General features: G+C 72.7%; 53 protein-coding genes and 1 pseudogene (2 of these 54 running past the window's edge). 18 read left to right on the top strand and 36 right to left on the bottom strand.

All coding sequences use genetic code 11. The features are described 5' to 3' along the window. Window positions 1-817, bottom strand: partial view of a hypothetical protein gene (locus tag J3P38_RS14565; protein ID WP_210504177.1) — the 5' portion only. The gene continues 62 nt to the left of window position 1, outside the view; 817 of the gene's 879 nt are visible here — the first part of the coding sequence; its start codon is at window positions 815-817; the stop codon falls past the left edge of the window. Window positions 818-990: 173 nt separating this feature from the next. On the opposite strand from J3P38_RS14565, the gene J3P38_RS14560 reads away from it, so the two are divergent. From J3P38_RS14560 to ppdK, 3 genes are all read left to right on the top strand, one after another. Continuing rightward, window positions 991-2,835, top strand: coding sequence for a multicopper oxidase domain-containing protein (locus tag J3P38_RS14560; protein ID WP_210504176.1), 1,845 nt, complete (start codon window positions 991-993; stop codon window positions 2,833-2,835). Window positions 2,836-2,915: 80 nt separating this feature from the next. Then, the gene (locus tag J3P38_RS18455) at window positions 2,916-3,668 is read left to right on the top strand and encodes an NUDIX hydrolase (protein ID WP_210504175.1); all 753 of its coding nucleotides are present in this window, start codon (window positions 2,916-2,918) and stop codon (window positions 3,666-3,668) included. A gap of 14 nt (window positions 3,669-3,682) precedes the next feature. After that, entirely contained in the window at window positions 3,683-6,361 is a 2,679-nt protein-coding gene (ppdK, locus tag J3P38_RS14550) for a pyruvate, phosphate dikinase (protein WP_210504174.1), read from the top strand. Here ppdK and J3P38_RS14545 read toward each other — a convergent pair. After that, window positions 6,347-7,279 carry a tetratricopeptide repeat protein gene (locus J3P38_RS14545; RefSeq protein ID WP_210504173.1) on the bottom strand — a complete coding sequence of 311 codons (933 nt, stop codon included), beginning with the start codon at window positions 7,277-7,279 and terminating at the stop codon, window positions 6,347-6,349. The genes ppdK and J3P38_RS14545 overlap by 15 nt on opposite strands. 58 nt (window positions 7,280-7,337) lie before the next feature. Between J3P38_RS14545 and J3P38_RS14540 the strand changes: the two genes are divergently transcribed. The 3 genes from J3P38_RS14540 (at window position 7,338) to J3P38_RS14530 (ending at window position 9,236) form a co-directional block, all read left to right on the top strand. Then, window positions 7,338-7,925 (top strand): GtrA family protein, encoded by a 588-nt coding sequence (locus J3P38_RS14540; protein ID WP_210504172.1) that lies wholly within the window; start codon window positions 7,338-7,340, stop codon window positions 7,923-7,925. Window positions 7,926-8,104: 179 nt separating this feature from the next. Beyond that, window positions 8,105-8,461: a roadblock/LC7 domain-containing protein gene (locus J3P38_RS14535; protein WP_210504171.1), complete on the top strand. Its 357-nt coding sequence runs from the start codon at window positions 8,105-8,107 to the stop codon at window positions 8,459-8,461. 418 nt (window positions 8,462-8,879) lie between these two features. After that, window positions 8,880-9,236, top strand: a complete 357-nt coding sequence (locus J3P38_RS14530; protein ID WP_210504170.1) for a hypothetical protein — start codon at window positions 8,880-8,882, stop codon at window positions 9,234-9,236. Here J3P38_RS14530 and meaB read toward each other — a convergent pair. After that, window positions 9,219-10,106, bottom strand: a complete 888-nt coding sequence (gene meaB, locus J3P38_RS14525) for a methylmalonyl Co-A mutase-associated GTPase MeaB (protein WP_307807927.1) — start codon at window positions 10,104-10,106, stop codon at window positions 9,219-9,221. The genes J3P38_RS14530 and meaB overlap by 18 nt on opposite strands. An 88-nt stretch (window positions 10,107-10,194) precedes the next feature. Next, window positions 10,195-11,382, bottom strand: coding sequence for an acetyl-CoA C-acetyltransferase (locus J3P38_RS14520; RefSeq protein ID WP_210504168.1), 1,188 nt, complete (start codon window positions 11,380-11,382; stop codon window positions 10,195-10,197). Window positions 11,383-11,533: 151 nt separating this feature from the next. Here J3P38_RS14520 and mce point away from each other — a divergent pair, with 151 nt between their 5' ends. From mce to J3P38_RS14500, 4 genes are all read left to right on the top strand, one after another. Continuing rightward, window positions 11,534-12,007, top strand: coding sequence for a methylmalonyl-CoA epimerase (gene mce / locus J3P38_RS14515; protein WP_210504167.1), 474 nt, complete (start codon window positions 11,534-11,536; stop codon window positions 12,005-12,007). Between the two features lie 88 nt (window positions 12,008-12,095). Next, the gene (gene ccrA / locus J3P38_RS14510; RefSeq protein WP_210504166.1) at window positions 12,096-13,436 is read left to right on the top strand and encodes a crotonyl-CoA carboxylase/reductase; all 1,341 of its coding nucleotides are present in this window, start codon (window positions 12,096-12,098) and stop codon (window positions 13,434-13,436) included. Between the two features lie 128 nt (window positions 13,437-13,564). After that, complete coding sequence (locus J3P38_RS14505; RefSeq protein WP_210504165.1) at window positions 13,565-14,899, top strand: coiled-coil domain-containing protein; 1,335 nt, start codon at window positions 13,565-13,567, stop codon at window positions 14,897-14,899. A gap of 122 nt (window positions 14,900-15,021) precedes the next feature. Beyond that, entirely contained in the window at window positions 15,022-16,230 is a 1,209-nt protein-coding gene (locus J3P38_RS14500; RefSeq protein ID WP_210504164.1) for an AI-2E family transporter, read from the top strand. On the opposite strand, the gene J3P38_RS14495 is transcribed toward J3P38_RS14500, so the two are convergent. Continuing rightward, window positions 16,208-17,239, bottom strand: coding sequence for an EamA family transporter (locus J3P38_RS14495; protein WP_307807926.1), 1,032 nt, complete (start codon window positions 17,237-17,239; stop codon window positions 16,208-16,210). The two genes, J3P38_RS14500 and J3P38_RS14495, sit on opposite strands and share 23 nt — an antisense overlap. 38 nt (window positions 17,240-17,277) lie before the next feature. On the opposite strand from J3P38_RS14495, the gene J3P38_RS14490 reads away from it, so the two are divergent. Beyond that, window positions 17,278-17,814, top strand: coding sequence for a CGNR zinc finger domain-containing protein (locus J3P38_RS14490; RefSeq protein ID WP_210504162.1), 537 nt, complete (start codon window positions 17,278-17,280; stop codon window positions 17,812-17,814). A gap of 31 nt (window positions 17,815-17,845) precedes the next feature. On the opposite strand, the gene J3P38_RS14485 is transcribed toward J3P38_RS14490, so the two are convergent. Continuing rightward, on the bottom strand, window positions 17,846-18,613 hold the full coding sequence (locus tag J3P38_RS14485) for an alpha/beta fold hydrolase (RefSeq protein WP_210504161.1): 768 nt from the start codon (window positions 18,611-18,613) through the stop codon (window positions 17,846-17,848). 83 nt (window positions 18,614-18,696) lie between these two features. Next, window positions 18,697-19,458, bottom strand: a complete 762-nt coding sequence (locus J3P38_RS14480; protein WP_210440461.1) for a hypothetical protein — start codon at window positions 19,456-19,458, stop codon at window positions 18,697-18,699. Between the two features lie 235 nt (window positions 19,459-19,693). On the opposite strand from J3P38_RS14480, the gene J3P38_RS18450 reads away from it, so the two are divergent. Together J3P38_RS18450 and J3P38_RS14470 are read left to right on the top strand one after the other, a co-directional pair. Further along, window positions 19,694-22,111: a LuxR C-terminal-related transcriptional regulator gene (locus J3P38_RS18450; protein ID WP_210504160.1), complete on the top strand. Its 2,418-nt coding sequence runs from the start codon at window positions 19,694-19,696 to the stop codon at window positions 22,109-22,111. Between the two features lie 453 nt (window positions 22,112-22,564). After that, complete coding sequence (locus tag J3P38_RS14470; RefSeq protein ID WP_210504159.1) at window positions 22,565-23,026, top strand: VOC family protein; 462 nt, start codon at window positions 22,565-22,567, stop codon at window positions 23,024-23,026. A gap of 10 nt (window positions 23,027-23,036) precedes the next feature. Here J3P38_RS14470 and J3P38_RS14465 read toward each other — a convergent pair whose 3' ends face one another. Further along, on the bottom strand, window positions 23,037-24,845 hold the full coding sequence (locus J3P38_RS14465; protein WP_210504158.1) for a 3-hydroxyacyl-CoA dehydrogenase family protein: 1,809 nt from the start codon (window positions 24,843-24,845) through the stop codon (window positions 23,037-23,039). Window positions 24,846-24,952: 107 nt separating this feature from the next. Here J3P38_RS14465 and nucS point away from each other — a divergent pair, with 107 nt between their 5' ends. Together nucS and J3P38_RS14455 are read left to right on the top strand one after the other, a co-directional pair. Continuing rightward, window positions 24,953-25,666 (top strand): endonuclease NucS, encoded by a 714-nt coding sequence (nucS, locus tag J3P38_RS14460; protein ID WP_455430100.1) that lies wholly within the window; start codon window positions 24,953-24,955, stop codon window positions 25,664-25,666. Between the two features lie 79 nt (window positions 25,667-25,745). Beyond that, window positions 25,746-26,096: a DUF952 domain-containing protein gene (locus tag J3P38_RS14455; protein WP_210504156.1), complete on the top strand. Its 351-nt coding sequence runs from the start codon at window positions 25,746-25,748 to the stop codon at window positions 26,094-26,096. Window positions 26,097-26,135: 39 nt separating this feature from the next. Here the strand turns inward: J3P38_RS14455 and J3P38_RS14450 are convergent, their stop codons facing one another. The 5 genes and pseudogenes from J3P38_RS14450 to J3P38_RS14430 all read right to left on the bottom strand — a co-directional run bounded on the left by J3P38_RS14450 (window position 26,136) and on the right by J3P38_RS14430 (window position 30,348). Continuing rightward, window positions 26,136-26,339 carry a hypothetical protein gene (locus J3P38_RS14450; protein ID WP_210504155.1) on the bottom strand — a complete coding sequence of 68 codons (204 nt, stop codon included), beginning with the start codon at window positions 26,337-26,339 and terminating at the stop codon, window positions 26,136-26,138. A gap of 31 nt (window positions 26,340-26,370) precedes the next feature. Further along, window positions 26,371-26,957 (bottom strand): annotated as a pseudogene (locus J3P38_RS14445) (histidine phosphatase family protein). A gap of 25 nt (window positions 26,958-26,982) precedes the next feature. Beyond that, on the bottom strand, window positions 26,983-27,912 hold the full coding sequence (locus J3P38_RS14440) for an FAD-dependent oxidoreductase (protein WP_210504153.1): 930 nt from the start codon (window positions 27,910-27,912) through the stop codon (window positions 26,983-26,985). 21 nt (window positions 27,913-27,933) lie between these two features. After that, entirely contained in the window at window positions 27,934-29,970 is a 2,037-nt protein-coding gene (locus J3P38_RS14435; RefSeq protein WP_210504152.1) for a protein meaA, read from the bottom strand. Between the two features lie 69 nt (window positions 29,971-30,039). Further along, complete coding sequence (locus J3P38_RS14430; protein ID WP_210440452.1) at window positions 30,040-30,348, bottom strand: STAS domain-containing protein; 309 nt, start codon at window positions 30,346-30,348, stop codon at window positions 30,040-30,042. A gap of 133 nt (window positions 30,349-30,481) precedes the next feature. Here J3P38_RS14430 and J3P38_RS14425 point away from each other — a divergent pair, with 133 nt between their 5' ends. Beyond that, window positions 30,482-31,081 carry a cob(I)yrinic acid a,c-diamide adenosyltransferase gene (locus tag J3P38_RS14425; RefSeq protein WP_210440451.1) on the top strand — a complete coding sequence of 200 codons (600 nt, stop codon included), beginning with the start codon at window positions 30,482-30,484 and terminating at the stop codon, window positions 31,079-31,081. Window positions 31,082-31,175: 94 nt separating this feature from the next. Next, entirely contained in the window at window positions 31,176-34,328 is a 3,153-nt protein-coding gene (locus J3P38_RS14420; protein ID WP_210504151.1) for a DEAD/DEAH box helicase, read from the top strand. A 25-nt stretch (window positions 34,329-34,353) separates the two neighbouring features. On the opposite strand, the gene J3P38_RS14415 is transcribed toward J3P38_RS14420, so the two are convergent. Further along, window positions 34,354-35,553 (bottom strand): MFS transporter, encoded by a 1,200-nt coding sequence (locus J3P38_RS14415; protein WP_210440449.1) that lies wholly within the window; start codon window positions 35,551-35,553, stop codon window positions 34,354-34,356. Between the two features lie 86 nt (window positions 35,554-35,639). Here J3P38_RS14415 and J3P38_RS14410 point away from each other — a divergent pair, with 86 nt between their 5' ends. Continuing rightward, complete coding sequence (locus J3P38_RS14410) at window positions 35,640-36,731, top strand: LacI family DNA-binding transcriptional regulator (protein ID WP_210504150.1); 1,092 nt, start codon at window positions 35,640-35,642, stop codon at window positions 36,729-36,731. Here the strand turns inward: J3P38_RS14410 and J3P38_RS14405 are convergent. The 22 genes from J3P38_RS14405 to argS all read right to left on the bottom strand — a co-directional run. Further along, entirely contained in the window at window positions 36,728-37,171 is a 444-nt protein-coding gene (locus J3P38_RS14405) for a DUF2550 domain-containing protein (RefSeq protein WP_210440447.1), read from the bottom strand. The genes J3P38_RS14410 and J3P38_RS14405 overlap by 4 nt on opposite strands. A gap of 79 nt (window positions 37,172-37,250) precedes the next feature. Then, window positions 37,251-37,661 carry a F0F1 ATP synthase subunit epsilon gene (locus tag J3P38_RS14400; protein ID WP_210440446.1) on the bottom strand — a complete coding sequence of 137 codons (411 nt, stop codon included), beginning with the start codon at window positions 37,659-37,661 and terminating at the stop codon, window positions 37,251-37,253. Further along, entirely contained in the window at window positions 37,661-39,118 is a 1,458-nt protein-coding gene (atpD, locus tag J3P38_RS14395; protein ID WP_210504149.1) for a F0F1 ATP synthase subunit beta, read from the bottom strand. The genes J3P38_RS14400 and atpD overlap by 1 nt, the downstream gene beginning before the upstream one ends. Window positions 39,119-39,134: 16 nt before the next feature. After that, window positions 39,135-40,067 carry a F0F1 ATP synthase subunit gamma gene (locus J3P38_RS14390; protein WP_210440444.1) on the bottom strand — a complete coding sequence of 311 codons (933 nt, stop codon included), beginning with the start codon at window positions 40,065-40,067 and terminating at the stop codon, window positions 39,135-39,137. Window positions 40,068-40,071: 4 nt separating this feature from the next. After that, the gene (gene atpA / locus J3P38_RS14385; protein ID WP_210440443.1) at window positions 40,072-41,712 is read right to left on the bottom strand and encodes a F0F1 ATP synthase subunit alpha; all 1,641 of its coding nucleotides are present in this window, start codon (window positions 41,710-41,712) and stop codon (window positions 40,072-40,074) included. Window positions 41,713-41,781: 69 nt separating this feature from the next. Next, window positions 41,782-42,576, bottom strand: coding sequence for a F0F1 ATP synthase subunit delta (locus J3P38_RS14380; protein ID WP_210440442.1), 795 nt, complete (start codon window positions 42,574-42,576; stop codon window positions 41,782-41,784). Continuing rightward, window positions 42,576-43,157: a F0F1 ATP synthase subunit B gene (locus tag J3P38_RS14375; RefSeq protein ID WP_210440441.1), complete on the bottom strand. Its 582-nt coding sequence runs from the start codon at window positions 43,155-43,157 to the stop codon at window positions 42,576-42,578. Before J3P38_RS14375 ends, J3P38_RS14380 begins: the two co-directional genes overlap by 1 nt. 34 nt (window positions 43,158-43,191) lie before the next feature. Beyond that, complete coding sequence (gene atpE / locus J3P38_RS14370) at window positions 43,192-43,395, bottom strand: ATP synthase F0 subunit C (RefSeq protein ID WP_307807925.1); 204 nt, start codon at window positions 43,393-43,395, stop codon at window positions 43,192-43,194. A gap of 74 nt (window positions 43,396-43,469) precedes the next feature. Continuing rightward, window positions 43,470-44,267 carry a F0F1 ATP synthase subunit A gene (atpB, locus tag J3P38_RS14365; RefSeq protein WP_210440440.1) on the bottom strand — a complete coding sequence of 266 codons (798 nt, stop codon included), beginning with the start codon at window positions 44,265-44,267 and terminating at the stop codon, window positions 43,470-43,472. A 12-nt stretch (window positions 44,268-44,279) separates the two neighbouring features. Continuing rightward, window positions 44,280-44,504, bottom strand: a complete 225-nt coding sequence (locus J3P38_RS14360; RefSeq protein WP_210440841.1) for an AtpZ/AtpI family protein — start codon at window positions 44,502-44,504, stop codon at window positions 44,280-44,282. Between the two features lie 29 nt (window positions 44,505-44,533). Further along, a complete protein-coding gene (locus tag J3P38_RS14355) occupies window positions 44,534-45,001 on the bottom strand; it encodes a hypothetical protein (RefSeq protein WP_210440439.1) in 468 nt (155 codons plus the stop codon). Between the two features lie 80 nt (window positions 45,002-45,081). Beyond that, window positions 45,082-46,302: an MraY family glycosyltransferase gene (locus tag J3P38_RS14350; protein ID WP_210440438.1), complete on the bottom strand. Its 1,221-nt coding sequence runs from the start codon at window positions 46,300-46,302 to the stop codon at window positions 45,082-45,084. A 5-nt stretch (window positions 46,303-46,307) separates the two neighbouring features. Beyond that, window positions 46,308-46,973: an L-threonylcarbamoyladenylate synthase gene (locus J3P38_RS14345; RefSeq protein ID WP_210440437.1), complete on the bottom strand. Its 666-nt coding sequence runs from the start codon at window positions 46,971-46,973 to the stop codon at window positions 46,308-46,310. Beyond that, window positions 46,970-47,821: a peptide chain release factor N(5)-glutamine methyltransferase gene (prmC, locus tag J3P38_RS14340; protein ID WP_210440436.1), complete on the bottom strand. Its 852-nt coding sequence runs from the start codon at window positions 47,819-47,821 to the stop codon at window positions 46,970-46,972. The genes J3P38_RS14345 and prmC overlap by 4 nt, the downstream gene beginning before the upstream one ends. 1 nt (window position 47,822) lies before the next feature. Continuing rightward, a complete protein-coding gene (prfA, locus tag J3P38_RS14335) occupies window positions 47,823-48,908 on the bottom strand; it encodes a peptide chain release factor 1 (RefSeq protein WP_210504148.1) in 1,086 nt (361 codons plus the stop codon). Between the two features lie 106 nt (window positions 48,909-49,014). Continuing rightward, window positions 49,015-49,239 carry a 50S ribosomal protein L31 gene (rpmE, locus tag J3P38_RS14330; RefSeq protein ID WP_210440434.1) on the bottom strand — a complete coding sequence of 75 codons (225 nt, stop codon included), beginning with the start codon at window positions 49,237-49,239 and terminating at the stop codon, window positions 49,015-49,017. A 141-nt stretch (window positions 49,240-49,380) separates the two neighbouring features. After that, on the bottom strand, window positions 49,381-51,342 hold the full coding sequence (rho, locus tag J3P38_RS14325) for a transcription termination factor Rho (RefSeq protein WP_210440433.1): 1,962 nt from the start codon (window positions 51,340-51,342) through the stop codon (window positions 49,381-49,383). Between the two features lie 132 nt (window positions 51,343-51,474). Continuing rightward, window positions 51,475-52,374 carry a homoserine kinase gene (gene thrB / locus J3P38_RS14320; RefSeq protein ID WP_210440432.1) on the bottom strand — a complete coding sequence of 300 codons (900 nt, stop codon included), beginning with the start codon at window positions 52,372-52,374 and terminating at the stop codon, window positions 51,475-51,477. A gap of 5 nt (window positions 52,375-52,379) precedes the next feature. Beyond that, window positions 52,380-53,444: a threonine synthase gene (gene thrC, locus J3P38_RS14315; protein ID WP_210440431.1), complete on the bottom strand. Its 1,065-nt coding sequence runs from the start codon at window positions 53,442-53,444 to the stop codon at window positions 52,380-52,382. Beyond that, on the bottom strand, window positions 53,441-54,757 hold the full coding sequence (locus J3P38_RS14310; RefSeq protein ID WP_210440430.1) for a homoserine dehydrogenase: 1,317 nt from the start codon (window positions 54,755-54,757) through the stop codon (window positions 53,441-53,443). The genes thrC and J3P38_RS14310 overlap by 4 nt, the downstream gene beginning before the upstream one ends. After that, window positions 54,754-56,172: a diaminopimelate decarboxylase gene (gene lysA, locus J3P38_RS14305; protein WP_374222617.1), complete on the bottom strand. Its 1,419-nt coding sequence runs from the start codon at window positions 56,170-56,172 to the stop codon at window positions 54,754-54,756. The genes J3P38_RS14310 and lysA overlap by 4 nt, the downstream gene beginning before the upstream one ends. Window positions 56,173-56,178: 6 nt before the next feature. Continuing rightward, on the bottom strand, window positions 56,179-56,865 hold the 3' portion of the coding sequence (gene argS, locus J3P38_RS14300) for an arginine--tRNA ligase (RefSeq protein ID WP_210504147.1). It continues 984 nt past the right edge of the window; the window shows 687 of its 1,671 coding nt (coding positions 985-1,671); its start codon lies beyond the right edge, outside the window — the gene reads right to left on this strand; the stop codon is at window positions 56,179-56,181.

Genomic DNA, 56,865 nt, shown 5'->3' with positions numbered 1-56,865 from the left:
GGTCCGGGAAGAAGCACATCACGACGTACTGCCCGGGCGGCAGGTCGTAGTCGACGGTCATGCTCCGTCCCGGGCTGAGCGAGCCGGTCTCCATCGACCCCGGGAGCACCCACGACGGGGGCGGCCCCTCCTCCCCGCTCTGCAGGAACTGCAGCACCTGGTCGGTGGTGGTCCCGGCAGCCACCTGCTGGAGCACCACGAAGTGGGGCACCGCGGCGCTGCGCTTGTTCTTGAACAGGAACCGGCCGTTCGCGGGGAGCGTCGAGGCGCCGCCCCACGCGAGACCGCGCTTGGCGAGGATGCGGCCGTCGGTCCGCGGCGCGGAGGACGACCTCACCGGCCCACGGACGACCAACGTCTTGCCGGTCACCACTCCGCGCTGGCCGATGGCGAACGGCGTGTAGGCACCCGGGCGCGGGAAGACGATGGTGCCGGAGCCACCGCCGGCGAAGCCGCCGATGATCGTGGCGTTCCGGATCGCTCGCTTGAGCGCCTTCATGTCGTTCTTCGCGCCGAACCTGTTGACGTCCCGGGTGAAGTCGGCGACGTCGTAGCCCTTGTCGAACGTCACGAACTCGACGATCCCGGCGCCCTTGACGGCGAAGTGGACCCGGCCCGCCCTCAGGCGGTCGGCGCCCTTGACCCTGATCGTCTTCTTGGTCAGCGTCGCGGTGAGGTGGGGCATGGCGGCTCGTGCCGTCGGTGTGGCGGCGCTCGCGGCACCGGCGGTCGTGGGAGCGACGAGCAGGGGCGAGGTGGCGAGCGCGGTGGCGCACACGACCGCCACCGCCCTGCGCAGTCTGGTCGGCACGTGCATGGTGGTCCAACCCTTCTGGAGAGTGCGTGCCGGACGTCGGCACAGCAGCACCTTCCAGTGAAGGCACGGTCGTCCGCGCTTGTCATCATCCACTTTCGTGACGTCGCGGCCAGGTCCAGACCACCGTCGCCCGGGAGGTGCCGGTCCCCCGTCGCTGGTGCACACTCGGGACGATGACGTGGACCCTGCGTAGCAGGCCGACTGCGTGGCTGGTCGGCATCGTGGCGTGCGCGATGGCGCTCGTGATCCCCGACCTGGGTACGGCGCCGGGCGGGCGGACGGCGTCCGCCGAGCCGGTCCGCAACGCGACCATCGTCATCGAGGAAGGTGGTGCCCGGACGGGCTTCGCGACGCCGGAGGTGACCGTGGGCGGCGGCGGCGCCGTCACGGTGGTCAACCTCGACTCGATGGACCACACGGTCACGTCGGTCGCCCGCGCCGCCGACGGGACGCCCGTGTTCGACGTACGCGTCCCTGCCGGGACGTCCGCGACCGTGCCGGGCGTCGGCACCCTCGCCGCCGGCCCGTGGGCGTTCTTCTGCAAGCTGCACCCGGGCATGCGCGGCGTGATCACCGTCGAGGGGGTCGCCGGTGGCGTCGAGCCGGTGGACACCCGCTTCGAGCAGCCCCTGGTCGTCCCCGCCACCCGCCGGGGCGCCGACGTCAGGCTCGTCATGCGCCGCGCCCGGGTGCGGGTGCTCCCGCACGGACGGCGCACCGCGATGTGGACCTACGACGGCACCTACCCCGGACCGACGATCAAGCGGCGCGGGGGGCGTGGCACCGAGGTCACCGTCGTCAACCGCCTACCTCGCGGCGCCGGAGCCATGTCGACGCACCTGCACGGCGACCACCACGCGCCCGCGGACGACGGGCAGCCCACCACCCACCTCGTCCGACGCGGCGGCGAGCGTACCTACGACTACCCGCTGGTGGTCGACGGCCGCCCCGAGCCAGGCTCGTTCTTCTGGTACCACGACCACCGCATGGACCGCACCGCTCGCAACAACTGGCGCGGCCTGCAGGGGATGTTCATCGTCACCGACCCGCCCAGGCGCGGGTTACGGCTGCCGACGGGCCGTCGCGACCTGCCCCTCATGGTGTCCGAGCGGTCGTTCAGCGCAGCCAACCAGCTCACGGACCCCTTCGCCCACGGCCCCGAGATGGTGGGCCACCACGGCGAGATGGCGTGGAGCGGACCGCACGCACCGCCGGACGACGCGACGGTGGGCGACAAGGTGCTGGTCAACGGTCGTTTCGCGCCGTACCTCGACGTGTCGGCGACCCGCTACCGGCTCCGCCTCCTCAACTCCTCGCCGTTCTCGAGCTACAACTTCACGCTGTCCGACGGCAGGCCGTTCCTGCACATCGGCACCGGCAGCGGCCTGCTGCCCAAGGCGGTGGTGCGGTCGAGCGTGCTGCTCGGTCCCGCCCAGCGCGCCGACGTGATCGTGGACTTCAGCGGTGCCACCGGGCAGCGCCTCGTGCTCGCGTCGGTGCCCGCCGCGGCCGGAGCCACCGGTGACGACGCGCGGGAGACATCCGTGATGGAGTTCCGGGTCGGTGCCCCCGCCCGCGACGCCTCGCGGCTGCCGTCGCGACTGCCGTCGCCCGAGCTGGTGTCGCCCGTCCCGGCCAAGGTGTCGCAGACGTGGACGTTCGGGCTCGAGGAGTCCGCGCACAGCAGCTACTGGTCCATCAACGGCCGCGCCTTCGACCCCGGTCGTGTCGACCACCGCCCCCGCCTCGGCACCGTGGAGCGGTGGCGCTTCCGCAACACCAGCGACGTGACCCACTACGTCCACATCCACGCCGAGCAGTGGCGCACGCTCCTGCGCGACGGCAAGCGGCCACCGCCGTGGGAACGGGGCCTGGAGGACACCTGGCGGCTCGAGCCCGGGGAGCAGGTCGAGGTCGCCGCCCGCTTCACCGACTACACCGGGCCGTTCATGATCCACTGCCACATGCTCGACCACGAGGACCACGGGATGATGGCTCGCTTCGACGTCGTGCGCTGACGCGACGTCGGGCGGACCCTCCCCGGCGGCACCTCGAACGTCCGCGGCTCCCTCCGGGCAGGGCTCGCTAGGGTGGCCGGGTGGCAGACCCCCGGGACTCGATCAGCGTGACGACCGTCGCCGACGGCGTGGCCAGGATCCATTGGGAGGGAGCGCCGACCACCGACGCCCTGCGCCACGAGGTCGCGGCGGCCCTGACCGAGCACAGCCGGGTCGAGGCGCTCGTCGCGATCGACGACGCGGCCGGCCAGAGGGCCGCGACGTGGGCGGGGCTGCACCGCGAGGGCGTACGCCGGAGCGTGGACGACGACGGCGGGCAGTCCGACCACGTCGTCTACGCCCGCCTGGTCACCGACGCGCCGGTCCAGGAGCCCGGGGGCTTCCGGGCGCTCCTCAACTCGTTCCTGCCCCGCAAGCGGGCGATCGCCCAGATGCTCCTGCGCGACACCGAGGGACGCGTCCTGCTGTGCCGGCTCACCTACAAGCGCGACTGGGACCTGCCCGGCGGCGTGGTCGAGGTCGGGGAGTCGCCGCGGGTGGCGGTCCAGCGCGAGGTCGAGGAGGAGCTCGGCCTGCAGATCGAGCCCCGCGGCCTGGTCCTCACCGACTGGCTCCCTCCGTGGGGCGGCTGGGACGACGCCGTCTGCCTGGTCTTCGACGGTGGCACCCACCCCACCTCGGTCCTCGCCGGGGTGGTCATGCAGGAGCGCGAGATCCGCGACGTGCGCTTCTGCACCCTGGAGGAGGTCGACGAGCTGGCGGCCGACTTCACCGCCCGCCGGGTGCGAGCCGCGGTCGGCGGCACGGAGGCGTATACGGAGTCCGGTCGCTGAGGCAGGATGCCCTCATGACCTGGGTCTACGACTTCTCAGAGGGCAGCAAGGACCAGAAGGACCTGCTGGGCGGCAAGGGCGCCAACCTGGCCGAGATGACGAACCTCGGCCTGCCGGTGCCGCCGGGCTTCACCATCTCGACCGAGACGTGCCGGGCCTACCTCGGCGAGGGCGGCGAGCCGGACGGGCTGGCCGAGGAGGTCAGCGAGCACCTCGCCGCGCTCGAGGAGGCGATGGGCAAGAAGCTCGGCGACGCCGACGACCCGCTGCTCGTCTCGGTGCGCTCGGGAGCGAAGTTCTCCATGCCCGGGATGATGGAGACGGTCCTCAACGTGGGACTGAACGACACCTCGGTCGGCGGGCTCGCCGCGCGCAGCGAGTCCGAGCGCTTCGCGCAGGACTCCTACCGCCGGCTGCTCCAGATGTTCGGCGGCACCGTCCTGCACGTGGACGCCGAGCTGTTCTCCGACGCCCTCGACGAGGCGAAGCGGAGCAAGGGCACCGACTCCGACCTCGACCTCGACGCCGACGACCTCCGCGGGCTCGTCGAGACCTTCAAGGGCATCATCGAGCAGGAGACGGGACGCGCCTTCCCGCAGGACCCCCGCGAGCAGCTCGACCTCGCGATCCGCGCGGTCTTCGATTCCTGGAACACCGACCGGGCGCGGCTCTACCGTCGCCAGGAGCGCATTCCCGAGGACCTCGGCACCGCCGTCAACGTCCAGGCCATGGTCTTCGGCAACTTCGGCATGGACTCCGGCTCGGGCGTGGCCTTCACCCGCGATCCCGCGAGCGGCGAGCAGGGCGTCTACGGCGACTACCTGCAGAACGCCCAGGGCGAGGACGTCGTCGCCGGCATCCGCAACACGGTGTCGCTGGCCGACATGGCGCAGATCGACCAGCGGTCCTACGACGACCTGATGGAGATCATGACGCGGCTGGAGAGGCACTACCGCGACATGTGCGACATCGAGTTCACCGTCGAGCGCGGCAAGCTGTGGATGCTCCAGACACGTGTCGGCAAGCGCACCCCCGAGGCGGCGTTCCGGATCGCCGTGCACATGGTCGACGAGGGCCTGATCCAGATGGACGAGGCGGTCCTGCGGGTGAGCGGCGACCAGCTCGCGCAGCTGATGTTCCCGCGCTTCGACGCCGGGGCCGAGCGCACGCTGCTGGCGAAGGGCATGAACGCCTCCCCCGGTGCGGCCGTCGGCAAGGTGGTCTTCGACTCCGACACGGCCGTGGAGTGGGCCGAGCGTGGCGAGGACGTCATCCTCGTCCGCAAGGAGACCAACCCCGACGACCTGCGCGGCATGGTGGCCGCTCGCGGCATCCTCACCAGCCGCGGCGGCAAGACCTCCCACGCCGCCGTGGTGGCCCGGGGCATGGGGCGTACGTGCGTGTGCGGAGCCGAGTCGCTCGACGTCGACGCCAAGGCGCGGGAGTTCCGCGTGCGCGACGGCGACACGGTCCGCGAGGGCGACGTGATCTCGATCGACGGCACGACCGGCGAGGTGTTCGCGGGCGCCGTCCCGGTCGCCGACTCCGTGGTGGTGCGCCACTTCGAGGGCGAGAAGCTCGACGACGACCTCGCCCACGCCGTGGCCCGCATCATGGCCCACGCCGACGGGGCCCGCCGCCTGCGGGTGCGCACCAACGCCGACACCCCCGACGACGCCGCCCGGGCCCGCCGCTTCGGTGCCCAGGGCATCGGCCTGTGCCGCACCGAGCACATGTTCCTCGGCGAGCGGCGGGAGCTGGTGGAGCGGCTCATCGTCGCCGAGGACGAGGCCGGCGTCGACGCCGCGCTCGCCGAGCTGCTGCCGCTGCAGCGGCAGGACTTCACCGAGATCCTCGAGGCGATGGACGGCCTGCCGGTCACGATCCGGCTCCTCGACCCACCGCTCCACGAGTTCCTCCCCGACCTCACCGAGCTCAGCGTGGAGGTGGCGCTCGCCGAGGAGCGGGGCCGGGTCGAGGAGCGGGCGGCCACCCTGCTCACCCACGTCCGCCGCCTGCACGAGCAGAACCCGATGCTCGGCCTGCGCGGCGTACGCCTCGGCATCCAGATCCCGGGCCTGTTCCGCATGCAGGGGCGCGCCATCGCGGAGGCCGCCGCCGACCGGATGGCCGCGCACGGCACCCCGCGGCCGGAGATCATGGTGCCGCTGGTCGCCAGCGTCCGCGAGCTCGAGATCGTGCGGGCCGAGCTCGACCAGCAGATCGCCGAGGTCGAGGAGGAGCGCGGTGTGAAGCTCGACATCTCGATCGGCACGATGATCGAGCTGCCCCGGGCGGCGTTCCTCGCCGACCGGATCGCGAAGTCCGCGGACTTCTTCTCCTTCGGCACCAACGACCTCACCCAGATGGCGTGGGGCTTCTCGCGCGACGACGTGGAGTCCTCGTTCTTCTCGCGCTACTTCGAGCACGGCATCTTCGACGTGTCGCCGTTCGAGTCGCTGGACCAGCAGGGCGTCGGCGGCATGGTCGAGATGGGCACGACGAAGGGGCGCGGCACCCGCCCCGACCTCAAGGTGGGCGTCTGTGGCGAGCACGGGGGCGACCCGCGGTCGGTGCACTTCTTCGACGACGTCGGCCTCACCTACGTCTCGTGCTCGCCCTTCCGCGTCCCGGTCGCGCGCCTCGAGGCGGGGCGGTCGGTGCTGGCGAAGCGGGACTCAGAAGAGCGCTGAGGCGAGGTTGCGGCGCCCCGCCAGCACCCGCGGGTCGTCGTTGCCGACCGCGGCGAACAGCCCGAGCAGGTGGTCGCGTGCCCTCGACCGGTCGGGATCGGCCGTCCGGGCCACGAGGTTCACCAGCCGCGTGAACGCGTCCTCGACGTGTCCGCCCAGCATGTCGAGGTCGGCGACCAGCGTCTGCGCGTCCACGTCGTCGGGGTTCTCCGCGGCGGCCGCTCGCGCCTGGTTCAGGTCGACGCCCTGCGTGCGCTGCATGACCTTCGCCATCGCGAGGCCGCCGGCGGCCTCGACGTCGGCGGGATTGGCGTCCACCAGCTTCTGGTACTCCGCGACGGCCCGGTCGATGTCACCGGCCACGAGGGCGTCCTGGGCGGGCGCGTAGCGCGGGTCGACCGCCTCCTCACCGTCCTCGTCGGGCGACGAGCTGGACCGCGGCTGGTGCCGGCCGGTGATCCCCTGCGCGGTCAGCTGCTGACCGACCTGGGTGAGCGCGGTCCGCAGCTCCTCGATCGGCAGCACGTCCTGCAGCAACGGCATCGGGCGTCCGTCGACGACGGCCACCACCAGCGGGATCGACGGGATCTGCATCGCCTGCGCGATCTGGGGGACGGCGTCGATGTCGACCAGCCCGAGCAGGAAGCGGCCCTCGTGCTCGCCGACCACGGTCGCGAGGTCGTCGGCCAGCTGGCCGCTCTCCGGCATCCGGCTGCGCGAGTAGAACGCCAGCAGCACCGGTGCGGTCATCGACTGCTCGAGCAGTCCCTGGAAGTTCTGCTGGTCCACGACGACGCTGTAGGACCCACCGCCCGAGCCCGCGCTCGCGGGTCCGCCCGCCGGAGCGGGCTGGGGAGCGGGCTTGCCGAGACCGGAGAGGTCGATGGCACCTGGACGGCTGAAGGGCTGCTGCGTCATGGCCCAATCCTAGGGAGAGGAGCCAGCCGGGAGGCGACGGGTCGGTAGCCTCGCCACCATGGGATCTCGGGGTGCCGCGCTGGTGGCGCGCCACCGGCGCAACGTCGGTCTCCTCGTCCGGTTCGGCGTCGTCGGCGCCTCGGGCGTGCTGGTCAACCTGGCCACCCTCGTGGTGCTCCGCCGGCTCGGGCCGCACTTCGACGAGGCGGTCGTGGCCCTCGGCGGCACCGACTTCAACCTGCGGTGGTACCACGTCTACTCGACCGTCGCCTTCCTCGTCGCCAACCTCACCAACTTCCAGCTCAACCGCTCCTGGACGTTCCGCAGCAGCCGCGCGGCCGGGTGGTGGCGGGAGTACTGGCCCTTCCTGGTCGTCGGCCTCGGCGGCCACGCCGTCGGACTGGCGCTGCTCACGCTCCTGCTGCACCCGCACTCGCCGGTGGCGTTGCCGACCGACGTACTGGACGACTCGACCGGCCTGCGCACCCGGCTCTACTGGGCGCAGCTGGCGGTCATCGTGCTGGTCACGCCCCTGTCCTTCGTGCTGAATAAGCTGTGGACCTTCGCTGCCGTGCGGACAGGACACGCTGACCTCGCCGACCCGTTGCACGAGGACCGGGTGATGCCCGCGGAGGACGCGGCCTGAGGCCTGGCCGTGCTGACGGGCCGTGCCTAGACAAACCTTGGTCGGGTTTCGCGAAAACGACTCCCGCCGCCGAACGTCACGGCTACCGTTCCCCCAGTCCCGCCACCCTGACACCACAACGCGGGACACGGCCGGGCAGCCGGTCGAGGTCAGCCCAAAACCCCTGGAGGAAGCAACACATGTCGGACAAGTACGACGCCATTCTCGAAGACATCGCGGCCGGCGTGAACGGCTTCATCGGTGCCTCGATCGTCGACCTCGAGAGCGGGATGCCGCTGGCCACGAAGGCCACTCGGGACTTCGACCTCGACACCGCGAGCGCCTACAACAGCGAGCTGGTCAAGGCGAAGCTCAACACGATGCGCATCCTCAACCTCTCCGGTCTCGAGGACATGCTGCTGACGCTGCAGACCCAGCTGCACCTGATCAAGCTCGTCGGCACCGAGGCCTTCATCTACGTCGCGGCCGACCGACAGTCGACGAACCTCGCCCTCCTGCGCAGCGCCGTGAACCGGGCGGCCGTCGGCCTGGGCTGAGCCGCCCGACGGCGTCCGTGAGCGAGCACCCCACGACAGAGACGAGGCATCGGTGAGCGCGGAACGCGCGAACCCGTCGCGCTGGCGGCGGCGCCGCTCCGACGCACCCGTGGACGGTCCAGAGGACGGTCCCGAAGGCGGTCCCGAGGGCGGCCCGGAGGGCGCGTCCGGGACGCCCAGCGTCAGCGGCCCCGAGACACCTTCGGTCGATCCTGTGCCGCGTCCTCGCGCCGCGACGTCGAGCCGCGGGCCGGGGGCGTCGGGGGGCTCGTGGGCGGGACGGGCCTCGGACCACCGGCGCGCCCAGGTCCGTGCCCGTGGACCCGAACGGGAAGCCGAGGGGCAGACCGGGCCCGTGGACTCCACCCGCGGACAGGACCGGCCCCTTCGGCGAGCGGTCGAACGAGCCTGGACGCACGTGGTGGACACGCTCGAGCACGACCTCGGCGCGGTCAGCTCGGTCCTGCTGTGCACGGCTGCGGGGGTCCCCCTGGCCGCCGACGGGTTGCCCGACGCCGAGGTGCGGAGGGCAGCCCGTCTCACCGGCGGCATGTTCGCGGCCGGTCGCGAGCTCGGAGGCCGCGGCGAGGGTCTGCAGACCATCCAGCTCTCCTCGGGTGAGCAGCACACGGTCATCGCCGCGGTACCCGTGCCGGGGCAGGAGACGCTCGTGCTGTCCGCGACGGCGGAGGGAGTCGGACTCGGCGTGCTGCTCGTGCGGACGCGCCAGGTCGTCGACGACCTCCGCGAAGTCCTGTCAGCTGCGGCGGAGTAGCTCGTCGGCGGCGGCGTACGGGTCGACGTCGCCGTTCGCCACCCGGTCGGCCAGGGTGTCGAGCGCGGCGCCGCCGTCGGTGCCCCACCGCTCGCGCAGGGTCGCGAGGGCGATCGCCTCCACCTCGCGGCGCGCCCGGAGCGTACGCCGCCGCGCCAGCCCGCCCGACTCGGCGAGCCACGCGGCGTGCCGCTCGATCTCGGCGAGCAGCTCGTCAATCCCCTGCCCCGTGCTCGCGACGGTCTGCAGCACCGGCGGCCGCCACGCGCCTTCCGGCCGGTCGGCCATCGAGAGCATGGTGCGCAGCTCGCGACGGGTGCGGTCGGCGCCCTCCCGGTCGGCCTTGTTGACCGCGTAGACGTCGCCCACCTCGAGGATGCCCGCCTTCGCGGCCTGGATGCCGTCGCCCATCCCGGGCGCCAGCAGCACGAGGGTCGTGTCGGCGAGCCCGGCCACCTCGACCTCGCTCTGGCCGACCCCGACGGTCTCCACGACGACGACGTCGCACCCGGCTGCGTCCAGCACGCGAACCGCCTGCGGGGTCGACCGGGCGAGGCCGCCGAGGTGCCCGCGGGCACCCATGGAGCGGATGAAGACGTCGCGGTCGAGGGCGTGGTCGCCCATCCGCACGCGGTCGCCGAGGAGCGCACCGCCGGAGAAGGGCGAGGACGGGTCCACGGCCAGCACGCCGACGCGCCGCCCGGCGCGCCGCATGGCGGTCACCAGGGCGTTGGTGGTGGTCGACTTGCCCACGCCCGGCGCGCCGGTGACGCCCAGCACGTGCGCCCGCCCGGCATTCGGGCCGAGCGCGGACATGACCTCGCGCAGCAGCGGCGAGGCGTCCTCCACGAGGGTGATGAGGCGGGCCACGGCCGCCGGATCACCCTCGCGCGCTCGCCCGACGAGCGCGGGGACCCCTGCGGCGCCCCGCCTCGTCACGCGCGTCCCGCGCGCGTCGTCACGCGGGGACGCGGACGATCAGGGCGTCGCCCTGGCCGCCGCCACCGCACAGAGCAGCCGCCCCGACGCCGCCGCCGCGGCGCTTGAGCTCGAGGGCGAGCGTGAGCACCACCCGGGTGCCCGACATGCCGACGGGATGGCCGAGCGCGATGGCACCGCCGTTGACGTTCACCTTGGCGTCCTCGATGCCGAGCTCGCGCGCCGAGGAGATGCCGACCGCGGCGAAGGCCTCGTTGAACTCCACCAGGTCCAGGTCAGCGGGCGAGATGCCCTCCTTCTCGCACGCCTTGGCCGTCGCCGCGGCGGGCTGGAGCTGCAGCGTGGAGTCGGGTCCGGCGACCTGGCCGTGGGCGCCGATCTCGGCGAGCCAGGTCAGACCGAGCTCCTCGGCCTTGGCCTTGCTCATCACCACGACGGCGGCCGCCCCGTCGGAGATCTGGGAGGCCGAGCCGGCGGTGACCGTGCCGTCCTTGCTGAAGGCGGGGCGCAGCCGGGCCAGGGACTCGACGGTGGTGTCACCCCGCACGCCCTCGTCCTCCGCGACGACTATCGGGTCGCCCTTGCGCTGCGGCACCTCCACCGGCACCACCTCGTCGGCGAAGACGCCGTTCTTCCAGGCGACGGCGGCCTTCTGGTGGGAGTAGGCCGCGAAGGTGTCCTGCTCCTCGCGGGTGAGGTTCGCGCCCGCGGCGTTGCACTCCTCGGTGAGCAGGCCCATCGCCTGCGAGGTGAACTGGTCGAAGAGCGCGTCGTAGGCCATGGAGTCGACGAGCTTCACGTCGCCGAACTTCACGCCCTCGCGCGACTTCGGCAGGAAGTGCGGGGCCTGGGTCATCGACTCCATGCCGCCCGCGACGACGATGTCGCACTCCCCCGCGCGGACCAGCTGGTCGGCCAGCGCGATGGCGTTGAGGCCGGAGAGGCAGACCTTGTTGATGGTGATCGACGGCACCGACATCGGGATGCCGCCCTTCACGGCGGCCATCCGGGCGGGGTTCTGTCCCGCACCGGCCTGGATGACCTGGCCCATGATGACGTAGTCGACCTGCTCGCCGCTCACGCCCGCCTTGTCGAGCGCGCCCTTGATGGCGATCCCGCCGAGGTCGGCGGCCGAGAAGTCCTTCAGCCCGCCGAGCAGGCGTCCGATCGGGGTGCGCGCCCCCGCGACGATGACGGAACCGGTCATGAGCTCTCCTCCAGGCGTGCGGGTGTCGGGTGCTTCGTCCGTCGACGATACCCATGCGCCGCCCCGGGCGGCAGGGTGCGCACCCGGGCCGCGATGAGGCGCACGTCACACCCGCTCGCGCGGCGCACCGCCCGAGTGCACGATGTCGGCCATGACCACACCCGCACCGCCCGGCGACCCGCTCGGCGACGTCCGCCACCTGTTCACCGCCATCGACCACGTCGGGATCGCGGTGCCCGACCTGGACGAGGCCATGGCGTTCTACCGCGACGTCTACGGCATGGAGATCCTCCACGAGGAGGTCAACGAGGAGCAGGGGGTGCGCGAGGCGATGGTCGGCGTCGGGAACTCCGGCTCCTGCATCCAGCTGTTGGCGCCGCTGACGGCGGAGTCCACGATCGCGAAGTTCCTCGACCGCAACGGTCCCGGCATCCAGCAGCTGGCCTTCCGCGTGGCGGACGTCGAGCACGTGGCGGACGTCCTGCGTGGGCGCGGGCTGCGCCTGCTGTACGACGCACCGAGGCGGGGCACGTCGGACAGCCGCGTGAACTTCGTCCACCCCAAGGACGCGGGCGGCGTGCTCGTCGAGCTCGTCGAGCCCGCCACGGGCGCGACGCACGCCTGAGCGACGTACGTCACACCTTCGACCGCCCGAGGTTACTCGCCGGTACCTTGACCCGAATCGTGCCACCGACGCCCACCAGGAGACGCCCGTGCAGAACATCCTCGAAGCCATCCAGTCCGGCGAGGCCACGTCCGAGGACTTCGCCGCCCTCGAGCTCCCCGAGTCCTACCGCGCCGCCTTCGTGAAGAAGGACGAGGTGGACATGTTCGAGGGGCTGCCGTCGAAGGAGAAGGACCCGCGCCGGTCGATCCACGTCGACGAGGTGCCGCTGCCCGAGCTCGGTCCCGGCGAGGCCTTCGTGGCCGTCATGGCCAGCGCGATCAACTACAACACGGTGTGGACCTCGATCTTCGAGCCCGTGTCCACCTTCGGCTTCCTGGAGCGCTACGGCCGCAGCAGCGAGCTCACCAAGCGCCACGACCTGCCCTACCACGTGGTCGGCTCCGACCTCTCCGGCGTCGTGCTCAAGGCCGGCCCGGGCGTGACCCGCTGGAAGCCGGGCGACCGCGTCGTGGCCCACTGCCTGTCGGTGGAGCTCGAGGGCCCCGACGGCCACAACGACACGATGCTCGACACCGAGCAGCGGATCTGGGGCTTCGAGACCAACTTCGGCGGTCTTGCCGACGTGGCGATGGTCAAGGCCAACCAGCTCATGCCCAAGCCCGAGCACCTCACCTGGGAGGAGGCCGCCTCCCCGGGCCTGGTGAACTGCACGGCGTACCGCCAGCTCGTGAGCACCAATGGCGGCAACATGAAGCAGGGCGACAACGTGCTGATCTGGGGGGCGTCGGGAGGCCTCGGCGGTTTCGCGACCCAGTACGCCCTCAACGGCGGCGCGACGCCGGTGTGCGTGGTGTCCAACGAGGAGAAGGCGAGGATCGCCCGCAGCATGGGAGCGGAGCTGATCATCAACCGCTCCGAGGAGGGCTACAAGTTCTGGAACGACGAGGGCACCGAGCAGGACCCGCGCGAGTGGAAGCGCTTCGGCGCCCGCATCCGCGAGCTCACCGGCGGCGAGGACATCGACATCGTCTTCGAGCACCCCGGTCGCGAGACCTTCGGCGCCTCGGTCTTCGTCACCCGCAAGGGCGGCACCATCACCACCTGCGCCTCCACCTCGGGCTACATGCACGAGTACGACAACCGCTACCTGTGGATGAACCTCAAGCGGATCATCTCCAGCCACTTCGCCAACTACCGCGAGTCGTGGGAGGCCAACCGCCTGGTCGCGAAGGGCGCGATCCACCCGACGCTGTCGAGGACCTACCCGCTCGACGAGGTCGGCCAGGCCTCGCTCGACGTCCACCTGAACGCCCACCAGGGCAAGGTCGGGGTCCTGTGCCTCGCGCCCGAGGAGGGGCTGGGCGTCCTCGACCACGAGATGCGCGCGCAGCACGAGACGGCCATCAACCGGTTCCGGGGCGTCTGACCCCGGACCCGAGACGTCCGACACACCCCGGTTTGCCGATCCTCCGCGAGCCGGGGTGTGAACGTGTGGGGACATCGGACAGACTGGCACCGACGCAGTCCGTACGACGTGAGAGAGGGTGCCTCACCATGGCTTCCGACCAGGGCCTGTCCATCTTCGACGAGCCGGAGTCGACCGACGGCGCGGGAGAGGAGACCCAGGTCCTCCCGGTCGCCGGTGCCGAGTCGCGCGCCGCGGAGATGGCCCCCGAGGCCACCTCCGAGACGGCGCCCGAGGAGCGCGAGGTGCCCGCGGCGGTGCGGACGACCGACCCCCAGCCGACCCGCCGCTCCCCCGTCATCCCCCCGCCGGCACCGGCGGCGCGGGCCTCCGCACCGGCCCCCGCACCGGCCCCCGCGCCGGCTCGGCGCCCTGCAGCCCCGTCCGGCCCGACTCCCGTCGCCGACCGGCCGGTCCCGCCCGTCCCGCAGGGGGCTCCGCTGCCGGTGGTGCGCCGTGGCGGCTACGACAAGGCGGCCGTCGACCAGCGCGTGGGCCAGCTCCAGAGCGAGAAGGCCGGCCTCGCGACCAGCCTCGCGAGCAGCGAGCAGCGCGTCATCGAGCTCGAGGCCGAGCTCGAGCGGCTGCGGGCGGAGGTCGCCGAGATCCAGAACCCGACGTACGCCGGGCTCGGCGGCCGGGCCACCTCGATGCTCAAGCTCGCGGAGGAGGAGGCCGCCGACGTCCGCGCGGCCGCCCGGCGGGAGGCCGCCGACATCCGTGCGCAGGCCGAGCGCGACGCCCACAGCATCCGCGCCGACGCCGCCCGCGAGGCCGACGACATGCGCATGGTGCAGCTCAAGGAGCTCGACGAGATGCGCGCGCGCCTCACCGCCGACGCCGAGACCGAGCGCAGCCTGGCCAGGTCGGAGGCCGAGGACCTGCTGGCCGCCGCCCGCCGGGAGGCCGACCAGGTGCGGCTCGCCGCCCAGCAGGAGACCAACGAGCTGCGGGTGACCGCCACCCGCGAGGCCGAGCAGGCCCGCGCGGCCGCCGACCGGGAGGTCCAGGAGGCGCGCCGGACGCTGGCGGTGGAGAAGGAGCGGCTGGCCCGCGAGGCGGCGGAGCACCACAGCAACGCCACCGCGGAGACCCAGCGCCTGGTGGCCGAGGCCGAGGCACGTGCCAACGCCGCCGAGCAGCGCGCCCGCGAGGCCACGGCGCAGGCCAACGCCCACCGGCAGCAGGCCCAGTCCGAGGCCGAGGGGCTGCTCGCCCGCGCCCGCCGGGAGGCCGAGCAGGTCGTCGCGTCCGCGCGCACCCAGGCCGAGTCCATCAACGCCACCCGGGTCGCGGAGGCCGAGCGCGAGCTCGCCAACATCCAGGCCGAGGTCGAGCGCGCGGCCAAGCGGCGTGACGCCATCACCGCCCAGCTCGGTGCCCTGCGCGACGTCGTCGCGGGCTTCGCCGAGGACGAGTCCTGAGCTGGCGTGCCCGGCTGCGCGACGCCGTGAGGTCCGCGCCGGAGGACGGCGACGCCACGACCTCGCGTCCGTCGCAGCCGGCACCGCCTGTCGGGGCCGTTCCCGAGGAGCTCGTCGAGCAGGTGAGCGACCACGCTGACCGGGCCGAGGCCGCCGCCGACGCCGCGGAGGAGGCGGCCCAGGAGTCCGCGCAGTCCGCCACGGAGATCGCCGAGCACATCGACGATGCCACCGACCTCCTCCTCGACGACGCGGCTCCCGCGCCCTACGTCCCGGTGGAGCCGGCCGCCCCGCCGTCCCAGCTGCTGCGCCACGCCCCGTTCAACGTCGGCTTCTTCGGCGCGCTCGGCGCGCTGGTGGCGTTCTTCCTCGCCCAGCAGCTGCTCAGCATCTCGTCGGTGCTGGTGCTCCTCGTGATGTCGATGTTCCTGGCGATCGGGCTCAACCCGGTCGTCGAGTTCTTCATGCGCCGTGGCGTCCGTCGCGGGCTGGCCGTGCTGCTCGTCCTGGTCGTGGTGCTGGGCGTGCTGGCGCTGTTCGTCGTCGCCGTGGCGCCGGTGATCAGCGACCAGATCGCCCAGATCACCCGCAACGCCCCCGGCTGGCTCGACGACCTGCAGTCCAACCGGCAGGTCCAGCGGCTCGACGACAAGTACGACGTCATCGCCAAGGCCCAGGACTACATCGCGAACGGCGAGTTCGGCCAGCGGGTCTTCGGCGGCGCCCTCGGCGTCGGGCTCCGGGTGCTGTCGGCGCTGACCAACAGCCTCATCGTCCTGGTGCTGATGATCTACTTCCTGGCCTCGCTGCCGAGCATCAAGCACGCCGGCTACTCGCTGGCGCCGGCCTCCCGTCGCCCCCGCGTCAGCCAGCTCGGCGACCAGATCATCCGCTCCACCGGCGCCTACGTCGCGGGTGCCTTCCTCGTGGCGCTGTGCGCCGGCCTCAGCACCCTGGTGTTCTCGTTCGTCGTCGGGCTCGCCGACTACGCCTTCGCGCTGGCGTTTGTCGTCGGGCTCTTCTCCCTGATCCCGGTCGTCGGAGCGTTCGTGTCCGGCGCGATCATGACCCTGCTCGGGCTGACCGTCTCCCCCACGATCGCGCTGGTGGCGCTCGTGTACTACCTGGCCTACCAGCAGTTCGAGTCCTACGTGATCTACCCGCGCATCATGAAGAAGTCGGTGGACCTGCCGGGCTCGGTCACCGTGGTCGCCGCCCTGGTGGGCGGCTCGCTGATGGGCGTCATCGGAGCGCTGCTCGCCGTGCCGGTCGCGGCGGCGCTGCTGCTGCTGCACCGCGAGGTGTTCCTCAAGCGACAGGACGCCCGCTGACGGCTCCCTGGTCGCGGTCGGGGTCGAGGTCCGGGCCGCGGTCCGGCTCCGGCTCCGGCAGCGGAGCGGCCCCGAGCGCGGTCCGGCCCTCGCCGAGCTTCACCACGACGACGCCGGCGAGCACGAGGAGGCCGCCGCCGAGCTGGACCGGCCTCGGCAGCTCGCCGAGCAGCAGCCAGGCCCAGACCACCGCGGCGAGGACCTCGCCGAGCGCCACGAACGACGCGAGCCGGCTGCCGAGGCGCCGTCCGGCCTCGATGCCGGTGACGTAGGCGAAGGCGGCCGTCGCCAGGCCGAGCGCCAGGACGGTGGCCCACCACGGCACGGTGAAGCCGTCGTAGACCGCGTCCGCACCGGAGGCGCTGAACGGCAGGAGTCCGGTGGCCCCGGCGGCCGAGAGCACGACACCGGCGACGAGCAGCCCGCCGGCCGCCAGGCTGATCCCGGGCAGCCCGTTGCCCTCGTCGGCGGAGATGATGAAGTACGACGCCGCCCCGACCATCGCGCCGAGCGCCCACAGCACCCCGGCGGTGCTCAGGTCGGCTCCGGACACCACGTCGAGGACGAGCACCAGTCCGGCGGCGGCCAGCACGGCGCCGAGCCCGGTGAGACCGGAGGGCCGCTGGCCGTGGCGCAGCCACAGCCACACGACGACCGCGACGGGAGCGGTGTACTCGAGCAGCAGCGCCACGCCGACCTGCATGTAGGTCACCGCGTAGAAGTAGCAGAGCTGGGCACCGGCGACGGCCGAGATGCCGTAGCCGGCGATGAGGCCGGCGTTGTCGCGCAGCAGGTGCCAGCGCCCGCGCAGCGCGAGCAGGCCGGGCACCAGCAGCACCACCGCGGCGATGACCGTGCGCAGCGTGACCGCCGCGCCGGCGCTCCAGCCGGTGTCGAGCAGCCCGCGCGCCAGCGCTCCGGACATGCCGAACGTGGAGGCCGACGCGACCGCGAGCACCAGTCCGGTCGCGGCCCGGGACGAGGGGGTGTCATGAGTCAAAGCCTTCACGGTCATGACGCTACGACGGCTGCGTGTAATGTGTCAACGTGCTCTTCACGGATGACACGGATGCGGCCCTGCAAGCCGCGGTGGCCCTGGTCAACTCCACCGACGAGCCCGGCGACCCGCTGGGCTCGGTCGACGACCTGTCCGCCTTCCTCGCCTCCTGGTCCTACACCGGCCGCCACGACGCCACGGCGGACGAGCTCGAGGCCGTACGCCGGCTGCGCCCGGCGCTGAAGGCCCTGCTCCTGGCCGAGCGCGACGAGGCCGCGGAGATCGTGAACGGCATGCTGGCCACGGCACGGGCGCTCCCCCAGCTCCAGCGTCACGACCACTGGGACTGGCACCTCCACGCCGTGGACCCGGACCGTCCGCTCGACGAGCGGGTCGTGGTGGAGACCGCGATGGCGATGGTCGACGTCATCCGCGCCGACGAGATGTCGCGGCTCGACCGCTGCGCCGCCGACGACTGCGACGACGTGGTGCTCGACCTCTCCCGCAACCGGTCCCGGCGCTACTGCTCCACGACCTGCGGCAACCGCGAGGCCGTCGCGGCGTACCGCGCCCGGCAGAGGGGCTGAGCCGGCCGCCCTCGCGGACCGGCCCGATTCGTCACGCGAGGAAGCGGCGCACGACCTCGAGGAAGACCTCGGGCTGCTCGGAGTGCACCCAGTGCCCTGCGCCCTTGATCAGCACGCGCCGGTTGCGCGGGAAGCGCCGGTCCATCTCCACCGCGTGCTCGTCGGAGATGTAGTCCGAGCGCGCGCCGCCGACCCACAGCACGGGACCGTCGTACGTCGCGTCACCCAAGCGGTCGCCGGGCCAGCCGACGAGCTCGGACATGTGCTCGCCCAGCAGGTCGAGGTTGACCTGCCAGTGCCAGCCGTCGTCGGTGCGCCGCAGGTTCTGCAGCAGGAAGCTGCGCACCACCGGGTTGGGCACCGGCTCGCGCAGCGCCTCCTCGGCCTGCTCGCGGCGCTCGAGCACCGCGCGGTCCATCGCCCGCATCGTCTCGATGTACCCGACGAACTCCCGCCCGCTCTCGTAGGCCACGGGGGCGACGTCGACCACGGCGAGCCGCTCGACGAGGTCCGGGTGCCGCAGCGCCACGCACATCGCGATCTTGCCGCCCATCGAGTGCCCCACCAGCGCCACCGGCTCGTCGCCCAGCTCGGCGGCGACGAGGTCGGCCAGCTCGAGGTAGTCGAAAGTGTCCGTCCACGGAGAGCGCCCGTGGTTGGGCATGTCCAGGAGCAGGACCCGGTGGTCGGCGCTGAGCGCCCGGCCGGCCTGCGTCCAGTTCTTGCCCTGGCCGAAGAGTCCGTGGCAGAACACGACGCGCGACCCGGAGTCGCCGAGCTCGGTGCGGTGCAGGCTCACCCGGCCATCCTCGCGCAGCCCGCTCGGCTCGCGACGACCGACCCGTCGTCGGCGAGGTGACAGGTGGGAAGCAGCCGGTCGGGTCAGAAGTCGAAGCCGTCGAACATGCCGCCGATGCCGTCGCCGATCCCACCGAAGAGGTCGCCGATGCCCTCGCCCATGGCGCCGATGCCCTCGCCGAGGCCGTCGAACCCGCCGCCGAACAGCATGCCCATGAACATCCAGTCCATCGGCGAGAAGGCGCCGAAGTAGCCGGCCGCGTAGGGCTGGTAGGCGCGTCCGCCCTGCCAGTAGGGGACCCGGCGGGAACCGACCATCACCTTGCGGATGTCGGGCTCCGCGCCGGCGCGGACCCGCTCCACGTCGAGCGCGCAGGCAGGCACGTCGCGCGACGCGCCACCGGGAGGTGTCCACGGCACGTCGGCGACGGACAGACCGTGGCGGGGGTCGAAGAAGCACGGCGGCCGGCGCTGCGGGAGCGGCTCGCCCGCGACCCGGGCGCGGACGCACGCCATGGCGTAGCGACCGTCCTCGAGGATCTCCGTCACGTGCTTGACGTCCTCGGCGCGGGTGAGTCCCGCGGCGGCGGTCTTCGCGGCCTCGTAGGAGTCGAGGGCGCGCTGGTAGTCGGCGTTCGCACCGGGGTCGAGCTGCTGGCCGGCCATCTCGATGTCGAGGTCCTGCAGCTCGACGCCGAGGGCGGTGACGTCCTCCTCGGCCAGCCTCTTCACCGGCGCCACCTCGGCCTCGAGCCGCGCCAGCTCACGCTTCTTGCTCGACTTCCCGGCCGCCACGGCGGTGGCCGTCAGCCCGCCCAGGACGACCAGCACGAGCACGAGTTCCATGGCTCCAGCGTACGCAGCGACGGCAAGGCCGCGGCCCCCTGAAGACTGCGGGAGCAGGCCGCCGTCGACCCCCGACGACGTCGGCCTGCTCCGGCCGGGTGCCGACGGGCGGCGGGGTCCTCCCCTCGTGCGGCCCCGACCCCGTCGGCGTACGAGAAGGCTCCCGCGGCAGCCGCGCCCCGGGCATCCGTAGTCCTACCTAACTCGGCCCCTCCGATGGCGCTACATTCGGGACGTGCTTGCCACGTGCCTCGGTCGCGACGACGTCCAGCGCGCGCTGAGCCTGGCCCTCGACGACTCGCGGTGGGTGACCGTGGTCGGTCCACCCGGTTGCGGCAAGACGCTCCTCGTGCGCCACGTCGCGGCGGGCCGCTCGAGCGCCTCGTGGGTGGACGCCCGCAGCCTCCGCACCGTCGACGACGTCCTGGTCGCCGCGCTCGAGAGCCTGGAGTCGGAGACGGCTCCGGGCGACTCGCTGGCCGGCGCCCTCGGCCGGGCCGTCGACGGACGGGAGTGCGTGCTGGTCCTCGACGGCCTCGACCTCGACGCCACCGGGGCGGGCCCGGTGCTGCAGTCGGTGCTGGAGAGCACGAGCGACGCACGGGTCGTCGTGACCGCCCGCACCACCGCCGGCCAGCCCCTCGAGTCCGTCGTCCGCGTCGGGCCGCTGCCGGTGCCCCCGCAGCGAGCGCCGCTCGAGGGGCCGGCTGTGGAGCTGTTCCTGCGACGCGTCCGCGCCGCGGGCCGGCAGGTGGACCTGGCCGCGCAGGGGCACGAGGTACGCCGGCTGCTGCGGGCCACCGGCGGCCTGCCGTTGCTGATCGAGCAGGTGGCCGTGCAGTCCGCGCTCGTGGGCCTCGGCAACGCCCTGGCCACGGTGAGCCTCGACCAGGCGGTCGACTCCGCGCACGACCTCCTCGACCAGGCGAGTGCGTCCGCGCTGCGCCGGATCGGCCTGCTCGACTTCCGCGTCGGTCTCGGCGTGCTGGCCCGGGTGCTCGACGTCCCGGTCCCCGAGGCCGCCGAGCGCGCCGGCGGCCTCGTGCGCCGCAGCCTGCTCGAGGTCGACGCCGAGGGCCGCTTCGACATGCTCTCCCCGATCCGCGGCCGCGCCCGCGCCCTGGCCACGCCGGACGACGTCGCCGCGGTGAAGGCCGGGCTGCTGGCGTGGGCACAGGCCCACGCGCCGGACCACGACAACTACGGCGCAGCCGACGCCGAGTGGCTGAGCGACCTGCCCGCGATGCGGCACGCGGTGCTCACCGCGTGCGCCGACCCCGAGACGCGGGCCGAGGGCTACTCGGTGGCCAACCGGATCTTCTCCTCGCTCTACACCTCGATGCGCACGCGGGAGGCCGTCGAGATCCTCGAGGGGGCGCTCGCCAGCGGGGACGGCCCCCCGGCGATCGGGGCCCAGGTCGCGCGCCGGGCCGGGATCGCCGCCTCGGAGATGCGGGGCAGCTACGAGGGGCTGTGGCTGCTCGACCGGGCCGACCAGCACGCGTCGTCGGCGCCGCGGCCCGAGGAGCAGCTCGCCAAGACGGCCTCGATCCGTGCCGAGATGCACCTCGACGCCGGCGACACGGCCCGCGCCGAGGCCGAGGCGAAGCGCGCGATCAGCCTCGACCCGGAGGGGTCCATCAGCCGGCAGGCGACGCGCACGCTCGCCGACGTCTACGCCTCGCAGGGCCGCTTCGCGGAGGCGACCCGGGCGGCCGGCGAGGCGATGCCGGCGCGCACGTCGCGAGACGAGCGCTGGATCGACCTCTCCGCACGCACCGTCCTGACCCGCATCGCCCTCGAGCAGGGCCGGATCGCCGAGGCGGTGGCCGGCACCCGCGCCGTCGTCCTCGAGGCGCGCGAGCTCGCCGAGGACCGGGTCGGGCTGCTCGCCGAGACGCTGCTGCGGGGGCTCGACCCCACCTGGGTGCCGACGGAGGTGGTGCGCGAGACGCTGCCGTGGGCGGTGCGCCTGCCGGTGCTGGCCCAGGACGGCCGCGACCTCCTCGTGCGCGGCGAGTCGCGTCGGGCGGCCGGGCTGGCCGCCGACGTGGTGGCGCTGGCCGACTCGGCGCGACTGGGCCGCGACGGCGTGGAGGCGCGGCTGCTGCTGGGGCGGGCGCTCGTCGACCTCGGCGACCTCGACCAGGCGACGACGACCTACCTCACCGCGCTCGAGCAGTGCCGAGCGATGCGGCTCCCCCTGCGCGCGGCCGACGTCCTCGACGGCCTCGCCGGCGTCGCCCGTGCCCGTGACCTGCCGGAGGCGCGAGCCCTCGCGGCAGCGGCCTTCGCCATCCGCACCCCGCGGCTGGCCGTGCGCTGGGGCTACTCCGCCGACTACGACGTCGTCCCGGCGAGCCGGGCTCCGGCGGAGTGGATCGACGGCGACGAGCTGTCCGCCGACGCCGTCTCGCTCATCACGGCCGTCTTCACGCGGCCGACGTCCGCTCCCCCGTCGGTGCTCGACGCGCTCACCGCGGCCGAGCGCCAGGTCGCCGAGCGCGTGGCGCACGGCCTGACCAGCCGGCGGATCGCCGAGGAGCTCTTCGTCTCCCCGCGCACGGTCGACGCGCACCTCACCCACATCTACCGCAAGCTCGACATCAGCTCGCGCGCCCGCCTCGCCGCCCTGGTCGTCGACAACCGCTGACCCGCGCCCTCGTCGACGCCGGCGCGCACGGCGTACGACCTCCCGCCCCCGGTGGCGGTGCGTGAGGCAGCTTTCCTGCCGCCGAAACCTGCGCCACGCACCGCTCGCCCGCGCCCCGGCCCTGGGGCGGTGCGTGAGGCAGCATTCCCGCCGCCGAAACCTGCTTCAGGCACCGCTCGCCCGCGCCCCGGCCCTGGGGCGGTGCGTGAGGCAGCATTCCCGCCGCCGAAACCTGCTTCACGCACCGCTCGCCCGCGCCCCGGCCCGGGGGCGGTGCGTGAGGCAACATTCCCGCCGCCGAAACCTGCGCCACGCACCGCTCGACCGCGCCCCGGCCCCGTGGCGGTGCGTGAGGCAGCATTCCCGCCGCCGAAACCTGCGCCACACACCGCTCGCCCGTGCCTCACGCCCCGCTCGGGCGTCAGTGTCGGCGAGGAGGACGAGGATGGGTGCATGAGCCGGAGCATCCAGGTGACCTTCGACGCCCACGACCCCGAGGCGCTGTCGCGCTTCTGGGCCGCGGCCATGGGCTACGTCAACCCGCCGCCGCCGGGCCGGGCGCTCGAGCCGGGCGAGGACCCGTTCGAGGCGTGGCGGGCGTTCCTCGCCGCGGTCGGCGTGCCGGAGTCGGAGTGGAACTCCGCCTCCGCCGCCGAGGACCCCGACGGCGACGGCCCACGCCTGTTCTTCCAGCGGGTCCCCGAGGGCAAGTCCGCCAAGAACCGGGTGCACCTCGACCTGCGCGCCGCTCCCGGGCTCGAGGGCGACGAGCGGATGGTCGCGCTCGAGGCCGAGGGCGAGCGCCTCGTGGCCCTCGGCGCCTCGCGGGTGGAGCGCCACGAGCCGGCGCCGCCGATGACCGCGGGGCACATGGTCATGACCGATCCCGAGGGCAACGAGTTCTGCCTCGACTGAGCGGCGTACGTCAGCGGCTGCTGTAGTCCCGGAACCCGCGGCCGGTCTTGCGACCGAGGTACCCGGCGGTGACGAGGTGCTCGAGGAGCGGCGCCGGCGCGAACCCCGGCTCGCGGAACTCCAGGTAGAGCTCCCTCTGGATCGCCAGGGACACGTCGTTGCCCACGACGTCGAGCAGCTCGAAGGGGCCCATCGGGAGGGCACAGCCCTGCTTCATGGCGGTGTCGATGTCGTCGGCGGTCGCGTAGTGCGCCTCGAGCATCTTGACCGCGTCGTTGAGGTAGGGGAACAGGAGCGCGTTGACGATGAAGCCGGCGCGGTCGCCGCACCGCACGGGCACCTTGCCGATCCGCTCGCAGAGGGCCAGGACGGTCTCGGTGACGTCCTCGTCGGTCGCGACCGTGGAGACCACCTCGACCAGCTTCATCACGCTGGCCGGGTTGAAGAAGTGCATGCCGACGACGTCCTGCGGACGGTTGGTGACCTTCGCCATCGCGATGATCGGCAGCGACGACGTCGTGGTGGCGAGGATGGCGCCCGCACCGCCGCGGCCGCCCCGGCAGATCTCGTCCAGGTTCTCGAAGAGCGTGGTCTTGACCGCAAGGTCCTCGGCGATCGCCTCGACCACGAGGTCGACGTCGGCGAGGTCGTCGAGCGAGGTGGTGCCACGCATGCGACCCAGCACCGCGGTCTTCTCCTCCTCGGTCGCACGGCCACGCTGGACCTGCTTGTCCATGCTCCTGCTGATCGCGGCGACCACGCCGTCGACCTTGTCCTGGCTGCGCCCCGTGAAGAGCACGTCGTGGCCGGCTCGTGCGAAGACCTCGACGATGCCCGCGGCCATGGTCCCGGTGCCGACGACCCCCACGAGCCGGATGTCGTGGCGCAGCTGGGGCTTGTCGGCCTCGCTGGGCGTGTGCACGTCGGGCACCACGACGGGCGAGTCGGGCGCCTCGTAGGTGTAGAAGCCGCGGCCCGACTTGCGGCCGAGCAGGCCCGCGGTGACGTACTGCTTGAGGATCGGCGCCGGTGCGTGCAGCCGGTCGCGGCCCTGCTTGTACATCGTGTCGAGGATCTCGTACGCGGTGTCGAGGCCGATCAGGTCGAGCAGGGCCAGCGGGCCCATCGGATAGCCGCACCCGAAGCGCATCGCGGCGTCGATGTCCTCGCGCGAGGCGTACTTGGCCTCGTACATCGCGACCGCGTGGTTCAGGTACCCGAAGAGCAGCGTGTTCGCGATGAAGCCGGCCTTGTCGCCGCACACGACCGGGTTCTTGCCCATGCCGACCAGGAGGCGCTGGACGTCGGCCAGGACGTCGGGCTCGGTGACCACGGTGCGGATGATCTCGACGAGGTCCTGCACCGGGGCGGGGTTGAAGAAGTGCACCCCGACGACGCGACCCGGGCGCGCGTTGGCGGTCGAGATCTCGGTGACGCTGAGGGAGGAGGTGTTGGTCGCCAGCACCGCGTCCGGACGCACGACGGAGTCGAGGGTGCGGAAGATCGACTTCTTCACCTCGAGGGACTCCACGACCGCCTCCACCACGAGGTCGGCGTCGGCGAGGTCCTCCATCCGGGTCGTCAGGGTGATCCGGCCCAGCAGCTCGGCCTGCTCGTCCTCGGCCATCTTGCCGCGCTTCACCGCGCGCCCGGTCGAGTGCTCGAGGTGCTGGCGGCCCCGCTCGACCGCGCCGTCGTTGACCTCGACGCCGATCACCCGCCGCCCGTTGCGGGCGAAGACCTCCGCGATCCCGGCGCCCATCGTGCCCAGGCCGATGACGCCGATCGTGGTGAAGTCGCGGGTAGCGGTCTCAGTCATGGGGGCATGCTCCCACGGCGCCGGAGCCCCGTCCGTGTGGGAAGCGTCACTCGTCCGGGTGGTCGCACCGCGCACGACGACCGCGCGGGGGCGTACGTCGGCCACGCATGCGGACCACGGTAGATTCGCCCGTCGTGAGGATCGTCGTCGCACGCTGCCAGGTGGACTACGCGGGGCGGCTGACCGCCCACCTGCCGCTCGCCACCCGCGTCCTCATGCTCAAGTCCGACGGCTCCGTGCTCATCCACTCCGATGGCGGCTCCTACAAGCCGCTCAACTGGATGTCGCCGCCCTGCACGGTGCGCGAGGGCGTGGCGGAGGACGGTCGCGCCGAGTGGCTGGTCTCCGCGACCAAGACCGACGACACGCTGCGCATCCTCATCGACGAGGTCCTGCACGACAGCTCCCACGACCTCGGCATCGACCCCGGCCTGCAGAAGGACGGCGTGGAGAAGCACCTCCAGGAGCTGCTCGCCGAGCACCCGGCGAGCCTGGCCGACGGGCTCACCCTGGTCCGTCGCGAGTACATGACGGCGATCGGCCCGGTGGACCTCATGTGCCGCGACGCCGACGGGGTCTGCGTGGCGGTCGAGGTCAAGCGGCGCGGCGAGATCGACGGCGTCGAGCAGCTCACCCGCTACCTCGAGCTGCTCAACCGCGACCCCCTGCTGTGCACCAACGGTCCCGTGCGCGGCATCTTCGCCGCCCAGGAGATCAAGCCGCAGGCGCGGGTGCTGGCCGCGGACCGCGGCATCGCCTGTGCCCTCGTCGACTACGACGCGCTGCGCGGGATGGACGACGCCGAGCACCGGCTGTTCTGATGCCCGACGCCGTCCCGGAGCGCATCTTCCACATCGCCACCGCCGCGGACTGGCGACGGGCAGGTACACCACCTCGACGGTGGGCCGGACCCTGGACGAGGTCGGCTTCATCCACGCGTGCCGCCGCGACCAGGTACGAGCAGTGTTCGACCGCTACCACGCCTCGCTGGGCGAGGACCTGGTCCTGCTGACGATCGACCCCGCCCGGCTGACCGCGGCCAGGGTCGTGCTCGAGCCCGTCGGGGACGACACCTACCCGCACGTCCACGGACCGCTCGAGCGCGACGCGGTGGTCGGGGTCGCACCGCTCGACCGCCGCGGGCGCCCGCAGACGCTGACGTCGCTGTGGGTGCGGGGCATGGCCCGCCGGATGGGCGTCGCCCTGGTGGTCATGGTGCTCGTCACCGTCCTGGTGCTCGCCCTCACCTGACGCCTAAGCCCGGGCGGGCCCAGGCGGGCCAAGGCGGGCTCAGGCGGCCCGGTCGCCGCGCTTGCCGGCCACCTTGAGGTCCACCTTGACCAGCCGGCGCTTCTTCACCGTGTAGCCCGGGGGCAGCGTCCCCTCCTTGAGCATGCGCAGCGGGCAGCGCTTGCACTTCGTCGAGGAGACGCAGCACTTCTTCTTGGGCAGCTTGGCGACCTTCGCCTTGCTCGCGCCCTTCTTGGAACCCACGCCTGCACCCTAGCCCAGAGTGAGGCAAGGCTTACCTCGCATCCCGGCTGGCGATCCCGGCCCACGAGCGGCACACCCAGCCGTCGGCGTCGCCCTCCAGGGCCACGACGTCGCAGTGGCCGAGCGGCACGTCGAGGGCGTGAGCGGGATCGAGGTTGCGTGCCAGCGCCGGGACGGCGGCGCAGACGGCCCCGCCGTGGCTGACCACCAGGACGGCCTCGCCGCGATGGGCGTCGGCGACCTCCTGCACACGGCAGCGACCCGAGCGACCACCTCCGCGCCGCTCTCCGCGCCCGGGACGCGTGCGTCGAGGTCCCCCGCGAGCCAGGCCCCGAACGTGTCGCGGAACGGGTCGGGGTCGCCGGTGCCCCCGGCGTGGTCGCCGACCCCGAACTCGCGCAGCCCCTCGCGAACGACGACGTCGACGCCGAGCACGGCGGCAGCGACCTCGGCGGTCTGGACCGCCCGGGCCATCGGGCTCGACCACACGGCGGCGACGCGCTCCCCGGCGAGCCGGTCGGCCAGGGCACGCGCCTGCTGACGTCCCAGCGGGCTCAGCCAGCCGCCGGAGTCGCTGACCAGCTCGCTCTCGTAGCGGGCCTCACCGTGCCGGGCCACGAACACCCGGGCGGCGCACTGCAGGTCAGCCACGCGCCAGCGCCACGACGTCGTCCGCGCAGCCCCACGACAGCGTCACGCCCGCTCCGCCGTGGCCGTAGCAGTGCACCACCTCGCCGACTCGCTCGAGCCGGACCTCCGGCCGGGCCGGGCGCAGCCCGACCTTGTGCCGGAGCACGCGGGCACCCTCGAGCGCCGGGACCAGCGCCGTGGCGCGGTGCAGCACCTGCTCGGCCACGGCGGGGTCCGGCGTACGGCTCCACTCACCCTCGAGGTCGGTGCCGCCGAGCACGATCTCCCGGGCTCGGGGCACGACGTACGTCAGCCCGGCGGCGTCCAGGGTCCAGCGGTCCAGCCCCACCTGCTCCACGACGACCACCTGGCCGCGCACGGGCTGCACCGTCCGGTCGGCGCCGAAGTGCCGGGCGCCGAGCCCGGTCGCGTTGACGACGAGGCTGCCGTCGGCGGGCAGCGACGACAGGTTCATCCGGGTCAGCGTGCCGCCGAGCTCCTCCACCCGCGCGACCAGCCAGCGCAGGTGGACCGGCATGTCGACCACGGGGCTCACGAACGTCCATCCGTCGGCGTAGCCCGGTGGCAGCGCGGTCTCCCGGTCGAGGGCGGGCACGGCTCCGCGCCACCACGGGTCGGGACGGGGCTCGGTGAGCACCTCCGTGCCGGTGAGCATCCGCACGCCGGTGCGCTCGTCGCCGGCCAGCCTCGCGAAAGCGTCGTACGACGTCCTGGCCCAGGCGGTCACCCGGTCCTGCGGCAGCGCGCGGTAGGGGTACCAGAGCGCCGCCGCGACCGCGGACGTGGTCTCGAGCGGCAGGTCGCGCGCCACCACGTCGACGCGGTGGCCCGCCTCGAGCAGCCGCACCGCGCAGGTCAGTCCCACCACCCCGGCACCGACCACGATGACGCGCCGCGCGGGACCGGTCGAGGCAGCAGGCATGTCGGCAGTCTGCCAGCCCGGTCAGTCCAGGTCGTTGGCCTTGCGGATCACGTCGACGAAGCCGTCCATGATCTCGGTCAGGCCGAAGTCCTTCGGGGTGTAGACGGCCGCCACGCCGCGCTCGACCAGCGCCTTGGCGTCCGAGCCGGGGATGATCCCGCCGACGATGACCGGCACGTCGTCCAGGCCGGCCGCCGCCAGGCCGTCGAGCACGTCGGGCACGAGCTCCATGTGCGAGCCGGACAGGATCGACAGGCCGACCAGGTGCACGTCCTCCGCGACGGCTGCAGCGACGATCTGGTCCGGGGTGAGCCGGATGCCCTGGTAGATCACCTCGAAGCCGGCGTCGCGGGCGCGCACGGCCACCTGCTCGGCACCGTTGGAGTGGCCGTCGAGACCGGGCTTGCCGACCAGCACGCGCAGCCGGCCGCCCAGCTCCTCGCCCGTCGCCCGGACCCGCTCGCGGACGGCCGCCAGCTCGGCGCCGGCCTCGGCGACGCCGACCGCTCCGGACACACCGGTCGGTGCGCGGAACTCGCCGAACACCTCGCGCAGCGTTCCGGCCCACTCCCCCGTCGTGGCGCCGGCGCGCGCGGCGGCCAGCGTCGGCTGCATGAGGTTGGTCCCGGTCTTCGCCGCCTCGGCGAGCGCGGCCAGCGCGGTGGCCACCTCCGCCTCGTCGCGCTCGGCCTTCCACGCCTCGAGGCTGGCGAGCGCCGCCCGCTCCGCCTCGGGGTCCGCGGTCTGGATCGCCGCGTCGAGGTCGGCGGTCAGCGGCGAGGGCTCCGTGGTCTGGAACCTGTTGACGCCGACGACGACCTCCTCGCCCGACTCGATCCGCGCCCGGCGGGCGGCGTGCGCGGAGACCAGGTTCTGCTTCATGTAGCCCGACTCGACGGCGGCGATCGCGCCTCCCATCGCCTGCACCCGGTCGATCTCCGCCCGGGCGCCCTCCACCAGCTCGGCCACCTTGGCCTCGATGACGTGGCTGCCCGCGAAGATGTCGTCGTACTCCAGGAGGTCCGACTCGAAGGCGAGCACCTGCTGGAACCGCAGGGACCACTGCTGGTCCCACGGCCGCGGCAGGCCGAGCGCCTCGTTCCAGGCGGGCAGCTGCACGGCCCGGGCGCGGGCGTCCTTGGACAGGGTCACGCCGAGCATCTCCAGCACGATGCGCTGCACGTTGTTCTCCGGCTGGGCCTCGGTCAGGCCGAGCGAGTTGACCTGCACGCCGTAGCGGAAGCGCCGCATCTTCGGGTCGGTCACGCCGTAGCGCTCACGGGTGATCTCGTCCCACAGCCGGACGAACGCCCGCATCTTGCAGGTCTCCTCGACGAACCGGACGCCGGCGTTGACGAAGAACGAGATGCGGCCGACGACCTTCTCGAAGTCCTCGTCGGAGACCTGCCCGGAGCTGCGCACCTGGTCGAGCACGGCGATCGCGGTGCACAGGGCGTACGCCAGCTCCTGCACGGGCGTCGCACCGGCCTCCTGCAGGTGGTAGCTGCAGATGTTGATCGGGTTCCACTTCGGGATCTCGTGGACGGTGTAGGCGATCATGTCGCTGATGAGCCGCAGCGACTGCTGCGGTCCGAACACGTACGTCCCCCGGGACAGGTACTCCTTGATGATGTCGTTCTGGGTGGTGCCCGCGAGCAGGTGGGCCACCTCGTCGGGCGCGAGCCCGGGGTTCTGCTCCTCGGCCACCACCTGGTACATCGCGAGCAGCCACATGGCCGTCGCGTTGATCGTCATCGACGTGTTCATCTCGGTGAGCGGGATGTCGCGGAAGAGCTTGCGCATCTCGCCCAGGTGCGGGACGGGCACGCCGACTTTGCCGACCTCGCCGCGGCTCAGCGGGCTGTCGGGGTCGTAGCCGGTCTGCGTCGGCAGGTCGAACGCGACGCTGAGCCCCGTCTGTCCCTTGGCGAGGTTCGTGCGGTACAGGGCGTTGGACGCCTCGGCGGTGGAGTGACCGGCGTAGGTCCGCATCACCCAGGGGCGGTCCTTCTCGCGACCCGGCGGCCTGGCCGCGGCTGCTGCCGGCGAATCCGTCATGGCGACACAGTAGGGCGGCGGTTGCCGGCGAGTCACCGGGCTACAGGTGTGACGGATGCCTCACGGCGCTCAGGCGGTGGCGGCCACCCGCTCGACCTCGATCGCGTGCGCGAGCCTGGTCAGGTGCGCCATCCGGCGCACCGCCGGGCCGGGGTTGCGCACCGTGAGGTGGTGGCCGGAGAGCCAGGCGGCGCGGGTCGCCACGGCGAGCAGCCGCAGCGCGGTGGCGTCGATGGCGGTCACGTCGCTCATGTCGATGACGACGTCGCCCTCGCCCACCTCGAGGCGCTCGTAGATGGCGCTGCGGACCTTCCCCGTGCTGCGCACGTCAAAGTCGCCGTGCAGGACGAGAGTGTGACCGTCGACGACGATGTCCATCCGGTGCTCCTCACCGGCGTCCCCCGACGCCGTGGCGGTGACTGCTGTCACTCCTACAGACGCAGTTGTACCCCGGCCGGTTGCCTCCATACCCGAACCCGTGCGGGGAGTCCCTGGGGCTAGGCTCCGCCGCATGGTCAACCTCACGCGCATCTACACCCGCACCGGCGACGGCGGGCGGACCCGGCTCGGCGACATGAGCGAGACCTCCAAGACCGACCTGCGGCTCGAGGCGTACGCGTGCGTCGACGAGGGCAACGCCCACATCGGCGTCGCGCTCGCGCACAGCGCCGTCGACGGAAGCCTCGACGAGGACGTGGTCGCCGTCCTCACGCGCGTGCAGAACGACCTCTTCGACGTCGGCGCCGACTTCTCCACGCCGGTGGTGGCTCCCGACGACCCGGAGCAGCCAAAGTACCCGCCGCTGCGCGTCGAGCAGGGCTACGTGGACCGCCTGGAGGGATGGTGCGACCACTACAACGCCGAGCTGCCGGCGCTGCGCTCCTTCATCCTCAACGGCGGCACGCTCGGAGCGGCGCACCTCCACGTGGCGCGCACGGTCGTACGCCGCGCCGAGCGCGCCGGCTGGGCGGCGTGGGCCGAGCACGAGGACACCATGAACCTCCTGGCCATCACCTACCTCAACCGCCTCTCCGACCTGCTCTTCATCCTCGCCCGGCACGCCAACCGCGAGCGTGGCGACGTGCTGTGGGTGCCCGGCGGGGAACGCTGACGGCACGACCCGGGGCGTTCCCGGCACAGCGCCCGCCGCCTGCTGTGGAGAGCGCCCGACCGGCGTGGGTGGCCGGTGACACGATGGGTGCCTCATGGACATCCGCCGCTCCCTCACCGACGCCTACCTGGCCGGCTTCTTCGACGACGGCACGCTGTCGCGTGCCCGGGCCTACCAGGACGCCGTCGAGGAGCTGGCGGTGGTCCACGAGACCGACAGCAGCCTGACCGCGACGGCGGCGGTGCGGGGCAGCGCCCCCGACCCCTACCGGGTGCAGTTCCACGCCGAGGTCCACGCCGCCGCGAACTGGGTGTTCAGCGCCTGCTCGTGCCCGGTCGGGCGGATGTGCAAGCACGGCGCCGCCGTGGCACTGCGCCTGCGCGAGCCCGCGCCCGCGCCGCGCCCGGCGGACCCTCCGTGGCGCCGGCACCTCGCGCGCCTCGGCGACGAGCTCGAGGCACGGGCCAGGTCGACGCTCTCCGGCCAGCGGCTCGGGCTCGAGGTCTCCCGCAGGGCGGCGGTGCGCTGGTCGCGCAGCTCCGGCGGCGACCTGACGATGCGTCCGGTCCGTCCGGGCGCCCGCCGCGGCTGGGCACGCAGCGGCGCCGAGTGGAGCGACCTCGCCGGGCCGGTCGCGCTGTCGCGGTTCGTGCCCGCGCAGGTCGAGGCGCTGCAGGCCCTGCACCGGGCGCTGGTGTCGCGGCACGCGTACTTCGCCGCGGGCGCGGCTCCGCGACTCGACGACTACGGCGACCACCTCGTCCCGGGGCTGCGCGCTGCCGTCGCGGCCGGGGTGACCCTGGTCGCCGGCGCCGGGGTGTCCTCGGTGCGGCTGAGCGACGCTCCGGCCCAGGTCGTCGCGGACCTGACCCAGCCCGAGGGCCGGCCGACGCTCGTGACGTCGGTGCAGGTGGGCGACGCGCGCTGGCGCGGGGGCGCGGTCGTGCCCGTGGGGCGACCCGCGACGTCGGTCGGGCTGCTCGACGGTGACGACCTGGTCCTGGCCGACCTCTCCGAGCCGTGCCCCGACGCGGTGATGGAGCTCGTGCTCGGCGATCCCGTGGTCGCGGAGCCGACGGACCGGGCGGCGTTCCTGGAGGCCGTGGGCCCGCTGGCGCGCGTGGCCCGGGTCGCGTCGTCCGACGGCTCGCTCGAGCCGCCCGCTCCCCCGCGTCCGCGACTGGTCCTCACCGTCACCTGGCAGGCGGCGGTGCACGCCACGCTGCACTGGGCGTGGCGCTACGGCGAGCGGCGCACCGCCCTGGCGAGCGAGGACCCGCTCGGCGGTGTCCGCGACCCCGACGCCGAGCGCGCGGTGCTGGCGGGCGTCCCCGACGGGCTGACGACGACGACCGAGATCGCGGGCGGTGACGCGCTCGCCCTCGCCCTGCACGACCTGCCCCACCTGCGGACCCTGCCCGACCTCGAGGTGGAGGAGCGGGAGCCGCCCGTCTTCCGGGAGTCGACCGCCGACCCCGAGATCGCCTTCACCGTGGCCGCGGCACCTCCCGGGCACACCGACTGGCTCGACCTCGAGGTGCACGTCACCGTCGACGGCGAGCAGGTCCCGCTCTCCGACGTGCTCGCGGCCGTGACCCGGGACGAGCGCTACCTGGTGCTGCCCAGCGGCACCTACGTCGCGCTCGACCGGCCGGAGTTCGCCCGGCTGCACGAGGTGGTCGCCCTCGCCGCCCAGCTGCGCGAGTCCGATCCCGACCGGGTGCGCGTGGGGGCCGCCGACCTCGGCGTGTGGGCCGAGCTCGCCGACCTCGGCGTGGTGGACGAGCAGGCAGCCGCGTGGGCCGAGCGGGCCACCGCGCTGCGCGACGTCCAGGAGCTCCCGCGACCCGAGCCCGTCGGCCTGGCGACGACGCTGCGCCCCTACCAGCTCGAGGGGTTCTGGTGGCTGGCGTTCCTGCGCGAGCACGGGCTCGGCGGGATCCTCGCCGACGACATGGGGCTCGGCAAGACGCTGCAGGTGCTCGCCCTGGTGCAGCACGCGGTCGCCACCGGTGCCGACTCGCCCTTCCTGGTCGTCGCCCCGACCAGCGTCGTGACGGCGTGGCGGCAGCAGGCGGTGATGCACGCCCCCGGCCTCCGCGTGGGCGTCGTGGGCCGGCGCACCGACGACGTCGCGGCGGTCGCCGACTCCAGCGACGTCGTGGTGACCACCTACACCCTGCTGCGGCTGGAGCGACAGCAGTTCACCGCCCGTCACTGGAGCGGGCTGGTGCTCGACGAGGCGCAGCAGGTCAAGAACCACCAGGGCAAGACCCATGCCGCCGCCCGGGCCGTCGACGCCGACTTCCGGCTGGCCGTGACGGGCACGCCCTTCGAGAACCGGCTGATGGAGCTGTGGTCGCTGCTCTCCATCACCGCCCCCGGCCTCTACCCCACCTCGCGCCGCTTCCGCGACGTCGTGGTGGGTCCGGTCGAGAGGGACGGCGACGAGGCGGCGCTCAGGCGCTTCCGCACGCGGATCCGGCCCTTCGTCCTCCGGCGCACCAAGGACCTCGTCGCGGCGGAGCTGCCGCCGAAGCAGGAGCAGGTCCTCGAGGTCGAGCTCGAGCCGCGGCACCGCCGGATCTACGACGCCCACCTCGCCAAGGAACGCCAGCGGATCCTCGGGCTGGTCGAGGACTTCGACCGCAACCGGGTCGCGATCTTCACCGCCCTGACCCGGCTGCGGCAGCTCGCCCTCGACCCGGCGCTCGTCGACCCGGACCACGAGCACGTCGGCTCGGCCAAGGTCGACCTGCTCGCCGAGCACCTGGTCGAGATCACCGCGGAGGGTCACCGGGCACTCGTGTTCAGCACCTTCACGACCTACCTGCGCCGCGTGCGCGACCGCCTGGGCGACGAGGGCGTCGCCACGGTCTACCTCGACGGCACGACCAGGGACCGCGACGCCGTCATCGAGGCGTTCCGCGGCGGCGAGGCCCCGGTGTTCCTCATCAGCCTGAAGGCCGGCGGCACGGGCCTCACGCTCACCGAGGCCGACTACGTCTTCCTGCTCGACCCCTGGTGGAACCCCGCCGCGGAGGCGCAGGCCGTGGACCGGGCCCACCGGATCGGTCAGGCGCGGCACGTCCACGTCTACCGCCTGGTCGCCGCCGACACCATCGAGGAGAAGGTGATGGCGCTGAAGGCCCGCAAGGCCGAGCTCTTCGCCAAGGTCATCGACGGCGACGGCGCCTCGTCCACGGGCATCACCGCCGACGACGTCCGCCGCCTCTTCGACGACTGACGGCGGCGTCGCGAGGTCGGCAGCCCTACGCGCCGGGCTCCCCGACGCGGTCCACGACCGGCTCGCGCACCGCCCGCCCACCGTGCCGCTCGCGCGCCGAGGGCACCACCAGTGCCGCCGGCATCAGCAGCACGGCGACCACGAGCAGCGCCTTGAGCGTGCCGACCTGGTCGCCGACGAACCCGAGGAGGGGCGGACCGGCGAGGAAGGCGGCGTACCCGATCGTGGAGACGACGCTGACGCGCGAGGCGGCTCGCACGGGGTTGTCGGCCGCAGCGCTCATGCCGACGGGGAAGCCGAGCGAGGCGCCCACCCCCCACAGGACGATGCCCGCCACGACGAGGGCCGGGTGGGTGGCGAAGACGATCAGCAGGACCCCGGCTCCGGCGATCACCATGGTCCCCCACAGCACGAGCACACGACCGAAGCGGTCGATCAGTCCGGTGCCGGCGAACCGGCCGGCCGTCATGGCCAGCACGAACACCGCGAAGCCGGCGACGCCGACCGCGTGCGAGACGTCGTGCCCGTCGACGAGGGCGACCGCGAGCCAGTCGTTGGCGGTGCCCTCGGTCATCGCCAGCGCCAGTACCATCACGCCGATCAGCAGGGTGCGCGGCTCGAGCCAGGCCCGAGCCGCCGAGGTGGCCTGCTGCTCGCGCCGCTCCACGACGGGCAGGAAGGACGGCGACGACCGCCACACGAGGACCACCGACAGCACCACGACGGCCGCCAGGTGCGCGAGCGCGGGGACGTCGATCCGGATGAGCAGCGCTCCCAGCAGCGCGCCTACGACCGTCCCGCCGCTGAAGCCGGCGTGGAAGCGGGGCATGATCGTGCGGCGCAGGCCGCGCTCGACCTCGGCGCCCTCGACGTTCATCGCCACGTCCCACACGCCGATGCCCAGGCCGTAGACGAAGAGGCCCACGACCGTGAGTGCCAGCAGGTGGCCCAGGCCGAGGGCGGCGGCCAGCATCCCGGCGGTGGCCGCAGCCGCCCCGACGCGGACCACGCGGACGGTCCCCCACGCGTTGATCGCGGCACCCGTGGTGGGCAGCGCCAGGACCGACCCCACCGCGATGGCCAGCAGCAGGAGGCCGAGCTGGCCGTTGGTGAGGTCGAAGCTCGAGCGCACCTCGGGGATCCGCGACACCCAGCTCGAGAACACCAGCCCGTTGAGGAAGAACGTCAGCCCGACGGCGTTGCGGGCAGCGGTCAAGGTGGGCACGGGCAGCTCCTCGCAGGCACGAACCAGCTCGGCGGACGGTCGGCGAAACGTTTCGATCGAATCGATTCGATGCTAGCGTGGCCGTCGTGCCCCGTCCAGTTCGCACCTCCCCCGGAACCCCGACCGGAACCCCGGCCGGAACCCCGGCCGGAAGCCCGGCTGGAACCCCGGCCGGGACGCCGGCACGCACGCCCACGCTGGCCGACGTCGCCGCGGCCGCAGAGGTCTCGCTGTCCACGGCGTCGCTCACGTTCTCCGGCAACAAGCCGGTCTCCGAGGCGACCCGCTCGCGCGTGCTCGCCGCGGCCGCCTCGCTGGGCTACACGGGCCCGAACCCCCTGGCACGCAACCTGCGCCGCGGCCGCAGCGGCGTCGTCGGCATCGCGGTCGGCCGGCTCAGCACCGCGTTCAGCGACCCGGCCGCGCTGCCCATGCTCGACGCCATCTCCCAGGTCCTCGACGCCGCCGGCCTCGGGCTGCTGCTCATGCCGGACGACGCCGACCACGTCGGTCTCCCCCTCGACGCCGCGATCTACGACATCTGCGGTCGCGAGACCTGGGGCTCCTACGACGAGCTCGCGGCGCGCGAGGTGCCGATGGTCGTCGTCGAGGGTCCGTCGTGGCCCGGCACCACGTTCATCGACATCGACCACCGCGGCGGTGTCGCGGCCCTCGCCCGCCACCTGCACGACCTGGGTCACCGCCGGGTGGCGATCCTCATGCTCGAGGCGTCACACCCCCAGCGCGAGCGCGAGGCCGGGCTGCGTGAGGTGTTCCCCGACGCCGAGGTCGTCGGTGCGTGCGCCAGCGACATCGGTGCCGCCCAGGCGACGGTCGCCGCGTGGCTCGACGCGGCTCCCGGCGGCAGGCCGGGCGTCACCGCCCTGGTGTGCCAGAGCGACGTGCAGGCCGCCGGCGCCGTGGTGGAGGCCCGCCGCCGCGGCCTCCGCGTGCCGGACGACCTGAGCGTCGCCGGGTTCGACGGGGTGCCCACGCCGTGGCTCGACGTCGACCTGACGACCGTGGCGCAACCGCTGGCCGAGAAGGGACGCGCGACCGCACAGGCGGTCCTCGACCGGATCGCCGGCGCCGAGACGGCCGACGTGGTGCTTCCCGTCGAGCTCCGCCTCGGCGGCTCGACCGGACCCGTCGCTCCCCCGACCGACGTGGCCGGCTAGCGCCGGTTCCAGTCGGTGCCCGGGGGGCCGGACTCCAGCCAGGACTGGAACCCGGTCAACGACGCCTCGCTCATGGCGATCTCGAGCGGCTCGCCGCCGTAGCGGCACGACGCCACCACGTGGCCGTCGTACAGCGACATCTCCTCCGGCCCTGCCGGCGAGCGGCGGCCGGAGTACTCCAGCAGGTCGCGGGCCCAGACCCGCTTGGGTCGCGGCGACAGCGAGAAGATGCGGAACCACTCCAGCGACTGGCCGGAGTAGCGACCGATGCCGAGCAGCCACCCTCGGCCCGGGCGGTCGGACCGGGCCCGGTAGCTGAGCTCGAAGGTGCCGCCGTGGCGGGCGAGGAGGCGGCGCCGGACGATCAGGGAGATGCCGTAGAGCAGGGCGAGGAGCAGGATGAGCCCGACGATGTCGAGCGCCCATTCCCAGACCGGCATCCACACCCCTCGCAACGCAGTGAGCGCACGAACCATGCGGTTCGTGCGCTCACCCTAGCGGTCGGTCGGACGGCTCCTGTCAGGAGGCCCGCTCGACGGCGCGGATCCGTGCCTCGGCACGACGCACGGCCTCCTGGGCCGCGTCGTCGTTCTCGCCGGACGCCTGCGCCCGCTCGAGGTCCTGCCGAGCCTTCTCCAGGTTGATCTCGTGCGACATCTCGGCGCGCTCGGAGAGGATCGAGACGCGGTTGTCGGCCACCGACAGGAAGCCGGCGTCGACAGCGGCGACCCAGGTCTCGCCGTCCACCGTCTGCACGTCCACCACGCCCTCGATGATCGAGGACAGCAGCGGAGCGTGGTTGGGGAGGATGCCGAGGTCGCCTTCGGTCGTGCGGGCGATGACCATGGTGGCCTGGCCCGACCAGACGAGTCGGTCGGCGGCGACCAGCTCGACCTGGAGGGCCTTGTCGGTCGAGGCGTCCGAGGCCATCAGAGGCTCTTCTGGATCTCGGCCCACTTCTGCTCGACGTCGTCCAGACCGCCGCACATGAAGAAGGCCTGCTCGGCCACGTGGTCGTACTCGCCGTCGGCGATCTTGTTGAACGCCTCGATGGTGTCGGCCACCGGGACGGTCGAACCCTCGATGCCGGTGAACTGCTTGGCGACGTAGGTGTTCTGCGACAGGAAGCGCTGGATGCGGCGGGCGCGGCTGACGATGATCTTGTCCTCCTCGGACAGCTCGTCGACACCGAGGATCGCGATGATGTCCTGCAGCTCCTTGTTGCGCTGCAGGATCTGCTTGATCCGGATCGCGCAGCGGTAGTGCTCGTCGCCGATGTACTGCGGGTCGAGGATCCGCGAGGTCGACGTCAGCGGGTCCACCGCCGGGTAGATGCCGAGCGAGGCGATCTCCCGCGAGAGCTCGGTGGTGGCGTCGAGGTGCGCGAACGTCGTGGCCGGCGCCGGGTCGGTGTAGTCGTCGGCCGGGACGTAGATCGCCTGCATCGAGGTGATCGAGTGACCGCGCGTCGAGGTGATGCGCTCCTGGAGCTGGCCCATCTCGTCGGCGAGGTTGGGCTGGTAGCCCACCGCGGACGGCATGCGACCGAGCAGGGTGGACACCTCGGAGCCGGCCTGGGTGAAGCGGAAGATGTTGTCGATGAAGAGCAGCACGTCCTGCTGCTGCACGTCACGGAAGTACTCCGCCATGGTCAGCGCCGACAGGGCGACCCGCAGGCGGGTGCCCGGCGGCTCGTCCATCTGGCCGAAGACGAGGGCGGTCTGCCCCAGCACCCCGGCCTCCTCCATCTCGACGATGAGGTCGTTGCCCTCACGGGTGCGCTCGCCGACACCGGCGAACACCGACACGCCGCCGTGGTCCTTGGCGACGCGGGCGATCATCTCCTGGATCAGCACGGTCTTGCCGACGCCGGCACCGCCGAACAGGCCGATCTTGCCGCCCTGCACGTAGGGGGTCAGCAGGTCGATGACCTTGATGCCGGTCTCGAACATCTGGGTCTTGGCCTCGAGCTGGTCGAAGGCCGGCGCCTTGCGGTGGATGCCCCAGCGCTCGTTGACCTCGAACGTCTCGCCCTCGGCGAGGTTGAGCACGTCGCCGGTGGTGTTGAACACCTTGCCGAGCGTCGCGTCGCCGACGGGCACCGTGATGGACTCACCGGTGTCGCGCACCTGGGCGCCGCGGACCAGGCCGTCGGTCGGGCGCATGGAGATGGCACGCACCATGCCGTCGCCGATGTGCTGGGCCACCTCGAGGATGATCGTCGAGGTCTCGCCACTCAGCGTCAGGTCCACCTCGAGGGCGTTGTAGATGGCCGGCATGGCGTCGGTCGGGAACTCGATGTCCACGACCGGGCCGATGACGCGCGTGATGCGACCGACCGAGCCGGCAGCGCCGCTGGTCGTGGTCTCTTCGACGGTTGCAGTCATGTCTCTCTTCTCCGCTTCAGTCTTGACCGGCGTTCGCGTCGGCGAGGGCGTTGACGCCACCGACGATCTCGCTGATTTCCTGGGTGATGCCGGCCTGGCGGGCCTGGTTGGCGATTCGGGTGTACTTCTTGATGAGCTCGTCGGCGTTGTCGGTCGCCGACTTCATCGCCTTCTGACGGGCGGCCAGCTCGGAGGCGGCCGCCTGCAGCAGGGCGAAGAAGATCCGGCTCTGGACGTAGCGCGGGAGCAGGGAGTCCAGCACGTCGGACGGCGACGGCTCGAACTCGTAGAGCGGCAGCAGGTCGCCCTCGGCAGGCGCCTCGGTGCCCTCGACGACCTCCAGCGGGAGGAGGCGCACGGCGGTCGGCTCCTGGCTCAGCATCGAGCGGAACCGGGTGTAGACGACGTGCACCTCGTCGACGGGCCGGGCGTCGGAGCCCGACTCGTCACCGTCGGTGTCGGCGAGGAAGGCCGCGATCAGCGTGGCCCCGATCTCGGCCGCCACGTCGTAGGTGGGCTGGTCGGAGAAGCCCGTCCACGCCTGCACGACCTCGCGCTGGCGGAACTTGAAGTAGGCCTCGCCCTTGCGACCGCTGGTGTAGAGGTCGACGTCCTTGCCCTCGCCGCGGAGCTTCTCGACGAGGCGCTCGGCCTCCTTGATGACGCTCGAGGAGTAGGCGCCGGCCAGACCGCGGTCGGAGGTGACCACGAGCACCGCGGCCCGCTTGGGGTCCTCCGGCTCGGTGGTCAGCGCGTGGTCGACGTTCGAGAACGTCGCCACGGCCGACACCGCGCGGGTGAGCTCCCGGGCGTAGGGCGCGGCGGCCTGGGCCCGCTGCTGCGCCTTGATGATCCGCGAGGCAGCGATGAGCTCCATCGCACGCGTGATCTTCTTCATCGACTCCGTCGACTTGATCCGCGCGCGGTACTCGCGTACGGAGAGGGCCATCTCGTCAGCCCCGCTTCTGCTTGACGATCTGCTCCTGCTCGACGTCCTCGTCCTCGAGGGCGACGTGCTCCTCCTTGCCGGCCTTGATGCTCCGGCCGTCGGAAGTCTCGAACTGGTCGAGGAAGGAGTCGTAGGCGGAGCTCAGCTCGGCCTCGGCCGCGTCGTCGAACTTCAGCGTCTCGCGGATGCCGGCGAGGATGCCCTCGTGCGAGCGCCGGAGGTAGTCGAGGAACTCGCCCTCGAACCGCAGCACGTCGTCGGTGGGCACCTTGTCGAGGCGACCGGTCGTGCCGAGCCACAAGGAGGCGGTCATCTCCTCGACCGGGTACGGCGAGTACTGCGGCTGCTTGAGCAGCGCCATCAGGCGCTGGCCGCGGTCGAGCTGCTGGCGCGAGGCCGCGTCGAGGTCGGAGGCGAACATGGCGAACGCCTCCATCGCGCGGAACTGCGCCAGGTCGACCTTGAGCGAGCCGGTGACGGCCTTCATCGCCTTGGTCATCGCCGAGCCACCCACGCGCGAGACCGAGACACCCACGTCGATGGCGGGACGCTGGTTGGCCGCGAACAGGTCGGACTGCAGGAAGATCTGGCCGTCGGTGATCGAGATGACGTTGGTCGGGATGAACGCCGAGACGTCGTTGGCCTTGGTCTCGATCATCGGCAGGCCGGTCATCGAGCCCGCACCCAGCTCGTCGGAGAGCTTGGCGCAGCGCTCGAGCAGGCGGCTGTGCAGGTAGAACACGTCGCCCGGGTAGGCCTCGCGACCCGGCGGGCGGCGCAGCAGCAGCGACACCGCGCGGTAGGCCTCGGCCTGCTTGGTCAGGTCGTCGAAGACGATCAGGACGTGCTTGCCGTCGTACATCCAGTGCTGGCCGATGGCCGAGCCGGTGTAGGGGGCGAGGTACTTGAAGCCGGCCGAGTCCGAGGCGGGGGACGCCACGATGGTGGTGTACTCCAGAGCACCGGCCTCCTCGAGTGCGCCGCGCACGGAGGCGATGGTCGAGCCCTTCTGGCCGATGGCGACGTAGATGCAGCGGACCTGCTTGCTCGGGTCGCCGGACTCCCAGTTCTGCTTCTGGTTGATGATCGTGTCGATCGCGATCGTCGTCTTGCCGGTCGCGCGGTCACCGATGATGAGCTGGCGCTGGCCGCGGCCGATCGGGGTCATCGCGTCGATGGCCTTGATGCCGGTGGCGAGCGGCTCGTGCACCGACTTGCGCTGCACGACGGTCGGCGCCTGGAGCTCGAGGGCGCGACGGCCCGTGGTCTCGATGTCGCCGAGGCCGTCGATCGGCTGCCCGAGCGGGTCGACGACGCGGCCGAGGTAGCCCTCGCCCACGGGGACCGAGAGGATCTCACCGGTGCGGCGGACCGACTGGCCCTCCTCGATCTTGTCGAAGTCACCGAGGACCACGACGCCGATCTCGCGGGTGTCGAGGTTCAGGGCGATGCCCAGCGTGCCGTCCTCGAACTCGAGCAGCTCGTTGGCCATGACCGAGGGCAGGCCGCTCACGCGGGCGATGCCGTCGGCCGCCTCGGCAACGGTGCCGACCTCTTCCGTGGTCGCCGCGTCGGGCTTGTAGTCGGACACGAAGCGCTGGAGCGCGTCCCGGATCTCGTCCGGACGGATGGAAAGCTCCGTCATCTCATCTCACCTGTTCCTGGTCTGGTCTGCTCGAAAGTTCTGGTGGTGCGGGGGGCTGGGTGCCGCGGCTCAGCCGGCGAGCCGGCGTCGTGCCTCGTCGAGGCGGCTGGACACCGTGCCGTCGATGACGTCGTCCCCGATCTCGACGCGGATGCCGCCGAGGACCGCGGGGTCGACGACGACGTTGAGGTGGATCTCGCGCCCGTAGGTGCGCGCGAGGCCGTCGGCGAGACGCTGGCGGTCGCCGTCGGAGAGCGGCCGGGCGACGTGGACGGTGGCCACGCCCTCGCCGCGGACGTCGGCTGCCACCTTCTGGTAGTCGGCCAGGGCGACCCCGACCGTCCGGTAGCTGCCCGACAGCGACTGCTGCACGAGCACGACGGTGGCCGGGAGGACCTTGTCGCCCAGCAGGTCGGCCAGCAGCCGCGCCTTGTCGTCCCGGCTGCGGGCCGGGTCGGACAGGGCGTCGCGCAGCTGCGGGTTGGCCTGGACGACCTGCGCGAAGGCGAACAGCTCGTCCTCGAGACGACCGGCGTCGCCACCCGCGGAACGGGCGACCGAGACGACCCCGAGCCGCTCGAGGGCGTCGGGGAGGTCGCGGCCGGCGGTCCAGCGCTGGGCCACCGCGACGGTGACCACGGCCAGGGTGAGCTCGGAGACCTTGCCGGACAGCACCTCGCGGAGCAGCCCGGCCTTCGCCTCGCTCGGGACGGACGCGTCGGTGACGACGCGCCGCAGGGTGGGCTCGGCGCGGAGGAGGTCCGCCACACCGAACAGCTCCGGCCCGACGGCGCCGACGTCACCGGAGCCCGGGAGGGCACCGGCGGTGGCGGCGTACGCGTCGGCAGACGCTCCTCGCAACATCAGTTGACGCTCCCCGCGGACGTGCCGTTCTGCGCCTCCAGCTCGGAGAGGAAGCGGTCGACGACCCGGCTCTGGCGAGCCTCGTCCTCGAGGCTCTCGCCGACGATGCGCCCGGCGAGGCCGGTCGCGAGCGCGCCGACCTCGGCGCGGAGCGAGGTGACCGCCTGCTGGCGCTCGGCCTCGATCTGGGTCTTGCCGTGCTCGACGATGCGCTGGGACTCGGCCTGGGCCTGCTCCCGCATCTCGGCGATGATCGCCGCACCCTGCTCGCGTGCCTCCTCACGGATGCGCGCGGCCTCGTGCCGGGCGTCGGCGAGCTGCTTCTCCAGCTCGGCGAGCTTGGCGTCGGCCTCGGCCTGCTTCGACTCGGCCGCGGCGATGCCGCCCTCGATCGCCTGCGTGCGCTCGGCGAAGGTCTGCTCGAAGCGAGGAGCGACGAACTTCCAGATGAGGAAGAACAGCAGGCCGAAGACGACGAGCGACAGGGCGGCCTCGACCGGCACGAAGCCGAGCGGGTTCTCCGGGGCGTGGCCGCCCTCGGTGGGCTCGGTTCCTTCCGCGAGGAAGATCAGATTCTGCATGGCAGTCCTTCGTCAGTCGTGCAGGCGGGTCGTGTCAGAGGACGAACGCGAGCGCGATGCCGATGATGGCGAGCGCCTCGGCCAGGGCGAAGCCCAGGATGGCGATCGACTGGAGGCGGCCCTGGGCCTCGGGCTGACGGGCGACACCGGAGATGTAGGCGGCGAAGATCAGGCCGATACCGACACCGGGGCCGATCGCAGCGAGACCGTAACCGACCATGTTGAGGGAGCCTTCCACGGCTTTGTCCTTTCGGTTGTTTCTACTTGAGAGCTGGGTGGTGAACTGTGGGGCGAGCGGTCGTGCTCGAGCGCTCAGTGCTCGTCGGCGAGGGCGCCGGAGATGTACATCGCGTTGAGCAGGGTGAAGACGTAGGCCTGCAGGAACTGCACCAGGAGCTCGAGGAACGAGATCGCGATCGCGAGCACCCACGCCAGCGGGCCGGCGACGTAGCCGATGCCGCCGTACTCGATGAGGAACAGGCCGCCGGTCGAGAAGAGGATCAGCAGCAGGTGGCCGGCGAACATGTTGGCGAACAGACGCAGCGCCAGCGTGACCGGCCGCACGAGGATGTTGGAGAAGAACTCCAGCGGCACCAGGAGCGGGTACATCACCGGGCTGACGCCGGACGGCACGCTCTGCAGCTTGAGGTAGCCGAGGAAGCCGTGCTTCTTGATCCCCACGGCGTTGTAGATGACCCAGCTGAGCCCGGCCAGCGCGTAGGCCATGGACGCGCGCGAGAAGGTCGGGAACTGGATCCCCGGGATGGACGCGAACGCGTTGTTCACGAGGATGAAGAAGAAGAGGGTGACGAGGTACGGGACGAACCGGAGGAAGTCGTGGCTGCCGATGATGTCGCGCCCGACCGAGTTGCGGACCATGCCGTAGGCGCTCTCGCCGGCGAACTGGAGGCGGCCCGGCACGAGGGTGGCACGGCGGGCGGCGGCGTAGAAGAACACGAAGACGATGAGGGCACCGAGCAGCAGCTGCACCATCGGCTTCGTGACGGCGAGCCCACCGAGGTTGAACAGCGGCACAGCGTCGAAGTCGAAGCTGTTGGGCCCGGGAGCGACGAACTCGTCGCCGGACGCAGCCATCGTGATGCCGAACATCGAGTCAGTCTCCTACTGGCTTGACTTGTTGAACCGTGCGTACGTCATGTAGATCCCGAAGCCGGCACCGATGAGGATGCCGATCGCCACGAGGAAGCTCGTTCCGAGCCAACGGTCGAGGGCCCAGCCAGCCAGACCGTAGACGCCCACGCCCGACACGACGTAGCCGAAGGCGTGCCAGGGGTCGCCATTGGGGGTGTCGTCGGGTCCGGCCGTCGGGGGAAGCTGTCGAGCCATCGCGTGCCGCACACTAGCAGCGGGAGGAGTCATCGCTCACCCCCGGGGTGCTGCGCCGCACCGCCCGTGGGGACGCCGTCGTAGGACGGGATCCGCTGGCGCGTGGCGGCGACCAGCTGGCCCACCAGCCACAGCAGCGTGACGGCGATGACCCCGGCGGCGAACCACCCGCGCGACAGGGTCGTGGCGTCCCACCCGGCACGCTCGATGGCCGCCACGACGAGGGCCAGGGCGAGGAGCTGCAGGGCGTAGGTCATGAGTGCCACGAGCAACGAGGCCGACGGCATCACGCGCGCCACGAGGCCGACGACGAGGATGCCGAGCGCGAAGACGACGAGGGTCAGCACCCCTCCGGCTGCCGCCCCCACGACGCCCGCCCTGCCGTCGGCGACGGCCGCGACGAGCGCCAGGACGACCACGGCGAGGCCTCCGGCGGCCACGGCACCGAGGAGCGGCGACATCCCGGTCGGGAAGTCTGGCGTCGACTCGGTCGTCATGGCGGCGGCCTGTCTGTCGGAGGTCGTGTTCGTCTGCTCGTGAAAACTATCACAAAGTCCTGCGCGGCTCGAAATCGCGGTCAGGGGACGGCCGTCCCCGCGGGTGCGTCGCCCGCCGGGCCCGGCGGGTCGCCGTCGACACGGCCCTCGACCGCCGCGTTCTCCGGGAGGCCGGTGTCGCCGAGCCCGGTCTTGCGCGGCCGGTTCACCCTCGGCAGCACGAAGGTCATCGCCACCGTCACCGCCAGCATCGTGCCCAGGCTCCACCACACCCACGGCTCCGTGTTGAGGCTCACCAGCACCGCGCCGGTGGCGATGGTGAAGGCCCACAGCCACATGATCACCACGGCCCGGCGCTGGGAGTGGCCGATCTCGAGGAGGCGGTGGTGCAGGTGCTGCTTGTCCGCGCTCATCGGCGAGCGTCCCGCGCGCGTCCGGCGCACGACCGCGAGCACGAGGTCGACCATCGGGACCATCAGCAAGGAGATGGGCAGCAGCACCGGCAGCACGGTCACGAAGAGGCCGTTGCCGCCGCTCGACACGTCGGCCACCGGGAACTGCCCCGACATGGTGAGCACGCTCGCCGACAGCACCAGGCCGATCAGCATGGACCCGGAGTCGCCCATGAACAGGCGGGCCGGGTGGAAGTTGTGGGGCAGGAAGCCGGCGCACGCACCGGCGAGCGCGGCGCTCAGCAGGGCGCCGGTGGTGGCGAGCGTGAGGTTGTTCTGCGCGGTGAGGACGTAGCAGTAGAGGAAGAACGCCGCCGCTCCGATGCCGACGACGCCCGCCGCGAGGCCGTCGAGCCCGTCGACGAAGTTCACCGCGTTCATCGTGCCGATCACGAGGAAGAGCGTGAGCAGCGCGGCCTGGGAGCTGTCGATGGAGAACAGCTCGCCGTCCGTGTTCGGGAACCACCAGAACTTCACGCCCTGCACGACCAGGAAGCCCGCGACCAGCACCTGCCCGCCCAGCTTGGTCAGCGCGTCGAGCTCGAAGATGTCGTCGATCACGCCCACCGCGCAGATGAGCGCGCCGGCGATGATCACCGTGCGGGCGTCGTCGAAGACGAAGCCCTCGCTGCGCAGCCCCAGGAACGGCAGCTCGCGCGCCACCAGGTACGCCGCGCCGATGCCGCCGAGCATCGCCAGGCCGCCGAGGTAGGGGATCGGCTCGGCGTGGACGTCGCGGTCGCGCACCTGGGCCACGGCTCCGGTGCGCAACGCGATCTCGCGGGCGACGACCGTGAGGAGGTAGGTCACCGAGAGGGCGACGAGGAAGACGAGGAGGTACTCCCGCACGGGCCCTAGCCCTGGTCCTCGAGCACCACGCCGTGCTCCTCGAGCGCCGCGTTGAGCGTGTCGAGGGAGAGGGCGCCGAGCCGCAGGACCCGGCCGCCGGGAACGGTCGCGTCGACGATGGTCGAGGCCTCCCCTCCCGGAGAGGTGCCGCCGTCGACGATCACTGCGACGGCGTCGCCGAGCATCTCCTCGGCCTGGTCCGCGTCGGTCGCGGCGGGGCGACCGGTGAGGTTGGCCGAGCTGACCGCGAGGGGTCCGGTCCGCTCGAGGACGGCGAGCGCCACCTCGTGGTCCGGCATCCGGACCGCGACGGTGCCGCGCGTCTCCCCGAGGTCCCACATGAGCGAGGCCTGCTGGCGGCACACGAGCGTGAGCGGACCGGGCCAGAACCGCTCGACGAGCGTGCGGGCCCAGGTCGGCACGCCCTCGGCGAGCGCGTCGAGGGTCGTCGGGGCCGAGACGAGCACCGGCGGCGGCATGTCGCGGCCGCGTCCCTTGGCGTCCAGCAGCCGTCGCACGGCGTCGTGGGAGAAGGCGTCGGCCGCGATCCCGTAGACGGTGTCGGTGGGGATGACCACCAGCTCCCCCCGTCGCACGGCACCCGCGGCGGCGGTCACCGCCGCCTCGCGCCCCTCCTCGGTCGAGGTCTCCAGCCTGTCCACGTCGCTCATCGTGCCAGTCGCGCGGTCAGGTAGCGCGGGCGACCCGCGAGGTCGCGGTGGTCGGCCACGTCCACCCAGCGACCCGACCCGGCGAACACGGCGGGAGCCGACCCGCCCTGGACGTCGGCGTGCTCCGCCCCAACCACTCCCCCGGGCCGCAGCAGCTGCGCTGCACGACGTTCGAGCACGCGGATGGCGTCGAGGCCGTCCTGGCCCGAGAACAGCGCGAGGTGCGGGTCGTGGTCACGCGCCTCGGCGGCCACCGACTCCCACGCCTCGAGCGGGATGTAGGGCGGGTTGCACACGACGACGTCGACGGTGCCGAGCAGGTCGTCGAAGGCAGCGGCCATGTCGCCCTGGCGCAGATCGACGCCGGTGCCGGACAGGTTGCGCTGCGCCCACGCCAGCGCCGCCTCGTCGAGCTCGACGGCGTGCACGTCGGCGTGCGGCACCTCGTCGGCCACCGCGCGCGCGATGGCGCCGGAGCCGGTGCACAGGTCGACGACGCGACACGTGCTGTTCTCGTGCTCGGCCGTCCGGGCGGCCTCGATCGCCCACCCGGCGAGCAGCTCGGTCTCCGGCCGCGGGACGAACACGCCCGGGCCGACGGCGAGCTCGACGTGCCGGAAAGCGGCGGTGCCGGTCAGGTGCTGGAGGGGCTCCCGGGCGGCGCGGCGCGCGACGAGCGCGTCGTAGCGCTCCGCCTCGACCGAGGACACCTCGTCGACGAGCGCCAGCCGGCCGAGCGGCACGTCGACCACGTGTGCGAGCAGCAGGTCGGCGTCGCGCTCCGGCGAGGCGACCCCCGCCTCACGCAGCCGTGCCGCACCGTGCCGCCGCGCCTCCCCGGCACGCACGTCAGCCTCCCGAGCCGGGCTCGAGGGCCGCCAGCCGGGCGGCCATGTCGGCCTCCACGCACGAGTCGAGCACCGGCTGGAGGTCGCCGTCGAGCACCTGGTCGAGGTTGTAGGCCTTGTAGCCGGTGCGGTGGTCGGAGATGCGGTTCTCCGGGAAGTTGTAGGTCCGGATCCGCTCGGATCGGTCCACCGTGCGCACCTGCGACCGGCGCGCCTCGCTCGCCTCGGCGTCGGCGGCGTCCTGCGCGGCCTGGAGCAGCCGGGCGCGCAGGATGCGCATCGCCTGCTCCTTGTTCTGCAGCTGGCTCTTCTCGTTCTGGCAGCTCACCACGATGCCGGTCGGCAGGTGGGTGATCCGCACCGCCGAGTCGGTCGTGTTCACGCTCTGGCCGCCGGGGCCGCTGGAGCGGAAGACGTCGATGCGCAGGTCGTTGTCGTCGACGTTCACGTCGACCTGCTCGGCCTCCGGCATCACCAGCACGCCGGCCGCCGAGGTGTGGACACGGCCCTGCGACTCCGTGACGGGCACCCGCTGCACCCGGTGCACGCCGCCCTCGAACTTGAGCAGGGCGTACGGCGTCTGGCCGGGCTCGACCGTTCCGCGGGCCTTGACGGCGGCCGTCACCGACTTGAAGCCGCCGAGGTCGGACTCGGTGGCGTCGAGCAGCTCCACCGCCCAGCCGCGGGCCTCGGCGTAGCGGGAGTACATCCGGAGCAGGTCTCCGGCGAAGAGGGCCGACTCCTCGCCCCCCTCCCCCGACTTGATCTCCAGCAGGGCGTCCTTGCCGTCGGTCGGGTCGCGCGGCACCAGCAGCCTCCGCAGCCGCTCCTCGGCGACCGCACGCCGGGCGGCGAGGTCCTCGGCCTCCTGCGCGAACACCGGGTCGTCGGCGGCGAGCTCGCGGGCCGCCTCGGCGTCGTCCCCCAGCTGGAGCCAGTGCTGCCACGTCGTGACGACGGCGGTCAGCTCGGCGTAGCGCTGGTTGAGCTGCTTGGCCAGGCGCTGGTCGGCATGGGTCTCGGGGAGCGCGAGGCGCCGCTCGAGCTCGGCATGCTCCTCCCGCATGCCCTCGACCGCCTCGAACATGTGCTCCTCCTCAGACCCGACCCGTGCAGACGACCAGACAGACGACCAGAAAGACGACAAGGCGCCGGCCACCCGCGAGTGCGGACGACCGGCGCCGATGCCTGCGCTACTTCTTCGCGGCCGGGGCCTTCTTGGCGTAGCGGGCCTCGAAGCGGGCGACGCGGCCGCCGGTGTCGAGGATCTTCTGCTTGCCGGTGTAGAACGGGTGGCACTGCGAGCAGACGTCGGCGTGGATCGTGCCGGAGGTCGCGGTGCTGCGGGTGGTGAACGACGCGCCACAGGTGCAGGTCACCTGGGTCTCGACGTAGTCGGGGTGAGTGTCCTTCTTCATGGTTGTCCTCTCGAGTTTGCTCCGGGTCGCCCGCGTGGATCGCGTAGTGACGTGAACCGGAACCGGCGCACAAGTGTGCCACCGGTCCGAACACCGACGCCAATCCGGGCATTCCCGACCGGACCGGCGCCGGCCGGGCCGTCAGCGCGGGCCGAGCACCTTCGCGACCGCCTGCTGCGAGTCGGCGGCCGCGAGCTGCCTGCGGACGTCGGCGACGACCGCTCCCTCCGCGGGGGCGAGGAGCTTCTCCTCGTGGCGGGTGCCGGAGGCCGTGACGTCGACCGCGGGCCTGATGCCCTTGGCGGCGCGCTCGGTGCTCAGCACGAGCTCGAGGTTCGCCGTGCCCGCGAGCTCCTCGAGGAAGAACTCGTCGGTGGCCGACCCGGTGCCCACCGCGACCGTGGCCAGGATCGTCAGCGAGCCGCCGTCCTCGATCGTGCGGGCCGCTCCGAAGAACTCCTTCGTCGGGTGGACCGCCGAGGCGTCCACCAGCCCGGCGAGCACGCGACCGTTGGCCGGCGCGGCGAGGTTGTACGCGCGGCCGAGCCGGGTGAGCGAGTCGAGCAGCACGACGACGTCGTGGCCCAGCTCGACCAGCCGCTTGGCGCGCTCGACGGCGAGCTCGGCGACCAGGGTGTGGTCCGCCGGCGGACGGTCGAAGGTCGAGGCCACGACTTCTCCCTTCACCGCGCGCTGGAAGTCGGTGACCTCCTCGGGACGGGTGTCCACGAGGACGACCATCACGTGGCACTCGGGGTTGTTGGTCGTCACCGACTGCGCGATCGACTGCAGCAGCGAGGTCACGCCGGTGCGCGGCGGCGCGAGGACCAGGCCGCGCTGGCCCTTGCCGACCGGGGCCGCGACGTCGATGACCCGGCCGGTCAGGTCCGTGCCCTCGGTCGCCAGGCGCAGCCGCTGGTGCGGGTGCACCGGGACCGCGTCGGCGAACTCCGGACGCTCCTTGGCGCTGTCGGCCTCGGTCCCGTTGACGCTGTCGATGCGGACCATGGGGTTGAACTTCTCCCGACGCTCGCCCTCGCGCGGCTGGCGCACCTGCCCGACGACCGCGTCGCCGCGGCGCAGGTGGTACTTGCGCACCATCGACAGCGACAGGTAGACGTCCTCGGCGCCGGGCAGGTAGCCCGAGGTCCGGACGAACGCGCAGTTGTCGAGCACGTCCAGGATGCCCGCAGCGGGCACCAGCACGTCGTCCTCGAGGATCGTGGTGTCGGGCTCGTTGCGCGCACCCGGCCGAGCCGGGGTGCGGTCGCGGCCGCGCCGACGACGGTTGCGGCGGCTGCCGCCCTCGCCGTCCTCGTCGTCGTCGACCTGCTGGGACTGCCGGTCCTGCTGGCGGTCTTGCCGGTCCTGCCGGTCCTGGCGGTCCTGACGGTCCTGACGGTCCTGGCGGTCCTGGCGGTCCTGCTGACCGTCCCGCTGCTTCTGCTGCTGGGCCGGCTTCTGCTCGCCCTTCTGCGAGGCGTCCTGCCGCTGGCCCTTCTGGCCCTTCTGGTCCTTCTGGTCCTTAGGGTCCTCCTGCCGGTCCCGCTTGGCCCCCCTGTCCTGGCCGTCGGACGGCTCCCCGGACGGGTCCTGCCGCTGGTCCTGCTGGTCCTGGGGCCGATCCTGCCGCTGGTCCTGTCGCTGGTCCTGGCGCTGGTCCTGCTCGGCCTGGCGCTGCTTGCGGGTGCGGGTCCGCACGGTGCTCCGCGCTGCCGGCTCCTCCGACGCCGCCGCGGCGCCCGCCTGCTCGGCGCGGGCCTGCTCGGCCCTCGGCTGCTCGGCCCGCGGCTGCTCGGCCTGCGGCTGCTCGGAGGAAGGCGGCTGCTCGATGCGCAGCTGCTCGGACGAAGGCTGTTCGGACGAAGGCTGCTCGGTCTGGGCCTGGCCGGACCGGGCGCCGCCGGACTGCGCCCTGATCGCCTCCACGAGCTGCGCCTTCTTCATCGAGCCGGCGCCGGCGATGCCGAGCCCCGCCGCCATCGACTTGAGGTCGGCGAGCAGCATCGAGCTGAGGCCGCCGCCCCTCGCCTTCTTCGCGGGCGCGGCCTGGGCCGTCTCGGGGACAGCGTTCTCCGCGGTTGCAGCGGGGGTCTCGGTCACGTGGGTCCTTCGCACGTCGCGTCGCCTGCGGGACCGGAGGAGCGGCCGCCGAGGCGGATGGTGGTCGCCCGTCCACACGGACCCGATGACTGCGGGGGTCCGGGACGGGCAGCTGCGCCGAGCGGCGCGCCGTCAGGTTAGCAGCACCGCGCCCGCGGGCTCGATCGCCAGGTCGTGGCACTGCCAGCCGTCGGGGCGGCGCGCGGTCAGCACCGAGGTGTCGGTCGAGCCGAAGGCGAGCACGGTGGGACCCGCACCGGAGACCACGGCGGGCACGCCGTCGGCCCGCAGGCGGCGTACGAGCGAGAGGGTCTCGGGCATCGCGGGCTCGCGCTGGTCCTGGTGCAGCCAGTCGCGCGTGGCCGGGAGCAGGTGCTCGGGGTGGCCGGTGAGGGCGGCGACGAGGAGGGCGGCGCGACCGGAGTTGGCGGCCGCGTCGGCGTGCGGCACGGTCGCGGGCAGCAGGCCCCGGGCGACCCTCGTCTCCACCCCCGTCGGCGGGACGAAGACGACGGCCGTGATGCGGGGGTCGACGCCGGCGCGGACGGCGTACCAGCGACCGTCCTCCCGGCCGGAGATCACGAAGCCGCCGTAGAACGCCGGGGCGACGTTGTCCGGGTGACCCTCCAGGTCGGCCGCGAGGTCGAAGAGCGCCTCGTCGGAGGCGAGGAGCTGGCCGCCGGCGACGAGCGCCCGGGCGAGCACCACGCCGCCGACGATCGCCGCGGACGACGAGCCGAGGCCCCGCGCGTGCGGGATCATGTTGCGGCACGACAGCCGCAGCCCGGGCGGCTGCTCCCCCATCAGCTCGAACGCGGCACGCATCGCCCTCACCACCAGGTGCGACTCGTCGCGCGGCACCCCGTCGGCCCCGGCGCCCTGGACCTCGACGGCGAGGCCGTGGGGGACGACCTCGGCCTGCAGCTCGTCGCGCAGCGAGAGGGCCAGGCCGAGGGAGTCGAAGCCGGGCCCGAGGTTGGCCGAGGTCGCCGGGACGGTGACGCGCACCGGCCCGTCCACGAAGGTGGTCATCGACCTCAGGCCAGTCCGGCGGCCGCCGCCGCGGTGTCCACGTCGGCGTCGACGACCGTGTCGACCATCTCGCCGCAGGACTCCAGCGCGGTGGCAGTGTCCTTGAGGCCGTGGCCGGTGACCGTGACCGCGACCGTCGTGCCGGCGAAGTCCCGGCCGGACGCCACCGCGGCCAGCAGCCCGGCGACACCGGCGGCCGAGGCCGGCTCGACGAAGACGCCGTCGTGGCGGGCCAGCTCGATCTGCGCGGACAGGATCTGCTCGTCGGACAGCGCCGCGAAGCCGCCTCCGCTCTCCTTGGCGGCCTGCTCGGCGAGGTGCCACGAGGCGGGGTTGCCCACGCGAATGGCGGTGGCCTTGGTCTCGGGGTCGGGGAACGGCTCGCCGGTCACGAGCGGGGCGGCACCCTCCGCCTGGAACCCCAGCATCGCCGGACGCCGGGTCGCGCGGCCGAGCTCGGCGTACTGCTGGTAGCCCAGCCAGTAGGCCGAGATGTTGCCCGCGTTGCCGACGGGGAGGAGGTGGTAGTCCGGCGCGTCGCCGAGGAAGTCGACGACCTCGAACGACGCCGTCTTCTGGCCCTGTAGCCGCACCGGGTTGACCGAGTTGACCAGCTCGACGGGGTAGTTCTGCGACAGCCCGATGGCGATGGCGAGGCAGTCGTCGAAGTTGCCGCGCACCATGATGACCTGCGCGCCGTGCACGACCGCCTGGGCGAGCTTGCCCGCGGCGATCTTGCCCTCCGGGACGAGCACGAGCGGCTTGAGCCCCGCCTTGGCGGCGTAGGCAGCCATCGAGGCCGACGTGTTGCCGGTCGAGGCGCACACGACCGCCTCGGCGCCGAGGTGCCGGGCGTGCGAGATCGCGGCCGTCATGCCGCGGTCCTTGAAGGAGCCCGTCGGGTTGTCCCCCTCGACCTTGAGCCACACCTGCCCACCCGTGAGGCCCGAGAGCCACTCGGAGTGGACGAGCGGCGTGCCGCCCTCGCGGAGGGTCACCGCGTGCAGGCCGTCGGGCAGGTCGAGGAGGTCGCGGTACTCCTCGATGACGCCTCGCCACTGGTGGCTCATTCGTCGCCTCCCTCGACCCGCATCACCGAGGTGACCTCGCGGACGATGTCCATGCTGCGCAGCTGGTCGACCGTCGCGCTGAGCGCCGCGTCGGGCGCGGCGTGCGAGACCACGACGAGCTGGGCGTCGGCGCCGCGGCCCTCCTGGCGCACGGTCTGGATCGAGACGTCGTGGTCGGCGAACGCGTTGGCCACGGCGGCGAGCACGCCCGCGCGGTCGTCGACGTCGATCGCGACGTGGTAGCGGGTGCGGGTCTCGCCCATCGGCTGCACGGCCCGGTCGGCGTACGCCGACTCGCCCGCGCCGCGGGTGCCGGCCAGGCGGTTGCGCGCGACCGTGACGAGGTCGCCCAGCACCGCGCTCGCGGTGGGCGCGCCGCCGGCTCCCGGCCCGTAGAACATCAGCTGGCCGGCGGCCTCGGACTCCACGAACACCGCGTTGTAGGCCTCGCGCACACTGGCGAGCGGGTGCGTCCGCGGGATCATCGCCGGGTGCACGCGGGCCGCCACGTGGTCGCCGCGCAGCTCGCAGATCGCGAGCAGCTTGACCACCGCGCCCATGTCGCGGGCGCTGGCGACGTCGGCGGCCGTGACCTCCGAGATGCCCTCGCGGTAGACGTCGGCAGCGGTGACGCGCGAGTGGAAGGCGAGGCTGGCCAGGATCGCCGCCTTGGCCGCGGCGTCGAAGCCCTCGACGTCGGCGGTGGGGTCGGCCTCGGCGTAGCCGAGCTCCTGCGCCTCCTCGAGCGCCTCGGAGAAGCCCGCGCCGGAGCTGTCCATCTTGTCGAGGATGAAGTTGGTGGTGCCGTTGACGATGCCGAGGACGCGGGTCACCTTGTCGCCGGCGAGCGACTCACGCAGCGGACGCAGGATCGGGATGGCACCGGCGACGGCGGCCTCGTAGTAGAGGTCGCGCTCGGCCTTGGCGGCGGCCTCGAAGAGCGTCGGGCCGTCCTCCGCGAGCAGCGCCTTGTTGGCGGTGACGACGCTCGCGCCGTTGTCGAGCGCGGCCAGGATGAGCGACCGGGCGGGCTCGATCCCGCCGATCACCTCCACGACCAGGTCGACGTCGTCGCGCGCCACCAGGCCCGAAGCGTCGGTGGTGAGCAGCCCCTCGGGGACCTCGACGTCGCGCGGCGCGTCGAGGCGGCGCACGGCGACCCCGACGAGCTCCACCGGGGCGCCCACGCGGGCCGCGAGGTCGTCGCTCTGCTCGCTCAGCAGCCGGACGACCTGCGAGCCGACCGCGCCGCAGCCGAGCACGGCCACCCTGAGCACGTCGCCACGGGAGGCGCGCACCTCACCCTCACTCATGAAACACCCACATCGGTCGCGAACAGGTCCGCCTCAGTCTCCCGTCGCAGGACGGTGAACGTCGTCCCGTCCCGAACTCCGATCACCGGAGGACGCAGCGCGTGGTTGTAGTTGGACGCCATCGACCTGCAGTAGGCCCCGGTCCCGGGCACCGCGACGAGGTCGCCGGGGCGGACGTCGCCGGGCAGGAACTCGTCCTTCACGACGATGTCGCCGGCCTCGCAGTGCTTGCCGACCACCCGGGCGAGCACCGGGTCGGAGCCCGACGCCCGGGAGGCCAGCGTGGCGGAGTAGTCGGCGTCGTAGAGGGCGGTGCGGATGTTGTCGCTCATCCCGCCGTCCACCGAGACGTACGACCGGCGCAGGCCACCGTCGAGGGCGACCTCCTTGACCGTGCCCACCTCGTAGACCGTGCACATCGACGGACCGACGATCGCCCGGCCCGGCTCGATCGAGAGCCTCGGCCGGGCGATGCCGAGCGCGCGGCACTCGTGCTCGACGATGCCGGTGATCCCGGCCGCCAGCTCGGCGGGCTCGGACGGGTCGTCCTGCGTGGTGTAGGCGATGCCGAAGCCGCCGCCGAGGTCCATCTCCGGCATCTCGACACCGAGCTTCTCACCCACCTGCGCGTGCAGTGCCAGCACCCGGCGGGCGGCGACCTCGAACCCCGAGGTGTCGAAGATCTGGCTGCCGATGTGGGAGTGCAGGCCGAGCAACCGGAGGCCCGGCGCCGCGTGCACCCGGCGCACGGCCTCGAGGGCGTCGCCGCCGGCGATGGAGAAGCCGAACTTCTGGTCCTCGTGCGCGGTGGCGATGTACTCGTGGGTGTGCGCCTCGACGCCGGCGGTGACTCGCACCATCACCCCCACCGTCCGGCCGAGCCGGGCGCAGGTCTCGGCCAGCCGCTCGATCTCCACGAAGGAGTCGACGATGATCCGCCCGACCCCGAGGGCGACGGCTCGCTCGAGCTCGCCACGGGTCTTGTTGTTGCCGTGGAAGCCGACCCGCTCCATCGGGAACCCGGCCCGCTCCGCGACGGCCAGCTCGCCGCCCGAGCACACGTCGAGGGCCAGCCCCTCCTCGTCGAGCCACCGCACGACGGTGGTGCAGATGAACGCCTTGCCGGCGTAGAACACCTCGTAGCCCGCGAAGGCGTCGCGGAAGGCGCGGGCCCGCGCCCGGAAGTCGTCCTCGTCGAGGACGTACGCCGGCGAGCCGTGCTCGCGGACCAGCTCGGGCAGCGGCACCCCGCCGACGCTGAGCACGCCGTCGGTCTTGGTGGTCGTGCGCGACCAGAGGTGCTCGACGAGCGCGTCGGGGTCAGCCGGCTCGCGCAGCCAGTGCGGTCCGCCGGGGCGGGTCGAGCGCAGGGCGCCGTCCGCGTGCGCCCAGCCGGAGGGATGGGCTGTCGGCACGCTCGATCACATCCTCTCGGGGGCGGAGACACCGAGCAGCCGCAGCCCGTTGGCGACGACGGTGCGGGTCGCGTGGACCAGGACGAGTCGTGCCTCGTTGGTCGGCGTGACCGGCTCGTCGCCCATCGGCAGCATGCGGCACTCCCTGGTGTCGTACCACTTGTTGAACACCGAGGCGGTGTCCTCGAGGTAGCGCGCCACCCGGTGGGGGGCGCGCAGCTCGGCGGCCGCGCTCACCACCCTGGGGAACTCCGCCAGCGCCCGGAGCAGCTGGCCGTCGAGCTCGTGCGCCAGGAGCGTCGGGTCGAACGAGTCGCCGGGAAGGGACATCCCGAGGTCGGCGGCGTTCTCGATCATCCGGCAGGTCCGCGCGTGCGCGTACTGGACGTAGTAGACCGGGTTGTCGTTGTGGGCCCGGGCCCACAGGTCGAGGTCGAGGTCGATGTTGGTGTCGTTGGTGTAGCGCGCGAGGGCGTACCGCGCCGCGTCGACGCCGATGGCGTCCACCAGGTCGTTGATCGTCACGGTGGTGCCGGCGCGCTTGGACATGCGCAGCGGCTTGCCGTCGCGCAGCAGGTTGACCATCTGACCGATGAGGATCTCCAGGTCCTTGCCCGGCTCGTCGCCGAAGGCGGCACACATGGCGTTCATCCGACCGACGTAGCCGTGGTGGTCGGCGCCGAGCATGATGAA

The sequence above is a fragment of the Nocardioides xinjiangensis genome, assembly GCF_017916455.1.
Taxonomy (GTDB): domain Bacteria; phylum Actinomycetota; class Actinomycetes; order Propionibacteriales; family Nocardioidaceae; genus Nocardioides; species Nocardioides xinjiangensis.
Note: the sequence above shows the minus strand (reverse complement) of the source record. Positions and strands in the feature narration are given on the sequence as shown.

Bases quoted from the DNA above. Each gene is read 5' to 3' on its own strand.
- J3P38_RS14560 (WP_210504176.1), top strand. From the start codon at position 991: ATGACGTGGACCCTGCGTAGCAGGCCGACTGCGTGGCTGGTCGGCATC.
- ppdK (WP_210504174.1), top strand. From the start codon at position 3,683: ATGACCTGGGTCTACGACTTCTCAGAGGGCAGCAAGGACCAGAAGGAC.
- J3P38_RS14545 (WP_210504173.1), bottom strand. From the start codon at position 7,279: ATGACGCAGCAGCCCTTCAGCCGTCCAGGTGCCATCGACCTCTCCGGT.
- J3P38_RS14540 (WP_210504172.1), top strand. From the start codon at position 7,338: ATGGGATCTCGGGGTGCCGCGCTGGTGGCGCGCCACCGGCGCAACGTC.
- J3P38_RS14535 (WP_210504171.1), top strand. From the start codon at position 8,105: ATGTCGGACAAGTACGACGCCATTCTCGAAGACATCGCGGCCGGCGTG.
- J3P38_RS14520 (WP_210504168.1), bottom strand. From the start codon at position 11,382: ATGACCGGTTCCGTCATCGTCGCGGGGGCGCGCACCCCGATCGGACGC.
- mce (WP_210504167.1), top strand. From the start codon at position 11,534: ATGACCACACCCGCACCGCCCGGCGACCCGCTCGGCGACGTCCGCCAC.
- J3P38_RS14505 (WP_210504165.1), top strand. From the start codon at position 13,565: ATGGCTTCCGACCAGGGCCTGTCCATCTTCGACGAGCCGGAGTCGACC.
- J3P38_RS14480 (WP_210440461.1), bottom strand. From the start codon at position 19,458: ATGGAACTCGTGCTCGTGCTGGTCGTCCTGGGCGGGCTGACGGCCACC.
- J3P38_RS14470 (WP_210504159.1), top strand. From the start codon at position 22,565: ATGAGCCGGAGCATCCAGGTGACCTTCGACGCCCACGACCCCGAGGCG.
- J3P38_RS14465 (WP_210504158.1), bottom strand. From the start codon at position 24,845: ATGACTGAGACCGCTACCCGCGACTTCACCACGATCGGCGTCATCGGC.
- nucS (WP_455430100.1), top strand. From the start codon at position 24,953: ATGCGGACCACGGTAGATTCGCCCGTCGTGAGGATCGTCGTCGCACGC.
- J3P38_RS14440 (WP_210504153.1), bottom strand. From the start codon at position 27,912: ATGCCTGCTGCCTCGACCGGTCCCGCGCGGCGCGTCATCGTGGTCGGT.
- J3P38_RS14435 (WP_210504152.1), bottom strand. From the start codon at position 29,970: ATGACGGATTCGCCGGCAGCAGCCGCGGCCAGGCCGCCGGGTCGCGAG.
- J3P38_RS14430 (WP_210440452.1), bottom strand. From the start codon at position 30,348: ATGGACATCGTCGTCGACGGTCACACTCTCGTCCTGCACGGCGACTTT.
- J3P38_RS14425 (WP_210440451.1), top strand. From the start codon at position 30,482: ATGGTCAACCTCACGCGCATCTACACCCGCACCGGCGACGGCGGGCGG.
- J3P38_RS14420 (WP_210504151.1), top strand. From the start codon at position 31,176: ATGGACATCCGCCGCTCCCTCACCGACGCCTACCTGGCCGGCTTCTTC.
- J3P38_RS14405 (WP_210440447.1), bottom strand. From the start codon at position 37,171: ATGCCGGTCTGGGAATGGGCGCTCGACATCGTCGGGCTCATCCTGCTC.
- J3P38_RS14400 (WP_210440446.1), bottom strand. From the start codon at position 37,661: ATGGCCTCGGACGCCTCGACCGACAAGGCCCTCCAGGTCGAGCTGGTC.
- atpD (WP_210504149.1), bottom strand. From the start codon at position 39,118: ATGACTGCAACCGTCGAAGAGACCACGACCAGCGGCGCTGCCGGCTCG.
- J3P38_RS14390 (WP_210440444.1), bottom strand. From the start codon at position 40,067: ATGGCCCTCTCCGTACGCGAGTACCGCGCGCGGATCAAGTCGACGGAG.
- atpA (WP_210440443.1), bottom strand. From the start codon at position 41,712: ATGACGGAGCTTTCCATCCGTCCGGACGAGATCCGGGACGCGCTCCAG.
- J3P38_RS14380 (WP_210440442.1), bottom strand. From the start codon at position 42,576: ATGTTGCGAGGAGCGTCTGCCGACGCGTACGCCGCCACCGCCGGTGCC.
- J3P38_RS14375 (WP_210440441.1), bottom strand. From the start codon at position 43,157: ATGCAGAATCTGATCTTCCTCGCGGAAGGAACCGAGCCCACCGAGGGC.
- atpB (WP_210440440.1), bottom strand. From the start codon at position 44,267: ATGTTCGGCATCACGATGGCTGCGTCCGGCGACGAGTTCGTCGCTCCC.
- J3P38_RS14360 (WP_210440841.1), bottom strand. From the start codon at position 44,504: ATGGCTCGACAGCTTCCCCCGACGGCCGGACCCGACGACACCCCCAAT.
- J3P38_RS14355 (WP_210440439.1), bottom strand. From the start codon at position 45,001: ATGACGACCGAGTCGACGCCAGACTTCCCGACCGGGATGTCGCCGCTC.
- J3P38_RS14345 (WP_210440437.1), bottom strand. From the start codon at position 46,973: ATGAGCGACGTGGACAGGCTGGAGACCTCGACCGAGGAGGGGCGCGAG.
- prfA (WP_210504148.1), bottom strand. From the start codon at position 48,908: ATGTTCGAGGCGGTCGAGGGCATGCGGGAGGAGCATGCCGAGCTCGAG.
- rpmE (WP_210440434.1), bottom strand. From the start codon at position 49,239: ATGAAGAAGGACACTCACCCCGACTACGTCGAGACCCAGGTGACCTGC.
- thrB (WP_210440432.1), bottom strand. From the start codon at position 52,374: ATGACCACCTTCGTGGACGGGCCGGTGCGCGTCACCGTCCCGGCGACC.
- thrC (WP_210440431.1), bottom strand. From the start codon at position 53,444: ATGAGCCACCAGTGGCGAGGCGTCATCGAGGAGTACCGCGACCTCCTC.
- J3P38_RS14310 (WP_210440430.1), bottom strand. From the start codon at position 54,757: ATGAGTGAGGGTGAGGTGCGCGCCTCCCGTGGCGACGTGCTCAGGGTG.